55 protein-coding genes and 9 tRNA genes (1 of these 64 running past the window's edge) are annotated in these 57,245 nt (G+C 43.7%); 15 read left to right on the plus strand and 49 right to left on the minus strand.

Going from position 1 to position 57,245, the window contains the following annotated elements; translation table 11 throughout:
* Positions 1-71: 71 nt before the first annotated feature.
* The 5 genes from FLM53_RS20280 to FLM53_RS20300 form a co-directional block, all read right to left on the minus strand.
* A complete protein-coding gene (locus FLM53_RS20280; RefSeq protein ID WP_176679653.1) occupies positions 72-503 on the minus strand; it encodes a YeeE/YedE family protein in 432 nt (143 codons plus the stop codon).
* Positions 503-964: a YeeE/YedE family protein gene (locus tag FLM53_RS20285; RefSeq protein ID WP_176679652.1), complete on the minus strand. Its 462-nt coding sequence runs from the start codon at positions 962-964 to the stop codon at positions 503-505. The genes FLM53_RS20280 and FLM53_RS20285 overlap by 1 nt, the downstream gene beginning before the upstream one ends.
* A gap of 205 nt (positions 965-1,169) precedes the next feature.
* Positions 1,170-2,402 carry a glycosyltransferase gene (locus FLM53_RS20290; protein WP_176679651.1) on the minus strand — a complete coding sequence of 411 codons (1,233 nt, stop codon included), beginning with the start codon at positions 2,400-2,402 and terminating at the stop codon, positions 1,170-1,172.
* A 99-nt stretch (positions 2,403-2,501) separates the two neighbouring features.
* Positions 2,502-2,966 (minus strand): GNAT family N-acetyltransferase, encoded by a 465-nt coding sequence (locus FLM53_RS20295; RefSeq protein WP_176680071.1) that lies wholly within the window; start codon positions 2,964-2,966, stop codon positions 2,502-2,504.
* Positions 2,967-2,988: 22 nt separating this feature from the next.
* On the minus strand, positions 2,989-4,086 hold the full coding sequence (locus FLM53_RS20300) for a ketoacyl-ACP synthase III (RefSeq protein WP_176679650.1): 1,098 nt from the start codon (positions 4,084-4,086) through the stop codon (positions 2,989-2,991).
* A gap of 122 nt (positions 4,087-4,208) precedes the next feature.
* Between FLM53_RS20300 and trxC the strand changes: the two genes are divergently transcribed.
* Complete coding sequence (trxC, locus tag FLM53_RS20305) at positions 4,209-4,643, plus strand: thioredoxin TrxC (protein ID WP_176679649.1); 435 nt, start codon at positions 4,209-4,211, stop codon at positions 4,641-4,643.
* Positions 4,644-4,752: 109 nt separating this feature from the next.
* Here trxC and FLM53_RS20310 read toward each other — a convergent pair whose 3' ends face one another.
* Both FLM53_RS20310 and FLM53_RS20315 read right to left on the minus strand, forming a co-directional pair.
* Positions 4,753-6,420, minus strand: a complete 1,668-nt coding sequence (locus FLM53_RS20310) for a GMC family oxidoreductase (protein ID WP_176679648.1) — start codon at positions 6,418-6,420, stop codon at positions 4,753-4,755.
* Complete coding sequence (locus tag FLM53_RS20315; protein WP_176679647.1) at positions 6,413-8,020, minus strand: long-chain fatty acid--CoA ligase; 1,608 nt, start codon at positions 8,018-8,020, stop codon at positions 6,413-6,415. The genes FLM53_RS20310 and FLM53_RS20315 overlap by 8 nt, the downstream gene beginning before the upstream one ends.
* 369 nt (positions 8,021-8,389) lie before the next feature.
* Between FLM53_RS20315 and FLM53_RS20320 the strand changes: the two genes are divergently transcribed.
* On the plus strand, positions 8,390-9,415 hold the full coding sequence (locus tag FLM53_RS20320; protein ID WP_176679646.1) for an AraC family transcriptional regulator: 1,026 nt from the start codon (positions 8,390-8,392) through the stop codon (positions 9,413-9,415).
* Between the two features lie 268 nt (positions 9,416-9,683).
* Positions 9,684-10,835 carry an MFS transporter gene (locus tag FLM53_RS20330; protein WP_176679644.1) on the plus strand — a complete coding sequence of 384 codons (1,152 nt, stop codon included), beginning with the start codon at positions 9,684-9,686 and terminating at the stop codon, positions 10,833-10,835.
* A gap of 107 nt (positions 10,836-10,942) precedes the next feature.
* Here the strand turns inward: FLM53_RS20330 and FLM53_RS20335 are convergent, their stop codons facing one another.
* The 3 genes from FLM53_RS20335 to FLM53_RS20345 all read right to left on the minus strand — a co-directional run bounded on the left by FLM53_RS20335 (position 10,943) and on the right by FLM53_RS20345 (position 12,907).
* A complete protein-coding gene (locus FLM53_RS20335; protein ID WP_017632411.1) occupies positions 10,943-11,284 on the minus strand; it encodes a helix-turn-helix domain-containing protein in 342 nt (113 codons plus the stop codon).
* Between the two features lie 154 nt (positions 11,285-11,438).
* Entirely contained in the window at positions 11,439-11,762 is a 324-nt protein-coding gene (locus tag FLM53_RS20340; protein ID WP_370779744.1) for a transcriptional regulator, read from the minus strand.
* Positions 11,763-12,013: 251 nt separating this feature from the next.
* Positions 12,014-12,907, minus strand: a complete 894-nt coding sequence (locus FLM53_RS20345; RefSeq protein ID WP_132763437.1) for an AraC family transcriptional regulator — start codon at positions 12,905-12,907, stop codon at positions 12,014-12,016.
* Between the two features lie 50 nt (positions 12,908-12,957).
* On the opposite strand from FLM53_RS20345, the gene FLM53_RS20350 reads away from it, so the two are divergent.
* Positions 12,958-14,355: an MATE family efflux transporter gene (locus tag FLM53_RS20350; protein WP_176679643.1), complete on the plus strand. Its 1,398-nt coding sequence runs from the start codon at positions 12,958-12,960 to the stop codon at positions 14,353-14,355.
* A 113-nt stretch (positions 14,356-14,468) separates the two neighbouring features.
* Here FLM53_RS20350 and FLM53_RS20355 read toward each other — a convergent pair whose 3' ends face one another.
* Positions 14,469-14,864 (minus strand): nitrous oxide-stimulated promoter family protein, encoded by a 396-nt coding sequence (locus FLM53_RS20355; RefSeq protein ID WP_176679642.1) that lies wholly within the window; start codon positions 14,862-14,864, stop codon positions 14,469-14,471.
* Positions 14,865-14,867: 3 nt separating this feature from the next.
* Positions 14,868-15,383: a GNAT family N-acetyltransferase gene (locus FLM53_RS20360; RefSeq protein WP_176679641.1), complete on the minus strand. Its 516-nt coding sequence runs from the start codon at positions 15,381-15,383 to the stop codon at positions 14,868-14,870.
* Between the two features lie 97 nt (positions 15,384-15,480).
* Between FLM53_RS20360 and FLM53_RS20365 the strand changes: the two genes are divergently transcribed.
* Complete coding sequence (locus FLM53_RS20365; protein ID WP_052879544.1) at positions 15,481-15,690, plus strand: DUF2986 domain-containing protein; 210 nt, start codon at positions 15,481-15,483, stop codon at positions 15,688-15,690.
* Between the two features lie 115 nt (positions 15,691-15,805).
* Here FLM53_RS20365 and FLM53_RS20370 read toward each other — a convergent pair whose 3' ends face one another.
* The 9 genes from FLM53_RS20370 to FLM53_RS20410 form a co-directional block, all read right to left on the minus strand.
* Entirely contained in the window at positions 15,806-16,729 is a 924-nt protein-coding gene (locus FLM53_RS20370; RefSeq protein WP_176679640.1) for an ABC transporter substrate-binding protein, read from the minus strand.
* A gap of 2 nt (positions 16,730-16,731) precedes the next feature.
* Positions 16,732-17,607: a metal ABC transporter permease gene (locus FLM53_RS20375; protein ID WP_065206162.1), complete on the minus strand. Its 876-nt coding sequence runs from the start codon at positions 17,605-17,607 to the stop codon at positions 16,732-16,734.
* Positions 17,607-18,341 (minus strand): metal ABC transporter ATP-binding protein, encoded by a 735-nt coding sequence (locus FLM53_RS20380; protein WP_176679639.1) that lies wholly within the window; start codon positions 18,339-18,341, stop codon positions 17,607-17,609. Before FLM53_RS20380 ends, FLM53_RS20375 begins: the two co-directional genes overlap by 1 nt.
* Positions 18,341-19,276 (minus strand): metal ABC transporter solute-binding protein, Zn/Mn family, encoded by a 936-nt coding sequence (locus FLM53_RS20385; protein ID WP_176679638.1) that lies wholly within the window; start codon positions 19,274-19,276, stop codon positions 18,341-18,343. The genes FLM53_RS20380 and FLM53_RS20385 overlap by 1 nt, the downstream gene beginning before the upstream one ends.
* Before the next feature lie 16 nt (positions 19,277-19,292).
* Complete coding sequence (locus tag FLM53_RS20390; RefSeq protein ID WP_176679637.1) at positions 19,293-19,889, minus strand: DUF6162 family protein; 597 nt, start codon at positions 19,887-19,889, stop codon at positions 19,293-19,295.
* Positions 19,886-20,221: a hypothetical protein gene (locus FLM53_RS20395; protein ID WP_176679636.1), complete on the minus strand. Its 336-nt coding sequence runs from the start codon at positions 20,219-20,221 to the stop codon at positions 19,886-19,888. Before FLM53_RS20395 ends, FLM53_RS20390 begins: the two co-directional genes overlap by 4 nt.
* 115 nt (positions 20,222-20,336) lie before the next feature.
* Positions 20,337-21,173: a DUF4198 domain-containing protein gene (locus FLM53_RS20400; RefSeq protein WP_017062544.1), complete on the minus strand. Its 837-nt coding sequence runs from the start codon at positions 21,171-21,173 to the stop codon at positions 20,337-20,339.
* A gap of 118 nt (positions 21,174-21,291) precedes the next feature.
* Positions 21,292-21,810: a DUF2271 domain-containing protein gene (locus tag FLM53_RS20405; protein ID WP_048662830.1), complete on the minus strand. Its 519-nt coding sequence runs from the start codon at positions 21,808-21,810 to the stop codon at positions 21,292-21,294.
* Between the two features lie 71 nt (positions 21,811-21,881).
* Complete coding sequence (locus tag FLM53_RS20410) at positions 21,882-22,511, minus strand: PepSY-associated TM helix domain-containing protein (RefSeq protein WP_176679635.1); 630 nt, start codon at positions 22,509-22,511, stop codon at positions 21,882-21,884.
* Positions 22,512-22,854: 343 nt separating this feature from the next.
* Between FLM53_RS20410 and FLM53_RS20415 the strand changes: the two genes are divergently transcribed.
* Positions 22,855-23,175, plus strand: coding sequence for a hypothetical protein (locus FLM53_RS20415; protein WP_176679634.1), 321 nt, complete (start codon positions 22,855-22,857; stop codon positions 23,173-23,175).
* 93 nt (positions 23,176-23,268) lie between these two features.
* Here FLM53_RS20415 and FLM53_RS20420 read toward each other — a convergent pair whose 3' ends face one another.
* The 7 genes from FLM53_RS20420 to FLM53_RS20450 form a co-directional block, all read right to left on the minus strand.
* On the minus strand, positions 23,269-24,447 hold the full coding sequence (locus tag FLM53_RS20420; protein WP_176679633.1) for a lipopolysaccharide assembly protein LapB: 1,179 nt from the start codon (positions 24,445-24,447) through the stop codon (positions 23,269-23,271).
* Positions 24,444-25,064 carry an energy transducer TonB gene (locus FLM53_RS20425; RefSeq protein WP_008219721.1) on the minus strand — a complete coding sequence of 207 codons (621 nt, stop codon included), beginning with the start codon at positions 25,062-25,064 and terminating at the stop codon, positions 24,444-24,446. Before FLM53_RS20425 ends, FLM53_RS20420 begins: the two co-directional genes overlap by 4 nt.
* Before the next feature lie 19 nt (positions 25,065-25,083).
* On the minus strand, positions 25,084-25,488 hold the full coding sequence (locus tag FLM53_RS20430) for a biopolymer transporter ExbD (RefSeq protein WP_004739212.1): 405 nt from the start codon (positions 25,486-25,488) through the stop codon (positions 25,084-25,086).
* Positions 25,485-26,045, minus strand: coding sequence for a MotA/TolQ/ExbB proton channel family protein (locus FLM53_RS20435; RefSeq protein WP_010429842.1), 561 nt, complete (start codon positions 26,043-26,045; stop codon positions 25,485-25,487). The genes FLM53_RS20430 and FLM53_RS20435 overlap by 4 nt, the downstream gene beginning before the upstream one ends.
* Entirely contained in the window at positions 26,045-27,421 is a 1,377-nt protein-coding gene (locus FLM53_RS20440; RefSeq protein ID WP_176679632.1) for a MotA/TolQ/ExbB proton channel family protein, read from the minus strand. The genes FLM53_RS20435 and FLM53_RS20440 overlap by 1 nt, the downstream gene beginning before the upstream one ends.
* Positions 27,421-28,188, minus strand: a complete 768-nt coding sequence (locus tag FLM53_RS20445) for a DUF3450 domain-containing protein (RefSeq protein WP_008219730.1) — start codon at positions 28,186-28,188, stop codon at positions 27,421-27,423. Before FLM53_RS20445 ends, FLM53_RS20440 begins: the two co-directional genes overlap by 1 nt.
* Before the next feature lie 179 nt (positions 28,189-28,367).
* Positions 28,368-30,485, minus strand: a complete 2,118-nt coding sequence (locus FLM53_RS20450) for a TonB-dependent siderophore receptor (protein ID WP_008219733.1) — start codon at positions 30,483-30,485, stop codon at positions 28,368-28,370.
* Between the two features lie 570 nt (positions 30,486-31,055).
* Here FLM53_RS20450 and FLM53_RS20455 point away from each other — a divergent pair.
* Entirely contained in the window at positions 31,056-32,360 is a 1,305-nt protein-coding gene (locus FLM53_RS20455) for a dicarboxylate/amino acid:cation symporter (protein WP_176679631.1), read from the plus strand.
* Positions 32,361-32,535: 175 nt separating this feature from the next.
* On the opposite strand, the gene FLM53_RS20460 is transcribed toward FLM53_RS20455, so the two are convergent.
* From FLM53_RS20460 to FLM53_RS20470, 3 genes are all read right to left on the minus strand, one after another.
* On the minus strand, positions 32,536-33,921 hold the full coding sequence (locus FLM53_RS20460; protein ID WP_176679630.1) for a sensor histidine kinase: 1,386 nt from the start codon (positions 33,919-33,921) through the stop codon (positions 32,536-32,538).
* Complete coding sequence (locus FLM53_RS20465) at positions 33,918-34,583, minus strand: response regulator transcription factor (protein ID WP_017630134.1); 666 nt, start codon at positions 34,581-34,583, stop codon at positions 33,918-33,920. The genes FLM53_RS20460 and FLM53_RS20465 overlap by 4 nt, the downstream gene beginning before the upstream one ends.
* An 80-nt stretch (positions 34,584-34,663) precedes the next feature.
* A complete protein-coding gene (locus FLM53_RS20470; RefSeq protein ID WP_004731130.1) occupies positions 34,664-35,137 on the minus strand; it encodes an NYN domain-containing protein in 474 nt (157 codons plus the stop codon).
* A gap of 303 nt (positions 35,138-35,440) precedes the next feature.
* On the opposite strand from FLM53_RS20470, the gene FLM53_RS20475 reads away from it, so the two are divergent.
* On the plus strand, positions 35,441-35,947 hold the full coding sequence (locus FLM53_RS20475; RefSeq protein WP_256099335.1) for a DUF4174 domain-containing protein: 507 nt from the start codon (positions 35,441-35,443) through the stop codon (positions 35,945-35,947).
* Positions 35,948-35,977: 30 nt separating this feature from the next.
* Here FLM53_RS20475 and cobA read toward each other — a convergent pair whose 3' ends face one another.
* From cobA to FLM53_RS20525, 10 genes are all read right to left on the minus strand, one after another.
* Positions 35,978-36,748 (minus strand): uroporphyrinogen-III C-methyltransferase, encoded by a 771-nt coding sequence (gene cobA, locus FLM53_RS20480; protein ID WP_176679628.1) that lies wholly within the window; start codon positions 36,746-36,748, stop codon positions 35,978-35,980.
* Between the two features lie 296 nt (positions 36,749-37,044).
* Entirely contained in the window at positions 37,045-37,860 is an 816-nt protein-coding gene (locus tag FLM53_RS20485) for a formate/nitrite transporter family protein (protein ID WP_017062558.1), read from the minus strand.
* 123 nt (positions 37,861-37,983) lie between these two features.
* A complete protein-coding gene (gene nirD / locus FLM53_RS20490; RefSeq protein ID WP_017066844.1) occupies positions 37,984-38,307 on the minus strand; it encodes a nitrite reductase small subunit NirD in 324 nt (107 codons plus the stop codon).
* Between the two features lie 15 nt (positions 38,308-38,322).
* On the minus strand, positions 38,323-40,881 hold the full coding sequence (gene nirB, locus FLM53_RS20495) for a nitrite reductase large subunit NirB (protein WP_086714084.1): 2,559 nt from the start codon (positions 40,879-40,881) through the stop codon (positions 38,323-38,325).
* Positions 40,882-41,560: 679 nt separating this feature from the next.
* A tRNA-Cys gene (locus FLM53_RS20500) sits at positions 41,561-41,634 on the minus strand.
* A 63-nt stretch (positions 41,635-41,697) separates the two neighbouring features.
* Positions 41,698-41,784, minus strand: a tRNA-Leu gene (locus FLM53_RS20505).
* Positions 41,785-41,864: 80 nt separating this feature from the next.
* Positions 41,865-41,940: transfer RNA gene (locus FLM53_RS20510), tRNA-Gly, on the minus strand.
* A gap of 37 nt (positions 41,941-41,977) precedes the next feature.
* Positions 41,978-42,051, minus strand: a tRNA-Cys gene (locus FLM53_RS20515).
* A 67-nt stretch (positions 42,052-42,118) separates the two neighbouring features.
* Positions 42,119-42,205, minus strand: a tRNA-Leu gene (locus FLM53_RS20520).
* 323 nt (positions 42,206-42,528) lie between these two features.
* Entirely contained in the window at positions 42,529-44,133 is a 1,605-nt protein-coding gene (locus FLM53_RS20525; RefSeq protein WP_256867721.1) for a citrate lyase ligase, read from the minus strand.
* Between the two features lie 524 nt (positions 44,134-44,657).
* Between FLM53_RS20525 and FLM53_RS20530 the strand changes: the two genes are divergently transcribed.
* Positions 44,658-45,446 carry a lipase gene (locus FLM53_RS20530; RefSeq protein WP_176679626.1) on the plus strand — a complete coding sequence of 263 codons (789 nt, stop codon included), beginning with the start codon at positions 44,658-44,660 and terminating at the stop codon, positions 45,444-45,446.
* Positions 45,447-45,533: 87 nt separating this feature from the next.
* Here FLM53_RS20530 and FLM53_RS20535 read toward each other — a convergent pair whose 3' ends face one another.
* From FLM53_RS20535 to FLM53_RS20565, 7 genes are all read right to left on the minus strand, one after another.
* On the minus strand, positions 45,534-47,399 hold the full coding sequence (locus FLM53_RS20535) for a methyl-accepting chemotaxis protein (RefSeq protein WP_176680070.1): 1,866 nt from the start codon (positions 47,397-47,399) through the stop codon (positions 45,534-45,536).
* 326 nt (positions 47,400-47,725) lie between these two features.
* Positions 47,726-47,799, minus strand: a tRNA-Cys gene (locus FLM53_RS20540).
* A gap of 65 nt (positions 47,800-47,864) precedes the next feature.
* Positions 47,865-47,951, minus strand: a tRNA-Leu gene (locus tag FLM53_RS20545).
* 80 nt (positions 47,952-48,031) lie between these two features.
* Positions 48,032-48,107, minus strand: a tRNA-Gly gene (locus FLM53_RS20550).
* A 37-nt stretch (positions 48,108-48,144) separates the two neighbouring features.
* Positions 48,145-48,218: transfer RNA gene (locus tag FLM53_RS20555), tRNA-Cys, on the minus strand.
* Between the two features lie 198 nt (positions 48,219-48,416).
* On the minus strand, positions 48,417-49,862 hold the full coding sequence (viaA, locus tag FLM53_RS20560; protein ID WP_176679625.1) for an ATPase RavA stimulator ViaA: 1,446 nt from the start codon (positions 49,860-49,862) through the stop codon (positions 48,417-48,419).
* A 12-nt stretch (positions 49,863-49,874) separates the two neighbouring features.
* On the minus strand, positions 49,875-51,530 hold the full coding sequence (locus tag FLM53_RS20565; RefSeq protein ID WP_017632334.1) for an ATPase RavA domain-containing protein: 1,656 nt from the start codon (positions 51,528-51,530) through the stop codon (positions 49,875-49,877).
* 287 nt (positions 51,531-51,817) lie between these two features.
* Between FLM53_RS20565 and FLM53_RS20570 the strand changes: the two genes are divergently transcribed.
* The 6 genes from FLM53_RS20570 (at position 51,818) to FLM53_RS20595 (ending at position 56,773) form a co-directional block, all read left to right on the plus strand.
* Entirely contained in the window at positions 51,818-52,333 is a 516-nt protein-coding gene (locus FLM53_RS20570; protein ID WP_017632335.1) for an NUDIX hydrolase, read from the plus strand.
* Between the two features lie 17 nt (positions 52,334-52,350).
* On the plus strand, positions 52,351-53,355 hold the full coding sequence (gene ltaE / locus FLM53_RS20575) for a low-specificity L-threonine aldolase (protein ID WP_176679624.1): 1,005 nt from the start codon (positions 52,351-52,353) through the stop codon (positions 53,353-53,355).
* Positions 53,356-53,444: 89 nt separating this feature from the next.
* A complete protein-coding gene (locus tag FLM53_RS20580; protein WP_176679623.1) occupies positions 53,445-53,762 on the plus strand; it encodes a cytochrome c in 318 nt (105 codons plus the stop codon).
* Between the two features lie 173 nt (positions 53,763-53,935).
* Positions 53,936-54,286, plus strand: coding sequence for an Hpt domain-containing protein (locus FLM53_RS20585; RefSeq protein ID WP_176679622.1), 351 nt, complete (start codon positions 53,936-53,938; stop codon positions 54,284-54,286).
* A 97-nt stretch (positions 54,287-54,383) separates the two neighbouring features.
* Positions 54,384-56,006: a response regulator gene (locus FLM53_RS20590; protein ID WP_176679621.1), complete on the plus strand. Its 1,623-nt coding sequence runs from the start codon at positions 54,384-54,386 to the stop codon at positions 56,004-56,006.
* Between the two features lie 173 nt (positions 56,007-56,179).
* Entirely contained in the window at positions 56,180-56,773 is a 594-nt protein-coding gene (locus tag FLM53_RS20595; RefSeq protein ID WP_176679620.1) for a response regulator transcription factor, read from the plus strand.
* Between the two features lie 25 nt (positions 56,774-56,798).
* Here FLM53_RS20595 and FLM53_RS20600 read toward each other — a convergent pair whose 3' ends face one another.
* On the minus strand, positions 56,799-57,245 hold the 3' portion of the coding sequence (locus tag FLM53_RS20600) for a LysR family transcriptional regulator (RefSeq protein ID WP_176679619.1). Its footprint extends 438 nt past the window's final position; 447 of the gene's 885 nt are visible here — the last part of the coding sequence; its start codon lies off the right edge, out of view; the stop codon is at positions 56,799-56,801.

Genomic DNA, 57,245 nt, shown 5'->3' on the forward strand with positions numbered 1-57,245 from the left:
CTTTGTAACTAAAGCGCGTCAGCCTCTCAAATGCTCATATCAAACCTACTCGATAGGCGGTAGGTTTAACGTTAGCAAGCTTTATTCATTCGACCTGCCAACCACATTCCCGCCAGCATGCTTATCATAAACACCCACACGGTTGGGTTACCGCCACTGAGACTCGTCACCGCAGGCCCTGGACAAAAGCCTGCCAGCCCCCAACCGAGTCCAAACGCTGTTGAACCTAGAATCAGTTTTCTGTCGATTCGAGGGTTGTTGCGGCTATCTAACGGCTCGCCATTAATCGCTTTAGCGCGCTTTTTAATGACTAGGTGATAAAACGGAGCGAATACCAGTAGCGCACCGCCCATGACGAATGCCAAACTGATGTCCCAATCGCCAGTCACATCTAAGAAGCCAAGTACTTTATTTGGATCAACCATACCTGAGATGATCATACCAGAGCCAAACAAGATTCCAGACAATAAACCAACAATGATAGTAAATGAAGAGTTTTTCATTACGCCCCCAATCCCATCAGGTTCTTGATAAGCACGGTTGCTATTGCCACACCCATGAATACACACGTTGCGATAATCGAGCGTTTAGACAAACGCGCCATTCCCACAATGCCATGACCACTAGTGCATCCATTCGCCGTTTTAGTGCCGAAACCCACTAACAGGCCAGCGATAACGACTACCAAGAGGTTCATCTCTTCCAATTGAGGGAGTTGGTAACCGGTAGGAATTAACAACCAACCACTTACGATCATTCCAACAACAAATGCGATACGCCAATGCTTGTCAGTTTTATCTATATCCACGCCTTCGCTTTCTTTGTTGCTGGTGCCAACTGGTAATAAACGGCTAACAATGCCACTAATACCTGCAACTCGACCAATGCCCAACATTAATACAATGGCCGACACACCTAACAACATGCCACCGAAAAAAGCATCCCAAGGAATCAAACTAAGCACAGACCTCTCCAATCAACAAACATCATAAACTCATAATAACCTTTAAATTAGAGTTTACTAATAAATATAAATTAGTCAATGCTAATATAGATCACCTTACTTGTCCTTACGCGTATTTGATCTGTTACTCAGCCTACACAAAGCCATAAAAAAGCCCTTAGGCGTAAACCTAAGGGCTTATGATTTCATTTGAGCTGTATAACAGTTACTTAGTCTTGTTCTTTTCAGCTATCCACTGGGACATGTACTTGGTGCTCGCCATGCTGTGGTGCTTTAGCATCGAACCAAAGAAATTATCCAGTCGATGAGATTCAAGTTCAGATTCTAACGCAATCAATCGCTCGATTAATTGGTCGCCCAGTTGATTCTGTTCGTAGTGTGCTTCAAGAATCGAGTGACATTGGCTTTGAGCCTTAAGCCACCTCTCTTCATCTTTATAGAGAGCTACAGCTTGTTCAACAAACTCGTCGATATCATCTGCCACTGCACCCGGCCATTGCAGTTCGCCTTGCGGTAGCATGCCTTCACTGCCGATCTCGCTAGTTACATTCGGAGTTTGCAGCTTCATCGCATCTAGCAGCTTGCCTTTAATGCCAGCACCAAAACGTAATGGAGCAACACAAACACGCGCCTGTTCCATCACTTCTTGAGCGTCTTTCGCCCAACCTTTGATGTGGAAACCGGTTTTTGGATTGTGCAAAGCCGTTGCTTTCGGCGGCGGATAAGATCCGTAAATATGAAGTTCAGTGTCAGGTAACTGCTTACGGATCTTTGGCCAAATCTTCTGTAATTGGAGTACAGCATCCCAGTTAGGCGCATGTCTAAAGTTACCTATAGTCATGAAATGCTTACGCTCTTCAAAGCTTTTCGTACTTTTAGGCAGCGTATTGAGGTCAACCATGAACGGGAGATGATGTAGTAACTTTGGACCGATATTGAACTCAGATTGCAGCAATTCCATCTCGTAGCTTGAGATGATCAACGAAAGATCACAGCGCAGAATCGCAGCAATTTCACGTTTCGCTAAATCACTGTACAGGTGTTCTTTCGTTAACTCTGTTTCTTTCTTAACAGCTTCATGTCGAGCATTACGTAGGAACTGTAAATCTTCAGTATCCAATAACTTAAAGGCATTCGGACATACCTTCTCAACACGCCAGCCGAATTGCTCTTCCATCATAAAGCGGTCAAACATTACAACATCAGGTTGCAGCTCTTCGATGTACTGGTCAAAGCTATCGCAATTTAGCTGAATAGATTGGCTTGTGATGCCCTCTTCAGAGAGATCAATCATGTGCTCGGTTTCTTGAGCTGGCGTTGCGAACTCAACGGACCAACCTTGTCTCTTAAACAGACGTAATAGAGACATCATATGGCTGCCAGCCGCCGATGAATTCGGTTCTGGCCATACGTAGCCAATTGCTAAAACTTTCTTCAAAACACTTCCTAAGAAATAACAAAAGGGACTGTAGAAGTCCCTAATTAAACGTAAATCAATTTAGATCGCTGATTATAATTGGTTCTAAGAACTCAGCGATCAGATTCGTTCACCGACATTGCGAGCTATCATAAGCACTTCATCCGCAGAGTACAGGTTTGAAATCGTGGTTTCGACCTCTGCGCCCAACGTCGATTGATAAAGCTTTTGTGCAAAGTTGTCTGCTCTCGTGGTCACCAATACATGTTTTAGCGTCGAGCCTTGCTCTGCTAGCTTCTGCTTCACTTGCGGCAAAGAGTCTAGAATCAGCTTTTTGCCTAATCCTTGCCCCTGCGCGCTCGGTAACACAGCAAGTTGCTCTAGTTCCAAAACAGCTTCAGGTCTAAACCCACTCTTTTGCACCCAAATAATGTAGCCGACAATCTCGCCTTCGTTCTCGGCAACGAAGTTAAGAAAGCGTGGCGCAGCATTTAAGTTACATTGTAACCAACCTTTTGAGTTTTGCTGTCGAACAAAAGTAGCTTGGTGAACTAAAGCCGCCCCATCAAGGTCGGCTTCTGTCATAAAACGAACTTGCACCATGCTGCTACTCGTTCTCAGAATTAGGACGCGTTTTACAGTGTAAAATGGCTCTTTCTAAAAGCTCTAAAGCCGACTTATCCGCTTCTGGTAGCTTAGCATCCGATTGACCTAGTGGTTCAACACGGCTACCCCATTTAATATGACCAGCACCCCAAGTTAAACCGGCACCGAATGCCGCTACAAGGATGTTTGAGTTAGGTTTAACAAAGCCTTGCTCTAACGATTCACATAAAGCAATTGGCACAGTCGCAGCCGACGTGTTGCCGTAGTGTTGAATGTTCACAAACGCTTTCTCACGTTCAATGCCCGCCATATCGCACAGAGTTTGAATGATTCGGATATTTGCTTGGTGAGGAATCACAACATCGATGTTGTCTGTTGAGATACCTGTACGGCTCAATACAGTGTGTGCTGCTGCACCCATGCCTTTAACTGCACGTTTGAAGATCTCTTTACCTACGAAATCAAAGTCCCAGTAACCGTTGTCAGCAGCAAAGCGATCCATAGAAGTACCGAACTTTGGTACTGCTAAAATATCGCGGCCTTCGGCGTCACAACCGATTTGAGCTTCTTGCAGGCCAACTTGCTCTTCAGTGCGAGATAGAACCACTGCGCCTGCTCCATCACCAAATAAAACCGCAGTATCACGCTTGGTCCAGTCGATGAAGAATGAAAGACGTTCTGCGCCCACAACGATCGCATTGCGGTAGTTGCCCGCTTGAATCAATCGAGTCGCGGTTTCAACACCGTAAATGAAGCCAGTACATGCTGCATTAAGGTCAAAAGCCGCTGCGCTCTTGATGCCTAGGTTCTGTTGAACTTTAGACGCAGTATTTGGAATAAGAGAGTCAGGGCTGCACGTTGCGATGATCACGAGGTCGATATCTTCGGCAGTAAGGCCAGCACACGCCATTGCGTGTTGAGCAGCAACAGTCGCTAGCTCAGAGGTATTTACATGACTGATACGACGGTTTTCGATACCAGTTCGAGTACGAATCCACTCGTCAGACGTATCAATGAAAGTGCTTAAATCATCATTGGACAGCACGGCTGGTGGCAGACACTTTCCCCAGCCAGTAATCTCGGCGTAAAATTTTGTCATCATTTACCTGTTTATTGTTTGTTTTTATTTAAGTATCGTATTCTTGTTTTAAACAGTATAAGCGTTCCGTGCGTGATTCGTAAATCGCGTTAGACACGGAGTTGCAATAAAAAGAGAAAGTTATGTCTACATTCAACACACGTTGCCCTTCTTGCGGTGGCGTAAACCGAGTTCCTTCAGAACGAATTTCAGAAAGCCCAACATGTGGTAAATGCAAAAACGCATTGCTAGACGGTGCGCCAATCGAAGGCACGTCATTGAATTTCCAATCTATTTTGAACAGCTCACAGCCTGTGGTTGTCGATTTCTGGGCAACATGGTGTAACCCATGTGTGGGCTTTGCGCCTGTGTTCAGCGACGTCGCAAAAGAGCGCTCTGGAGATGTTCGATTCGTTAAGGTTGATACGGAAGATCAGCAGCAGCTTGCGGCAATGTACCAAATCAGAAGTATTCCTACTGTGATGGTATTTAAGGACGGTAAACGTGTCGACACGATCAACGGTGCGTTACCAAAAGGTCAATTTGATCAATGGCTTAATCAAGCTTTAACTAAGTAAGTTTGTTTCGATTCTTTCAGCAATCAACAAACAAAATAGGTTGAGGAACCTTAATGGATAAGGCTCCTTAACCTATTGTAAATCCACCTGTTATTTCTAATCTGTGCTTCTAACCCGTCATTTCATGTTCTGCGCTCTCATTCGCGCCTTGCTCGTTTACAGTGCCTTTCTTATCCAAGCTATATTGCTCTTTAATCTGCTCAGCGACTTTCTCAGCAATCATTATGGTTGGCGCATTAGTATTGGCCCCGACTAATGTCGGCATAACCGACGCATCAATGACTCTTAAATTATCCAATCCATAAACTTTCAAATCTTTGTCCACCACGGCTAATGAATCACCACTAGGTCCCATTTTACAGGTTCCAACAGGGTGATATTGGGTATCAGCGCGGTTACGGATGTCTTGTTCGATAGCCTTGTCATCACTAGCATCGACAGGATAAAAAGCATTACCACGGATATCATCGAACGCTTCACTCTCTAGCATTTGATACTGCTTCTTCCATCCTTTAATCATGATCTCCATATCTTCAGGGTGACTAAAAAACGCAGGATCGATCTTAGGTGGATCGTATGGATCGGCGCTATTCAGTGTTACGGTGCCATGGCTCTTAGGTCTAAGTAAGGTGACATGTGAGGTAAAGCCATGACTGGTATGAATTTTTCTCGCATGGTCATCGACTACAGCGACCACAAATACAAACTCTAAATCCGGCACGGCAATATGATCATCGGAGCAAAGAAAGCCGATTCCTTCGGCAAAATTACTGCTCATCTTGCCACGGCGTTCTTTGTGCCATAGCGGTAAAGCTTTGGTCATTTCAGATGCCATTTTCAATGAAATACCGAACGTTTCGCGCTTTTCGCTGCACTTATATGAGTGAACCAAGTCGATATGATCTTGCAGATTCTTACCCACTCCCGGTAACTCATGAACTTGCTCGACGCCATGAACCGCCAACTCATCTTTAGCGCCAACGCCCGATAGCAACAGCAACTGGGGCGACCCAAAAGCACCTGCAGACAAAATGACTTCCTTGCTGCATCGGATCTGATAACGTTTGCCATTCGAGCCGTATTCAACACCTACCGCTTTCTTCCCTTCAAACAAAACCTTATATGTCGTTGCTTTGGTCACCACAGTAAGGTTGGGACGCGATAGATTTGGTGTTAAATACGCCTTGGCAGCACTGCATCGTTCACCATTCAGCTGAGTCACCTGCGTTGGCATGGCGCCTAACTGAGCGGCACCGTTGATATCGTCATTGCGAGGCACACCTATCGACTCACACGCGGTTAAATAACGTTCCAACATTGGGCTTGGCGACCTAAGGTTCGCCACATTCAATGGACCACCTTGACCATGATACTCATCTTGGTGGACTTCATTATTCTCTGCTTTCTTAAAGTAAGGCAGACACGATTCATAGTTCCAGCCAACATTACCTAAGCTTTCCCAAGTGTCGTAGTCATAGCGATGCCCACGGGCGTACATCATGGCATTGATAGAGCTAGAGCCACCGAGTGTCTTACCTCTCGGTTGGTAGCCTTTACGACCATTTAAACCCGGCTGTTCAACGGTCTCGAAAGCCCAGTTGTTGAGCTTGGTTGGCATCATCGCCACCACACCAACTGGAGTATGGATAAATGGGCTCGTGTCTTTGCCACCAGCCTCCAATAAACAAACGGTCGTGTTTGGATCTTCAGACAGCCGAGAAGCCATCACACAACCAGCGGAGCCACCGCCCACGATAATAAAGTCATAGTTATCCATTGATTGCCTCCGCGACTTCTAGAGGGTGCAACTCTCGCTTCAATATTTTACCTGTTGCCGTCATGGGTAATGCACTACGAATGAATACTTTACGAGGGTATTTGTAATCGGCTAGTTGCTCACGACACCAAGCCATCAAGGCTTTGCTATCACATTGTGTATGCTCGTGCAGCACCACATGGGCATGAATCTCTTCACCTAGCTGATCATGGTGCTCACCGACCACCGCTACCATTTCCACATCAGGGTGACACATCAATACTTCTTCGATTTCTCTCGGATAAACGTTGTAACCGCCTCGGATGATCATGTCTTTCACACGATCAACAATGAACAAGTTACCGTGCTCATCAACGCGCCCGATATCACCCGTTAAAAACCAACCATCTCGGATCGCTTCTGCCGTCGCTTCCGGTCGTTGATAGTAGCCTTTCATAACACTTGGGCTCTTAATACACACTTCGCCCAATTCTCCCATTGCCACCGAGTTGCCTTGTACATCAGTAATCTTGATAAGGTGACCACACAACGGCTGACCAACACTGCCCGAGAGACGATCACCATCAATGTGATTGAAAGTCGCGACTGGCGCCGTTTCAGATAGCCCGTATCCTTCCAATACTGGTAATTCAAAGCGCGATTCAAACTGACGAATAACCTCAAGTGGCATGGAAGCACCACCAGACACGCCAAGCCTCAAGCTATGTTTAACCTGTTCAGACCGTTTATTTGTTTTTTCTGAAGTGTCAGGAGACTCTTCTCCTGCCTTTAGCAACGCGATATACATAGTGGGAACGCCAGCAAAGACACTCACTTTATGGTTAATGATCTGATCGATCACCAGTGACGGCTCAAAGCGTGGAATCAAGACCATGGTTGATCCCGTCAACACGCTCGCGTTCATCATTACGGTTTGGCCAAAGCTATGGAACAGAGGAAGCGTAGCCATAGTCGTGTCGCTGTATTCCAATCTCATTAGATACTGTGACGACATCGCATTGGTTTGCATATTGGTGTGGGAAAGCTCAGCGCCCTTCGGCTGGCCTGTGGTACCTGACGTATAAAGAATTACCGCGGTATCATCGCCATGACACGCTACAGACTCATACGCATCCAAAGGTTGTGCTAGCCAATCTGCAATCGTTTCTTGCTGCTCGTGGTTTTCTGAGAGCGTGGATGTTGCGCCGTTTGGTATTGGCATAGACACGAAATGTTCGCAGTTATCGGCCTGCGCAAAACCTTGTAATCCATAGCGCCCAATAGGTAACTCTTCACTGCCCTCAAAGCATAAATAAGCTTTCGCGTCAGAGTCATTCAGGTGATAAGCGATCTCTCTGGCCTTGAACAATACGTTTAAAGGCACAACCACACAGCCCGCTTTTAGAATACCGTAATAAGCGATGGGGAAATAAGTCACATTGGGACACGACAGCGCGACCTTATCGCCCTTCTTTAACCCAAGTCGTTCTAAATTGGCAGCTACCTTCCCAGCAAGTTGTTCTAGCTGAGCGAAGCTGACTTCATCCGTGCCCATACGCAGAGCGGCTTTAGTTGGAAACAGCGAAGCGCTACGTTCCAAGTTAACAGCAAGATTGTGCATCCATGATCTCCTTATTTGGCTAGACCTAGCGGTCACATTCGCCTTAGACGTTTTAATCGTTGTAATAAGTGTTGTGTCTGTTGCTATTAGAGCCTGCACACTGGTGTGTCTGTCGATGAGAGTGTTGAATAAGCAAAGTGTTCGAGACTAACCGATGTGCAACCCATCAAATTACAACATCCTGATAACATTTCGAACAGGTTTCAAAAAGACAAAAACCGGTGATATTCGGACACAGCTCAATCAGACCTTGTAAAACCTTGCACACATAAAGCAAAAGTTTGAACAAGCTTAGGAAAGTGAGAACAAGCAACAGGCGTAAATGTTAAAAGTTCGGTTAAGATGACGATATTCAACAAGAGGCATCCTATGGAATACACCGCAGTTTACGAACCCGATATGCAAGCATTCGGCATTCTTGATCTTCAACTACTGCATCGCTATATGTCACCCGCGCTTAATATCGAAGCGTTGTTGGAAGGCAGTAACATTGATGATCGCCAGCTCAACACGCCAGACACGCACATTACCTTGGCACAAAAGTTGGCGGTGTTTAGCAATGCACTGGCGAATACTGATGAAGACGGTTTAGGGTTAAGAGTTGGCCAACAAGCTCGGTTTAGCGACTTTGGTGTCTTGGGTTATGCGGTGTTCAGTAGCGAAACGCTGTTAGATGCTTTGCTAATTGGATTTAAATATCTCCAACTTGCCGGCCCGGTGCTGAGAAAAACTATGTCGGTAGAAGGCAACGTTGGATACTTTAGAGCAGAACAGCTAATCGACTTAGACTCTGTGCTTCCATTTTGTTGTGAGTATTGGTTCGCGGCGATTCAAAGCCTTTGCGAAGAAGTCCTACAACAGCCCTTTCCATCACAAGTGATCCGCTTCCCTTATCCGAAGCCAGAATACGGTGACCTCTATACCGAGATTTTCCGTTGTCCTGTTGAATTTAATAGTGACCGCCTTGAATGGCAGTTTGATGCAACTAGCTTGTACTCGCCTCTTCCTACGGCCAATACCATCACGTTACAGATGTGTCTTAAATCATGTGATGACATGTTGGCAAAAGTCAGTGCGTCCACCAGCCTTAAAGAAAAGGTCTCGCAAATGCTGCTTGAGAGGCCAGGAAGTTACCCATCAATAGAGTCGATCTCGTCAGAACTGGGGATGTCTTCTCGCACACTGCGTAGACACCTTAAAGCTGCCGATACCAGCTATCAGAAGATACTCGACCATGTCCGCTTTCATCTGTCTCGACACTACCTGTCTTCGACCAAAATGAGCATTGAGGAAATCTCTGAGCGTGTGGGTTTTTCTGATAGCGCGAACTTTCGTCATGCCTTTCGTAAGTGGAGTGGAAGCTCGCCACGCCAATACCGTAAAGAAGCGGTCTAATAGAAAATCACGCATTTAATTAAATTCTAGTTATCGTAATTAAATTGCTATCGCCTTCTCTATTAAATAACCGATGAACAAAGGTTTAGCGGCTTTTTGACCACATAAAATCTCGTCCATTAACCAAATATCGCAACGGTATTTTAGTTTCGTTAGTCGATAAATTTCTTTTATCTTAACGACCATTTTTATTCGTTTTACCCAATTCAGTTTCTCCCCCATAGTCGCGGAAAATTCATCGTTTCTTTCACTATCGGAGGCTCCTGCATTGGACAACATCCAACCAACAACTCGCATAACCGTTCCAGTTATTGCACTGTCTTTCTACGCGATCGCTTCAGGCTACTTAATGAGCTCTTTGCCATTAATGCTGTCTGAATATGGCCTAGACAGTAATCTATCGAGTTGGTTGGCGAGTGCCTTTTACGCAGGTCTTCTAGCGGGTACGTTATTGATTGAGCGCGCCATTGCTCGTATTGGTCATAAAGACGCATTCGTAGTGGCACTGAGCGTGTTCATTGCAACGATCCTTGTATTACCATTGATCCCGCATCAAGCGGTATGGCTATTGGCTCGTTTTGTTGCTGGTGTTGCGGTAGCAGGTATCTTCGTAATTGTTGAATCATGGCTAATGAGCGGTGACGAATCACAACGTGCAAAACGCCTAGCGATTTACATGTGTTCTCTGTACGGCGGTTCTGCGGTTGGTCAACTAGGTATTGGTTATCTAGGTATCACTGGCGGCGTACCTTTTATCGCGATGTTCACTCTGCTATTTGGTGCGATCATTGTGCTGATGTACGGACAAGCGACCCCACCACAGATTCACGACGCTCAGTCTTTGTCTCTAAAACAGGTCAGCAAATTGAGCCACAGCGCTTTAATTGGCTGCATCGTGTCTGGGCTTACACTGGGTGCGATTTACGGTTTAATGCCAGTAGAGCTTGCTCAACGTAATATTGCTCATGAAGACATTGGTGGTTTGATGGCTTTAGTGATCATAGGGGGTATGGCTGTACAGCCGATGGTGACTTGGTTATCTCACCATGTAGGTCAAGTGTTGTTAATGGCTTTGTTCTGCCTACTAGGTGTTGCAAGCATTGGCGTACTAACAATCAATCATGACTTCTACGTACTAGGCATGAGCCTGTTCGTGCTAGGCATGGCGACGTTCGCACTTTACCCAATTGCAATTAACTTGGGCTGCCGTAACTTAGATCCAAGCTACTTGGTATCAGTGACTCAAATCATGCTGCTTTGCTACAGCATCGGTTCAGTTGCGGGTCCAATTGTGGCAGACAGCTTCATGGATTCACAAGCAGGGTTATTCACTTACCTGTTCGCGTCTCTGCTAGCGACAACGATCTACATGCTGATCGCAAGCCTAAAACGCTCTCCACTACAAATCGCTGGCGAGTAATCAGTTCTAATCACGTAAGATTGAACGATACACTGAGGGGCTCTTCACCAAAGACGATAAGTCTGAAGGAAGCGCCCTTTTTTATACGCGATACTTATTGGTTCACACTATGGTTGAAACACATAGCCTTCGCCAGTGATCGTTAAGATCAATCCATCACCAAGAATTGAGCGTATCTCTGAAATAGCGACAATCACCGAAGAGTTGGTGACCTTCTCACCTTCCCAACCGATGTTTTTTAGCTGGCGGACACTGAATAGTTGTCCACGATGACGATTCATAGAGAGAATCATTTTTCTGTAAGCTAATGGCATCGTTCCAACGATATAACCATTTTCTAGATTGCGTATGAGCTTTGTGTTCAGCTCAATAACCTTTCCGTTTACCTCCAATACCTCGTTTTGTTCTACACGTTTACCTTCAATTACAGGGGAAGAGTCCGTATTCATATAATATTCCCTAATAGAGCAACCAACGACACAACTTTATTAAGAGATGTGTTTAATAACGTCACTTATAAATGGACGCTTAAAATCGAAGATAATGAAAGCAGCGTATACGGTAAAGAGATTAAATTTTTATTATAAGAATATGAACAGAATATCAACAGCAGGGTCTGGGCTCTAATAAATAGCCTTCATTCGGTATAGTATAGATGCATTTACAGTCTATCATTCTGCGAATTTCATAGATCGCAACCAGCACTGAAGCGGATGTCACAGACTTACCAGGCCACCCTACGCGCTTGAGAATATTCTTGCTGATGACCACGCCTTTGTTCTGGTAAAGATAGAAAAGTACCTTACGGTGGGGTTCAGATAATGTCCCGACGATTGACCCGTTCTCTTCCTTTCGGACCAATTTCGTTTTAGTATTCACTTCTCGCCTGTTAAGAACGATTACCCGTTCAGAACTAAAGTCCGGCATGTCCGTTATGTCTTGTGGCATCACTTACCTCTTATTTTGTGAATCAGCCATACCGATTTGCATAGGCATGACCATAAAAGTAAGAGAAAAGTACATAACCCCGATCGTTAACAATACAGTAAATCTACTGCATTCTTCAGTTATCAGACATCGTAAATGAACACTGTTTTATATTAGATTTTCAGTTAAATTTCGCCCGAATATCAGACACATTTCTACCGACCTTTTACTTTGATTTTCAGATCAATAAGTTAGCGTGTCAAGCGGTGGCTTTTACGATATTGGCTCGGAGATAAACCAAAATGCTTCTTAAACCGGTGTGAGAAATTATATGGGTCTTTATAACCCAGACGATTGGCTATCATCGACACCGACCAATCTTGCTGCTTCAACAAACTTGTCGCTTTATCCATTCTCAGCTGAATCAATTTGCTGCGCGGAGAAACATTGAACAGCGACTTAGTGACTCGATTCAACTGCTCTTCACTGATAAACACACGCTCAGCCATGCCTGCTACTGTCCACGCTAAATGCAGACTGCTTTCGATTTCGTTGTATAACGCCTGAACACGTGCCGTGGTGCTGGTCGATTTAGGTTCAAACCCAGTTAACGTGCGGATGATTTCACTCATCAGTAGTTTTCTGTAACTGGCCCTGCCACCAATTTCAAAGTGAACCAAGTTCATCAGCGACCAGATTTGTTCGCACTCGCCGAAAGGCACAATACTCTGGCCCAAGCTCGCAATATGTTGCCACTGTGGCGTATCGGGCGTCAGCATCCACGCCATTTTCCAATAGTTGTATTGAGGATCAAGTTCAAAGCGAAATGGGGTTCCAGCAGGAAGAACGACAAGCGTATATGGCGTAATCGCTTGAACCGAAGTTGCGGTGGTTAGGATTCCGCCCCCTTCTTGTGTAAAAATTAACGTATGAACATTCACAGATTCACGTTCAACCCAGTACGCATCATGCAGCTTTGCCATACCACCCATGTAGACACCACAACTTTTCATCTCTGGGATATCTTCAACGGTCAAAAAACGTTCTTTACATTGTTCCGCGAGAAAAACATCATCTTGCCACGTTGATTTAGGCTTCATGGTATCAATGACGGATTCGCACAGGTTTTGTTGTTTTTTAAACATGTTGTTACTTCGCTCAAATCACTATAGTTCTGCCATAAATCGGAGAGCTTATGACAACTAACATCAACCCTAACTCATCTATGAATAACAAGCCAGAGAGCATCTTACCTCGTATCGTTAAACTTGGTTTGCCTGTTGCTTTGCAAAGCGCGCTGGTTGCTATTCTTGCCCTTGCTGACGTTTTAATGGTCAGTGACTTTGGCATGGAAGCAGCTGCCGCTGTGGGAATTGCATCAAAATGGCACTTCGTTGCTATTATGATTATGGCAGGGTTGGCCTCAGCAAACGGAACATTAGTCGCTCAATATTGGGGAAAGAACGACCGCAAAAGCGCGCGCACAGTATCGTCTATCGCGATGGTATTTGGCTTAAAAGTTCTGCTGCCTGTGACTGCAATCATCACTCTTGGTTCTCAGTTTTTGATGATGTTGCAAACCAGCGATCAAATCGTGATTGAACTTGGCGCGACTTACCTTTGGTATGGATTCCCTGTTCTTCTGCTGACTCACATTGTGGTCGTGGTAGAAGCAAGTATGCGCTCATCAGGTGACACCGTAACACCACTATTACTTGGTGCGGTGACGATTGCCCTCAACATCGCACTTAACTTCGTACTCATCAAAGGTGCCTTCGGTATTCCAGCGATGGGCGTTGCAGGTGCTGCATTGGCGACAACTTTAGCGCGCTTGATTCAAGTGGGCTTGATGTATGGCTACATGCGTATGCGTAACCACTGGCTATTAACCACACCGAGTTCACCGCATCGTCCGTCGCTTTGGTTGTCTTACCGTCGTATTGCGCTGCCACTGACCATGAATGCGGTGTTATGGGCAATGGGTACCATGGCTTACCAAATGATCTTTGGTCACATGGGCACAACGGAGCTCGCAGTATTCTCAATGCTCGCGCCTTTTGAGTCGCTGTGTTACTCGATATTCTTTGGTATTTCTGTAGCGTGTTCGGTGTTGCTTGGTCACTCACTCGGTCGTGATGAGTTTGATGACGCTATGAGTATGGGTCTGACCTTCATCAAAGCCGTGGTTGGTTTTGGTGCGGTTGTTGGCTTGCTACTGTTTATGGGTAAAGAGCATGTTCTATCATGGCTAAACCTGACCACAGACGCTTTATACCCGCTTGCTTCACCAGCAATGATGATCATGTGCTTTGCGGTTGTGATTCGTATGCTCAACATGGTGATCATTAACGGTATTATTCGTGCTGGTGGTGATAATGCGTTCTGCCTTCGCATGGATTTCATCGCAATGTGGATGGTAGGCATTCCAGTATGTGTTTACGGCGCATTTGTTGCTGGATGGGACTTCAAATACATCTATGGTCTGATGTTAGTAGAAGAAGTGGTGAAACTGGCTATCTGTTCACACCGTTACTTGAGCCGACGCTGGATCAACAACTTAACCGTGACCTACGAAGAACCACAAGCGGCGTAAGTTAGAGTTAACTGGCTACATTCAAGCTAAGGTTAAAAAACGTATCTACATCAAAAAAAGGTCTGAGAAATCAGACCTTTTTCGTTGCTTTAGAAATTACTTTAAAGCGCCAGTTACTTCTTGTTCATTCGAATATGGCGGTTCGACACATTCGGCAATGGCTTTGCAGGCACTTTTCGTTTTTCATGAATCAGATGCCTGATCGCTAATATCGGATGCTTAAGTAGCATTCTTGGCCCGGCATAGCGCATCACCAATCGCATTTGCTCTTTCGGATCCGGTTTATAGCAATGAATTGGACACTTGTTACAGGTCGGTTTTGCTTCGCCATAAGGACATCTATCCAATCGTGTTTCGGCATAACGCAACAGTTGCTCACACTCCTCACATAACGCGTTGTTCTGACGAACTTCACCGTGGTGATCTTTGCAATAGATGTGCACCATCGCAATAACGGTTTTGTACTCCGTTGCCAGCTCGCCTTGTAGAATATTGTTATGTTGGAACATGTTTTAATTACCTAATGAGAAACCGTACAAGTTGAGATTAACGCTTTCGCTTATCACATCTTCAACTCGCTCGAACACAAAGCCTAACTTAGTCAGTAGTACGATACTTCGAATGTTATCAGAGGTTGTGATGGCAACTAAATGATCGATATCAGCATTCTGCTTAGCTTGTTCAATTATCGCCTCCGCTGCTTCTTGGGCAAAGCCTTGACCGTAAAACTCAGGAACAAACCCATAGCCAATATCATGCGACTCTAATGTGTCTCTTTTTATTAGTCCGCAGATACCAATTGGTGTTGAAGAATCCTTGATTTCAACCATCAACAAGCAGACACCCTTCTCTTCGTGCATCTTAAGAATGTTGTTTTCGATGTACTCGATAGCCTTTTCAGTGTCGCTGATTTCCTTATCACCAATGTAACGCAGGAAATCTTTTGAGCTGTATAATCGTTGAATAAACGCCGCATCTTGAGGTGTGATCATTCTTAATCTTAAACGTTCGGTCTCGACTGCCTGCATAGTGATATTTTCCTTGCTGAATACCATGTAAATATTGAGTTCTAGAGCTAAAATGATTATCCTCCACCGCCTAAACTAAATACAAGGCTATGCAGCAATGAACCGTAAGAAAAAAATCAATCAAATTCTAAAAAAGAAGCAGAAACAGGCGAATTCTAAACTGCATAGTAGCAACAAGCCTCGCTACATTTCTAAAGCTGACCGTGCAAAAATGGAAGCTGAAGAACAAGCGAAAGCAGCTCAAGAGCAAGCTGAAGGTGCCGTAGAAGCGACTGTTGAAGCTGAAGAGACAAAAGCTGCAGAGTAAGTTTAAACTCGCAGTCCTCTTGTCTAACACTCTTTTCAGAGCCAACCGGCAAGAACAAAAAAAGCAGCCTTTATTTGGGCTGCTTTTTTGATCCTACCATTTGTAATCGCGCTGATTAACCTTTGAATGGCTGCACTTCCCAACGGGCAAACGGCGCTTTTCCATTAATCCCAGCTCTACCCCAACGATCAACAGAATCCACCACTAAGATACGCTCGTTCGGTACCAATGATTTAATCAAGTTACTTGGCTTTTTCGCTGTGGCTAACCATAGAGCATCGTCTTCTGAGAACATCTCTTTAAGCTTGGCTTTGTCTTCGTCTGTCCACTCAAGCTCGGCTTTGAACATACGCTCTTCAACAAACAATTGGCTGCCAGAGGCGAAATCTTCCAAGCTTTCTGACAGCAGCAATACTGAATCTACGTCATTGTCGAGCAATACCGCTTGCTGCTTGTTGATCAGTTCACGAACATCCAACATCACACGTTGTAAGTTGCTATCAATCGTTTCAGCTTGCGCAGGCCACAGCAACTTAAAGTCGTCAGCCACAATCGCCGCCATACGCGTTAAGTTGGTCGGGTTTAACCACGCGTATTTAGACACATCACCATTCGACAATGTAAGCGCCGCAACGCCTTGTGCACGAGGTGTAATCGCTTGAGCGGCATCAACCTCAACTAAGCGAATATTGCCTTGTCTTGCGTAGACAAAGGTAGGGTCGGCTTGCCAGATCGATGACAGTGTTACCGCAACGGTCGCCTTTTCACCCGATTGAAGCACTTTACTCGCACCCTTGGTACCAAACCAATTCGGCAGACGATCAATACCGTAGCGCTTCGGTGGCAGGTATTCAGTCGTAATGTCCGTGCCTTTGGTTAGCTCTGTCGCCAATGCATAAGTCACAGGTGTACTGGTTAGGATGTCTTCTGCATGCACGTTCAGTGACAGCACTGAACCAGCCATTAACACACTACCCAGCACACTCACTTGAGCCGCTGCTTTTACTGAGCTAGCGATACGATTCATTAAACAAGTCATGATTACGCCTTTCTTACAATTCGGTATAGCGTTGCTGCTAGGAAAAACGTCGCAGAAACGATGATGATTGACGCGCCCGATGGCACTGGCAGTTTTAACTCCATAGGCAACACTGTTCCAACCAAACATGCGATGGTTGCGAGTAATGCCGACAGCAGTACAAAGCTTCCCATACGTTTAGTCAGCAATCGAGCTGTCGCACCTGGAATCAGCAATAATGCACCGACTAAAACCGCGCCCACGATCTTTACGGCTGCAATGGTCACTAAGGTGATCATCATGACAAACAAGTAATCGTAAAAGCTGGTGTTGTAACCACGTACCTTCGCAATATCAGGGCTGATACAAGTCAGGAGAATGCGGTTGAACGTCGGTATCAATAGCAAGATGATGATCGCGCAGCTACCTGCGAGAATCGCTAAGTCTTGGTCTGTTACGGTAAGAATCGAGCCAAACAGTACGTTTTCAAGCATGTGGATATTGATCTTACGAGCAACGTACATCAGCAATGCCGCGCCTACAGCTAGAGCTAATGCTAGAAACACACCTACTAAGGTATCGTAGGGTACGTTAGTTCTATTTCTTACAAAGTGAAGAAGCAGCGCGAAGATCATACAAAAGCTAAATAGACCAATGATTGGGTTTTCTGGTGGCTCACCAAGCAAAACACCAATAGCAATACCGGTTAATGCTGCGTGACCGACGGCTTCTGAGAAGAAAGCCAGACGCTTGGCAATCACCAAAGTACCAAGACCACCTAACAGAGGGCCAAGTAGTAACGCTGCAACCAAAGCATTCACCATAAAGGCATACATGAAGCTGTCTGATAACCAGCCCGCTTCCACACCACTAATGGCAAGTTGTCGTAACCAATCCATTACGCAACCTCCTGAGATTTAGTCATGGCAGAACCACTGCTGTAGTGTTGGAATAGGCTCTCGATTTTACTTGGATGTAAGACTTCTTCGTGTGGGCCACTATCCACCAAGAATCGATTCACAACATGTACGTTCGCTTCAAGTCGACGTACTGCCGTGACATCGTGGTGTACCGCAAGAATCGTACGACCTTCACTGACACATTCACGAATCAACGATTCAAGATAACGAACGCCCTGCTCGTCCATACCGGTCGTAGGTTCATCTAAAACGAGTAGGCTTGGGTTATCCAGCAATGCTTGGGCAAACAACACACGTTGCTGCTCACCACCTGATAACTGCCCCATGCGGCGGTCGCTACGAGTCGCCATACCAACGCGATCTAACTGTGCGAGTGCTAGATCCAATTGCTTAGACTTACGACGCCAAAATAGCGGAATTCGAGTTTGGTTAAGCAATACGAAATCCATGACCGTCAAAGGTAAGCTCGATTCAAAGGTCGCTTTTTGAGGAACGTAACCAATACTTGGCTTTTCTGGCCACTGAATATTGATTTGACCAGAGAAAGGCGTAAGACCAAGTACAGAGCGCAGCAAAGAAGTTTTACCGCCACCGTTTGGCCCCATGATCACGTGACATTCGCCCGCTTTAAGTTCGAGCGAGATATCATCAAGAATTACGTTGTTATCGTATTGCAGACCGAGTTTATTAATTGAAATTGATGGACCTAACATTATGCGTTCCCGCTTTTAGCTTGGTTCGCCGCCGCAAATTTCATGGCTTCGATTAACGTCTCTAGGTTCTTCTTCATCTCAACTTCTACTTTATCATCTTCATATTCGCCGTGCGTCATGTGAGAAAAACGGTAAAGCTGAACGCCTGTTTCCGCTTCAATCGTGTCAACAAAACGGTTTGGCATGTTTAGCTCGTAGAACAGAACATCAATGCCTGATGCGCGGATCTTCTCGATCGTCTCTTGCAGCTGGCTAGCACTTGGCTCAACACCGTGTGCAGGCTCGATTACCGCCGCGACATCAACACCAAACTCTTGAAGAATGTAACCATAAGCGTTGTGTGTAGTCGCAACCTTCATGCCTGATGTATCTAACTCACCTAATGACAACATCGCATCACGCTTCATAAAACGAAATTGCTTAGCGTACTTACGTGCGTTCTTACGATAAAACGCAGCGTTATCTGGGTCGAGTTTAGAAACCTCACTGGCGATGGTGTAAACCTTTTGAATGGTTGTCGAAAGCCCAACAAATGTATGTGGGTTGACAGCGCCTTGACCAACAGACTGACCAAGAGCAGGAAGTAGAGGCACTTCTTTGTTTGCTTCGATCACGACTAAGTCGTCACGTTGCGCTGCTGAAATCACTTTAAGCGCGAAGTCATCGTGACCAATACCGTTTACTACGATTGCATCCATCTGGCTCAATCGCTTTAAATCATTGGGTTGTGGTAAGTAGTTATGTGGATTGAAACCAGCGTCAACCAAAGGAAGAATGTTCACTTTGTCTCCTACTACGGCTTTCACGTAGCTGTAGTAAGGCTGAAGCGTGATACCAATCGTCAGCTTGTCGCTATCGATCTCATATTCTTTTGCCAATGCATTAGGTGCTATGAACACCGCTAATAACGACATGAACAGAGTCATAATTTGCATAGTAATTCTCTTATTATTAGTGAGCATCGCTTTCATGATGCTGTTCAATTTCTGATTCGTTCACAACCATTTTCCAACCCGTAGACTCAAGCGTGTGTTGCTCAAAAGTAGCTGGCTGTTTCGCTACACCACCCAAGAAGATCCAGATTTCAGGTGAAACGCTGTTCGCGTTCAAAATAAAAGAATCCGCAGAACCATGGTCGGGTTGCATAGCTTCTTCACTTGGTGTCGAATATTCACTTGGAGTAGAAAAGTAATAACCACGTTCGTCTAGCACCCAAGCATGAGAACCTTTGCGCTTCCAACTCTGATCTTCTACAAACGGGGCAACCCATTCATCTTTAAGTGATGCAACACTCGGCCATTCACCATCGGAGTCCATGCGCAGGTCACGAATTTCTTCATGAGCCAAACGCAGCTCTGATAGCATCGCCAAGTTTTCTTGTTCAACATCAGTCACAAGAATTTGATGATCAAGCACTGCTTTAACGTGTGATTCTGCCTGATGAAATGGGATCGCGACGGTTGCAAAGCAAAGGATGAATACAATGATCAGTCCTACCCATTTGCCCTCTCTGCCGCCCGTGTCAGCACGTACGCTTTGAATCATCATTTTTCGCTGATCTCAACAACATCAACTTCAACGGGAAATTCATGGCCTGAATCGAACACAAGGTAGAACTCAGTGTCAGGATGTGGGAATTCAACGATAGAACGTTTATCTGTCATCTCTTTTGCAATCAAGTTGTCTTCGTAATCGTACATCTCAACCGCGTAATCAATCGCTTTACTGCCATCCGAATAACCCGCTTCACAAGCAACAGTCTTACCTTCAAACCAACAGCTCATCAGTGGAAAGTGTGCTTGCACAGGTAATGCAGCGAAACCAAGTCCCAGTGCTAAGCAAGGAGTCATTAAAGCGTTAAGTTTTGTTTTTATTGTCATGGTTCGTACCCTAGCCACAGTGCAAATTCTCAGAAGTAAACTGAGCGATAAAGGGCTCAAATGAGCCCTTAATTTTTTTGGTTCTTAATCAGGGATCTAGCCCCGATATCACAGACTATTGAAGCAGTGCTTCGAACGTTAGGTGAACGTTCGCGCTTGCTTTGTCTGCCAGTGGGTTGTCAATCAACTCACCTTTGTAGTTCGCTTTCATTACGTAACGACCTGCTACATCTGGAGTAAACGTAATTTCACCGTTCTCATCACTCACCACATCAATCTGCTCTTGGTGGTTGCGGTAAAGCGTACCTTCACGAGTAATCTCCGCTTTCACGTCTTTCTGGATTTCACCGTTGTAGAAGAACTGGAATGTCACAGGTTCGCCTTCAACGATATCTGAAGGGTGTGTCACTGGCTTCATTTCAAGAAGCTTGCCTTCAATTTTGAACACTGAATCCGTTGGCTTACCTACCGTGATGTAGCTTTCTGCACGAGTGAAGCTGATTTGTGTTACCACGTCACGTGATTTTTCAGGAAGAACAGAGTCACGCTCTGCTTTATTTGCTTTAATCCATTTAACAGTGTCACGGCGACCGGCCTTGTATTGCGTGTAGTAAGACGGCTGGTTGTTGATCGCCACTTTGTGTGTACCTTCTTCTTCAAAATAGAAGTCGAAGATTGAACGACGCTTGCCACGAATAACAAAGTTAGGACGCTCGCTGCGGCCATCAGGCATGATGACATGCGCATTTTCGCTGCCAGCAGGCTTATCAAAAACAAACGTGCCGTGAGACGCAGTAACATCGAACGTTAGCCAATCACCACCTTCTTTAGATACTGTAAAGTGAGAAGGCAAAATCCAACGTGGGTGAGCTTGTGCCGTTGTCGTTGCTGCTAGGCCGAATGCCATCACACCCGCTAGAGCAAGTGCTTTGATTTTTGTCTGTTTCATCATGTTCAATTCCATTATTTATAATTGTTAGCCGTGTCGCTCTATCTGAGCCTACGATGACCACTGTCTATTCTGTTCAGCTTGGTTTTAGTTCGTACTTACTAGTTACTGTTCGCACTTACTACTTAGCGATGTAGTTCAGGGTGATTTCACCCGTCTCTTCCGTCGCTTTTAATTCGTAAGATGTGTTTGAATCTGTGAGTGATACTTTTTGGCGAAGGTAGTTACGGCCACCGTGTTCACGAACCACTTCGATATGAACCGTGTACTCGCCTTGTTCTAACGTTTCACCGCTGTCGCTCTTGCCATCCCAAACGAAACGGTACTGACCAGCAGGACGTGTCGCAGACGTTACAGCATCAACCAGTTCACGATCGTAACGGCCAACCTTTCTCCACCAGCTACGCAGATCCTTAAGCCATTCGTCTTTACCGACCCAAAGCTCGATGGTTTTCACTGACTTTCGTTCGCTATTCTCTACCCACACCGCCACATAAGGACGTGCATACATAGAGGTATCAATCTTTGGAAGCTCGAAGCTGACATCAAGTTTTGCCGTATCAGGAATCGCTTGTGCCATACCTAGGCTTGGCAAAAGGGATAAAGCAAGAAGCGCCTTGCTCCAGTTCATTTTTTTCATGTTTAACAACCTTTTAAATCCGTTTAACCTTGAGTTCGCTCTTCAATCCGATTCATCAATCGAATCAAGCGTTAAGGCACGGCGACAAAATAGATAACAAGTGAGATTGCAGACCCAAACACCGTCCATTTGATGGAGGTATTAAGCGTCTTTTTCTTAGGTAACAGTAAGCACACGCCAGTAAGCACAAAGAAGATCATCAATAGCGCAGTGATATCGATAAACCATTTCCATACTTCACCGCTGTTACGACCTTTATGTAGATCGTTCAACAATGCGATAACGCCGTAATTCGTGGTTTCGACTTCTACAAATTCAGACGTAACGTCAACAAACACGGAAGCGTTGTAGCCTGGTCCCTTGAAGTCCATGGATACCTCACCGATGAGCAACTCACCGTCTTCAATCTCTGCGTAGATGTCCAAACCTGAAGGAACACCAGACAGATTGGCTTCTTCAAACAGAAACGTTTCAAAGGCTGTCTCGTCAGCTTTTAAACGTCCGTCTTGAACCGTAAATAAACTCGTAGGAAGCGTTAGCGTAGAGCGTTGGATATTGGGTTGGCTTGATTCAAATAACTCAGGTCGGTTCAGGGTGATACCTGTCATTGAGAAAAAAAGAACCACAAACAGAAGTGCCATAGAAATATAAACATGAAGTCGACGAGCCCATGACTGAACCGCCCTACTTTTTAACGACATACAAACCAATACCTATAAATTTTATGGCGACAATTTAGTTGATAATCATTCGTATTGGCATTCAATTTACATTGTTTACGTTTGCCGAGTGGCGTAAGGAAATTTACATAACATTACATGGGAAGTAATCGAACTGTATGCATATTCTTGCTAACGTGTACTAAAGGGATTTGATTCGTTCTATTAGAGGTTATCGATAACAGGGTCAAAGCTCAAAAAAACTCAATCTCAACACGCTTGATTGAGATGGGTTTAAGGTAACAGTTGTGGCTTTAAGGATAGAAAGTTAGGACTATTTGACCACTGGTTTGATGATAGCTAATGAAGCTTAAAAGGATTTGAAATGCGTATTTTTGTTTTGGTTTTTGCTGTGCTAGCGACTGCGTGTACCAGCCAAATAATCAGCACGGAAGAACATATTCAACAATACATCGGTTCAGACATAACCGATGTACAAGAACGTTATCTCACCGAACGATCACGCCCTATCAGTTTTTGGGCGTCTCGAAACTATGCTTGGATTGAAACCAAGAGGCCGTTAGACAATGGTTATACAGTACACGCATTCAAAAACCCTTATCGTGACTGCACTATTAATTGGGTTGCTGATACCAGCGGCGTGATTCAAAGTGCGACGTCCCGCGGTACGATGTGCGAGCCTTAACCGCCAAAAATTAAAAAGGGTGTCATTTGAACCATCAAATGACACCCTTTTCTATTGACTACTTTCTCTTGTCTTCTTTTGTGTTAACAGCTGTTAGACGTTGCCGTTATCACTAACCGTTCTTAGCTGAGTCAGATATTTAATCCAACCTTTTGCTTCAGAAGAAGGCTCAATGTTGTTCGCACGTTTCGCTTGAGCAAGAGCATTATCAAGATTCTTTAGCTTGTACCATGAACGTACTTTCGCTAAAGCAACATCGGCTTGCTTGTTCTTATCTTTCACTTTATCCAAAACAACCAGAGCACGATCGTAGTAACCTTGCTGAACCAGTAACTGAGCCACATTCCAATGATATTGCGTATCTTTTTTAGACGCTAACGTCCACACTTCAATGGCACTGTCCCACTCTTTCGCTAACTGCCAGTAGGTTGCTTGCTCAGCCAGAAGTTGAACATCGCTGTTCGCGTCATCTAACTTTGCGATCTCTTGTGCTGCACGCTCTGGAATACCACGTTTAGCATATAGCTGAGCCAGTAGTCGGCGGTCTGAGTTTTTCAGCTCTACGCCTTGAAGATCAGCCAGCGCTAGTGTGTTCAATGCATCGCGGTTGCGCTCTAGTCTTAACTGAATGCCCACAAGTTGACGCCACCAGTTGTCTTTTTCTGGCTGAAGTTCAATCAGGCTTTCCAGTGTTGGAATAGATTGCTTCCATTGCTTTAACTGTAGTTGCGCACCCAGTTTTAGCGAAAGAGGCGACAGTTCTGATTTCGCATTGAACTTGTCGCGATTACCAATAGCAATCAGTACTTTTGACCAGTTTTCGATTTGGTATTCCGCTTGTGCAATTCGCATCCAAAGCACGTCTTTCTTTTCTGCCTCTGGTGCTGTTTTTACTAGCTCATAGTAATGTGGAAGCGCGTTTTTGAACTGCTGATCATTTAATAACAGATCAGCAAGCATACGCTTCGTTATCCAAGCTTGTTCATCCACCAACAAATTGGTATCAACGGCGTATGTAAGCTGCTTAATCGCCTTATCGGTTTTGCCATCTTGCCAGTAAAACACACCCAGCATACGAGCTACGTACGCTTTGTCGTAGCCCTTAGAAAGCTCTAAACCTGCAAGTACGTCAATGGCCTGTTTAACCTGTTCATCTTGTGCAAGCTTATGCGCCTTTTGAACACGAATAGCAGTATATTGGGTTAGCTCTTGTGCCTGTGTTGTAAGGGGCATTAACAACAAGCCCACTAATATCCATATCTGTTTCATCATTTTGCCAACTTAAACTCTAGTTTCACGGTTTGACCAACCTGAGCTATCGCTTTTCCATCGACGACTTTCGGTTGATATTTCCATTTTTTAAGTGCTCTCATCGCTTCACGTTCAAACATACGACGTGGGTTTGCGTCAGTGACTTGAATGTCAATTGGGCGTCCCGTTTCATCGATAGTAAAAGACATAATCACATGGCCTTCAGCTCCACGCTTAAGTGCTTTCGCTGGGTAACGAGGCTCTACTCGATACAAAGGCATTGCCTGTTGGTTTGACCCAAAATCAGAGAATGTCGGTGCGTTAATCGCAAGACCATCAATGGATGTATTCAAATCCAATGAAGGCAAAGAAGACATCGAATTCAAAGGCGTAACCTCAGCTTGTGACTGAGACGTTTGCGCCTCCGGTGGCGGCTCTGGCATTTCTGGTTTTTCAGGGACTGCACGTTGTCTTCTTTGAACTTCTTGTTCTTGTTCCACCATTACCATGTTGAAACTTAACGTCTCGCTATCGTCTGGTGAACGTTGGTGGCCATTATCGACCATCCAAGCCATGAAAGAAAACAGCGCTAAGCCCAATGCACCCGCTAGCGGTAAAGCAAGAAATAGGCGAATCATTTATGAAGATCCTCCAAGATCATCGCTTATCAGCAGCAAGCGCAATGTTTTTAACACCTGCACCTTTCGCGGCATCCATCACTTTAACAACAGTACCGTTGTAAGCGTGTTCATCCGCTTGAATAACCAAAGAAGCATCAGGTTGTTCTAGCAACAAGTGCTCTAACGTTGCTTGGACACGTTCAACATCTACGACACGTTTGTCGATGAAAATGTCGTTTGCAGAAGTAATCGCAACAAAGATGCCTGCATCCTTTTGGCTTACTACGTTAGAAGCTTGTGGGCGATTGACTTCCACCCCTGATTCACGAACAAATGAACTGGTCACAATAAAGAAAATAAGCATAATAAAGACAATATCAAGCATCGAAGTAAGGTCTATTTGAGCCTCTTCGTTTTTAGAATGACGTCGACCGAGTCTCATCGTTGACTCCTTAAAGATTTTTCTAATTTCAATTCTAAGCGGTTACATACTTTCGCTAAGCGAGCGTGAACGAACATGCCCGCTAACGCTGCAACCATGCCTGCCATGGTAGGCAGTGTTGCTAACGAGATACCTGAAGCCATCAATTTAGGGTCACTGCTACCTTGTGTCGCCATGACATCAAAAACAGAGATCATACCGGTTACGGTACCTAACAAGCCCAACATCGGACAAATAGCGACTAACAGCTTAATAAAATTCAAGTTTTGGTTAAGCAAGATACTCGCTTGCCCTAACCAACCTTCACGTATGGCTTTAGCATGCCAAGAAGAGTGATCTTCTCTTTCATGCCATTTCGCTATCCAAGCTTGGCGTTGCTTAGGAAAGTAGAACGCAAGATAAAGCACACGTTCTACCACAAGCACCCAATACACTAGGACGACAGCCGCTAGCCACCACAGGACGAATCCGCCCTGCTCCATAAAGCTTGATAAAGACAGCAGCCAGTCACTCGTTAACCAACTCGCTGGTAATAGAGAACCCGACAAAATATCCATTACGCAGCAGTCCCAACTGGTGAAACAACAGCGTTTGACTCAACGGTCTTTTCAGCCTGCTCAGCTACAAGACCAATACCTTGCTTCTCAAGAATATTGCGAATGTTTTCTGCTTGAGTGCTAAGAATGTTGTGTGCCAGTAGAAGAGGCATTGCCGCAACCAAACCAAGTACCGTAGTTACAAGTGCCATCGAAATACCACCCGCCATGACTTTAGGGTCGCCATTACCAAACTGTGTAATGACTTGGAATGTTTCGATCATGCCAGTTACTGTACCTAAAAGACCCAACATTGGTGCTAGTGCCGCCAATAGCTTAAGCATCGATAAACCTTTCTCTAGGTGAGTCTGCTCATCAACTACCGCTTCTAAAAGTCGCAGCTCTAATGCTTCAACCGTTTGGTTTTGTTCTTTGTTGTACACCGCAAGAACGCGGCCTAGTGGGTTATCACCCGCTTGCTCAGGGTTCTTAAGTTGCGCACGGATTTTCTGGCGTGCGATAGCTAGTGAAACACCACGAACTAATGCGATAATTAGACCAATCGCCAGTAGGCCAAGAATCACTTTACCAACCACACCACCCGCTTGTAGACGGTCAGTTAAACTTGGCGTTAGTGCTAATTGCTCTAGCATGAATCCGCGAGAAGGATCGACAACTACATTAGATACTTCACCATTCGCTAACGAAGAAAGTGACGTTAATGTTGGAGCATTTTGTGGTTGTTTAAGATAAGCGATCGCATCTTCACGCTGAGTGTTCCAGCTAACATAGCCTTGCTCTGTCACAAGACCAATCGAACCTAGGCGGTAAGCGTCAACCTTGTTTGTATTGCCTTCACCATTAATGAACGCAATTTGAGATTTACTAAGCTCAGAACTCGCTTGAATCTGCTCAACCATGCTCATCCACAAACCAGACAGCTGTGGCATTGATGGCAGCGATTTAGCATCGATAATTTGGTCAACGGTCGCTGTGTACTCAGCGCGATCAACGCTGTTTACTGTTGAACTAAGCTCTGCGCCTAGTTCTTTCGCGTTTTGACGAACGACACCGAATAGCTCACCAAGGCTACCCGTTTCTAAACGCAGTTTTTCTTCTAAACGAGCAAGCTTGTTTTCGTTGTCGCTGAAGGTTTGGGTAAGAACATCTGTCGCGTTTTGGACCGATGTACGTTTTGCTTCAAGCTCCGCTTTGATCGCTTTAAGCTCTTGTTCAGTCTTTTTAAAGTCAGCTTCACGAACTACGTTGTGAGAAGCTTGAGTACGGTTTTCTGATTTTGCTTTGTTAACGAGCTGAGCCGTTGAGTCTGAAGCTGAGAAAGCAGAAAATGAAAGTGATGTAATGCAAAGCAATGCTGCTAATGGTTTTAAGTTCATTACTTAACCTCCGCAACAGTTAAAGAAACAGGTAAAGTAATCAAGCTTGGAGCAGCTTGTTGGCCAGCAATATCGTACGCTTTATCTAGCTCTGACTTCATAGAAGAATCAAGTTCTTGCCATTGAGCTTCTGTTTGATTCCAAGCCCAGTATTGGCTGCCATTTAGGTTACGAGCAACCAAAGAGATACGACCTAAGTGCAGAACATCTGCCTCGATCGTTTTATCACTCGCCAATGCGACACGACCTTGGTAAACACCCAGTTTAATGCCGTAGTCCATCTCGATTTGGTATGCCTCTAGGATTCGGCGGTATTTCTCAGCATCACTTACGTCAGCACGAGTCATCATTGCTTGTAGCTTTTCTACTCTTTCTAGACGCTGTTCTTTCTTAATCGGCACGTCTTTCTCTACCAACTGTTGAAGACCATCGATCATTTGATACATCAAAGGAACAACACCTTGACGTGTGTATTTGATTTCTTCGATCTGCTCTTCAATGCTTTGAGCTTCTTGGTTTTGGCTCTCAACTAATGCAGCAAGGTGATCGTGATAGATTTCTAGGTTTTTAACTTCTTCTTGCAGACGCTCAATCTCAGCTTGCAGCATTAAAGTCGCTTGTGAGCTTTTATCAATAACCTTTTGGCTCGAAGCCGACGCGTTATTGGTCTTGTTTTGAATTGATTGAGCTTGATCCAAGCTGTTTGCCATAGAAGACGTTGCAACCAAACTGATGGCAAGCGCTAGGCTAGATTTTAAAAGATTCATAATTGTAGTCATTTACTATAAGAAGAAGGTCAAATGAATTTTATTGATAAGCACTCTCATTATCATTAAAAGTCACTCACATTACTAGGGATATTTTTACTGAATAGCAGAATCACGAAAGGGGAAAGTCGAAACTTTCCCCTTAGCATTTAGGCTACCAATCGTACCCTACTAACAAATTAGTATTTTACCTGTAAAGTCGCCATGTAGTTGCGGCCTTCGCCAACAACAACGTTACTCGTGCTGCCACCTTCAAGGTAGTCAGTATCAAACAGGTTCTCTACATTGAAGCGTGCAACGAAATCTAGGTTCTCGTCATACTTCATTGTGTGTGCGATACCCATATCTACACGAGTGTATGCGTCTTTTTTGAAGGTGTTTGAATCTTCAGTGTAACGCTCACCTACGTGGTAAACACCTAGGTTTACGTCAGTACCGTTATTGAACGAGTAAGTAGACCAAATGCTCGCAGTAAACTCTGGTACATCAGCAGGTGTTTTGCCTTCAAGAGCTGGGTCATTCTGGTACTCAGCATCTAGGAACATTGTAGATGCACTTACAGAGAATGCTTCCGTCACGTAACCAGTTGCAGCCAATTCAACACCAGTGTGAACTTGTTCACCAACTTGAGTTGTACGTGTTTCTTTGCCGTTATTACTTGCTGGGTCTAGGTCTTCAGTCACTTGCATGTTCGATTGAGTGATCTGGAACAATGCTCCTGATACAAACAAACGCTCATCAAACAGTTCCCACTTAGAACCTAGCTCGTAAAGTGTACCTTTCTTAGCATCTTGAGACTGACCAAAGTTCACGTCATCTTGATCTGTGATTTCACCAACAGGTTCGAAACTTTCAGAGTAAACTGCGTAAATTGAACCATTTGAAGCCGGCGAGTAAATTACACCAAACTTTGGAAGAATGTTGTTGTAACTCTCTTCTTGATTAGAACTGCTCGTCGTTTTGTCGTATGCGAAACGAACGCCACCAAGAACTTGCCACTGGTCGTTAAGTGTTACTAAGTCTTGAACATATAGACCGTAGTGTTGGCTTTCAGAGTGAGACACTTCATTGTCGTTCTTGTAGCTAACGTTAGAAGGCATATCAAAACCATTACCACATGCAGCTTCTGCTTCTGCTTCAGTTGCATTAACACAAGTGTAACCAGAGTCGTATAAACGCTCGTAGTCGTAATGAAGGCCATTAACACCAACAAGTAGGCGGTGGTTTACACCTAGTGCATCGAAATCACCAGTAAAATCTACGTAAGCCGTGTCAAACGTCCACTCGTCGTGACGATCTGATACTTTGTAACCGTAACCGCCGTTTTTATCGCTGTATACAGTATTGTTCGATTCAGTACGCTGACGCTCGTAGAACTGACGGCTAATACCTGTTTTAACAGACCAAGTTTCGTTTAAGTTAGCAGTTACCGAAGCGCCGTAGTTAGCAACGTCGTTATCTGTTTGAGCGAAACGTTGATCATTAACCGTGTTAGGGTCGATAGCCTTGCCTGTAGAAGTGTCGATTTTAGAACCATTGTCTAAATCGCCCTCTTCGATTGTGCGGTCGTAATGAACTGACAACATGATGTCTTCGTTAATATCGTAATCAACAAATAGACCACCAACAAAACGGTCGGTTTCTACATCTGTGCCATCAAAACGTGTGCGGTAAGAGTCTTGGTTTTCTTGTGAAACAATAAGACGAGCACGTAAAGTTTGGTCATCGTTTAGTGAACCACTTACATCAGCGGTAGTACGCGTGTAGCTATCAGAACCGATATCTTGGCTTACGTTTACTTGAGTCTCGTATGTAGGCTTCTTAGAAACCATGTTAACAAGGCCACCTGGTGCTGATTTACCGTAAAGTAGACCTGCTGGGCCTTTAAGTACCTCAACACGCTCTAATAGCTCTACTGGTTGACGGTAATGAGACCAATGTTGAACACCGTCACGTAAGTAACCAGAGCTACTGTCTAAATCAAAACCACGAAGAGTGAAACGCTCACGGTTCGTTGATTTTGAACCCGCACCTACAGAAGCGTCGTTCTTAAGAACTTCACCTAGTGTGCTAGCACGCTGTTCATCGATGATTTGTTCATCAATTACTGAAACTTGTCCCGGAGTCTCTAATTGAGTCGCCTCCATGCGCATTGCTGTTGTGTTCGTGTCGGCTTTGTAACCATAGTCACGACCTTCAACAACCATGTGCTCGTCTGTTTTTACTGTTTCTGCCAATACTGCTGGTGAAGCTAATACTGCGCCGATCACTAAAGCCAATGGGCTCTTTGAAAACATGTCCTTTACTCCGCTTTTATTCTTTTAGACGAACACTTTGTTATTTATTCGATGTGTTCGCTGAACCGTTTCCGGTACCACTGAATCATTTCGGAAGTGAATATAAGTGATAACTATTACCATTTGCATTAAATTTACATTCTTTGCATTCGTAAAGTTTTGTAAAGTTTTGTAAAGGCCTATCGGCGAGCCATATTTGAGGAGTTCAACAAAACCAATTCAATACAAATAGTTAAGGCTCATGGACGTAAATCGAGTGGTTATCTTCACCGAAGTTTTTGAAACAACGGTATTTGTTCAGTCAATTGAAGACGTGAAGATTGATAAGAAAATCATCTCTTCTTATTTACTACCTTTGAAACGACAAATTTATGTATAAAACCCTCGATAGATGTAAATTAATGGTGAATTATTTTGTTTTTATTTGTTTAATTTACACAATTATCAGTGATTTTGATCACATCTATAATTCCAAACTCATTTTTTGTTTTTCGAATTGATTATCCGACTGCTAATCTCCTGCTCACTTTGAAAAGGTATCAAAGTTATAAATAATAAGGAGTGTTCTAAATGAATACCAAGAAACCTATGTCTCTGACTGGTCGAGTAATCCTCGGTATGGTCGTAGGTATATTCACGGGATTTGCCATTCAATCCCTTTTTGCAGAAAGTGGATTTGTTAACAACTACATCGTTAACGGACTCTTTGAAGTAGGCGGACAAATTTTTGTCGCCAGTTTAAAAATGCTTGTTGTCCCACTAGTTTTCGTTTCACTAGTGTGTGGTACAAGTTCTCTTAAAGACTTATCAACTCTTGGCCGTATGGGTGGCAAAACGCTTGCACTTTATATCGGTACTACAGCCGTTGCTATCACTCTAGCACTTACTATCGGTAACCTGTTCCAACCTGGAGCTGGTGCGGATCTTACTGCTGCGAGCTCTTTCAAATCAGCTGATGCCCCTTCTCTGGGCCAAGTAATCATCGACATGTTCCCGACCAACCCTATTCAGGCGATGGCTGAGGGCAAAACGTTACAAGTTATCGTATTTGCAGTGTTGTTTGGTATCGCAATCAGTGCAGCGGGCAAACCCGGTGAACGTATCGCTGCTGTTTTCTCTGATCTAAACGAAGTGATCATGAAGCTAGTTGCGCTACTAATGAACCTTGCTCCTTACGGCGTATTCTTCTTAATGGCGAAGCTGTTCTCTGGCCTTGGCTTGGGTGCGATTTGGAACCTAGCAGAATACTTCTTAGTACTTGCAGGTACCCTACTGTTACACGGTCTGGTTACTTACAGCGCAATGCTTAAAGGATTCACAGGCCTTAGCCCGATTACGTTCCTACGTAAGATGGAAGATGCGATCATGTTTGCATTCTCAACAGCATCTTCAAACGCAACGATTCCAGTAACCATGGAAACGGCTAAGAACCGTATGGGCGTAGACAACAAAGTAGCGTCTTTCACAGTACCACTAGGTGCGACTGTGAACATGGACGGTACTGCTATCATGCAAGGTGTTGCGACGGCGTTTATCGCACAAGCATACAACATCGACCTTTCAATGGGTGATTACCTAATGGTTATCCTAACGGCGACACTGGCGTCTGTAGGTACCGCAGGTGTTCCTGGTGTTGGTCTTGTTATGCTAGCGATGGTATTGAACCAAGTTGGTCTACCGCTTGAAGGTATCGCTCTAATCATGGGTGTTGACCGCCTTCTTGATATGATTCGTACCGCTGTAAACATCACAGGTGATAGTGCCGTATCTATCATCGTGGCGAAGTCTGAAGGTGCTCTTGATGAGTCTCGCTTCAACGACCCAGCTGCTGGCGAGAAAGAAGAAGAAGTTAAGCTAGCACGCCAAAAGGCATAATCTAGTTTCTCTGACGCTCTTGCCTTCGAGCTAAGGTGTAATTAATGGCTACACCTTAACTCACAAAAAAGCGTATAAACAGAAACGCCACAGCAGATGCAGTGGCGTTTTTTATTGAGTATCGTTTTTTGAATTCGTATTCGGTATTAACTATCTCTAGAATAAGTACTTTAAGTTACTCGTCGATTGGGAACATAAGATTAACCCTGAGTCCCCCACCTTCTCTATTCTCAGCAGTAACGTGCCCATTCATCACACCCATCGCTTCTTTAACAATCGCAAGTCCTAGGCCGTAACCACCAGACTGTTTGTCTCGAGCTGACTCAATGCGTGTAAACGGGTCGAATATACCTGCAATCTTGTTATCAGGAATGCCGTCACCGTCATCTTCTACAGATATGACACTGTAACGTTTGTCCGTCGTTTGTTCATACGTAGTAACGACAACATGAGCATGTTCACCTGCGTATTTAATGGCGTTACCGACCAGATTACCAATCACTCTTAGAAGTAGCCTCTCGTCAACATTCACCATCGATGTTGGCGTTAGTAAATCACCGACTAGGGTTTGGTTAGGCTTTAAATCGTTTTGCATCTGAGCAATCAGCATCGAACAATAGTGCTCAAGGTGCATTAAAGTTAATTTGGAATCATAACGAGACGTTTCTAGTCGGCTGAATTCGAGGATCTCCCCCACCAGCTTATTCATCTCTTCTGTTTCACTTTCCATCCGTTCAAGCAACCCAATACTCTTATCATCGACCTTACTGCGCAATAAGTGTAAAGCGAGGTTTTGTCTTGCTAAGGGAGTTCTGAGCTCATGAGAGACATCACGAATCAAACGACGCTGCTTTTCGGCCAATGATTTGATTTCAAACGTCATATGGTCAAAGTCATGAGCGAGTTCATTAAATTCTCGCGTGGTTGAATCGAGTTCAGATACCACACTCACCGAAAAGTCCCCTTGTGCGAGCCTTCGACTGGCTTCTCTTAGACGGTCGAGTGGTTGTTGTAAGCTTTTCGCCATAATAATTGAGAACAATGACAGGACGATCAGAGCAATCACGGCTTTCAACATGTAGGAATACGGCGCAAAGGATTTAGCTGGGTGAAATTGATGAGGTAGTTGAATCACCAGTGTTTTACCGTTATCCAGTGGCAAACCAAAAATAGGCTTACTCACTCGGTCACTGAGTTGATGATCTAAGGTACGCAGGTACTTGAGTTTAAATTCGAAGTGCGGATGCATGTGTCGATGCGTGATTGGGCGGTTATCTTTATCAATAACAAAAAGATAATAGCGTTGAGCATTACCCCAATCGGCAAGCTCATCCATATCCCCTTCTTCGATCAGCACGTTAGCTTGATAAGCAAGATCGAGCATTTCAGCTTTGACGGATTCAGGCACTTTCAATAAGGCCTTCATCAAGGCTCTTTCCGCCACACCTTGCAGTATCAAAATGCTCACTAGAATCACTGTCAGATAACTAAACAGTTGAAAGGTTAAACCATCTTTTCGCTTAGCGATAAAATCCGGGCAGCGTATCAGCTTGGCACTCATGCGCCGACAGACTCTAGGTAGCTGTAACCTTTGCCACGAACGGTTTTGATGTGTTGTTTGGACAAGCCGGCTTGCACTAATTTTCGACGGATATTACTAATGTGCATGTCTAAATTACGGTCGAAGGGGCAAAGCTCTTTCTTCAAAACATGTATTTGTAGATCTGACTTGGATACAACAATACCGTCATTTTTGATTAGATAATCAAGCAGATCTTTTTCAGTACCCGTAAGAGGTAAACGAGAAAGCTGTTCGCACAATCCGTGATTGGAAGATGCTAAAGATTGTCTCTGACGCTCAAAGCCCACTCGGCGTAATATCACCTTAATACGAGTCAGGAGCTCAGGAACATTGAAAGGTTTGGCGATGTACTGGTCGGCGCCCGCTTGGTAGCCATCGAGCATTGAAGCGTCATCATTAAGCGCGGTCAACATAAGAATGGGAGTAGCAAAACGCTGACAAATGCGTCTTGCCACTTGAATACCGCTTAGGTTTGGAAGCATTACATCGAGTAAAACCAAATCGACAGGGTTCGATTGAATAAACTCAAGTGCGGACTCACCGCAATGAACAGTATCAACGTGATACCCCTCATTTTCTAACACTTCACCCAATAATTCACACAACTGAATATCATCATCAACAACTAAAACGCGCGACATCATACAAACCGATAAATAATAATAGTTTGCATTTTAATTATCGTTATTATTGATTTCAATTATAAAATGAGAGATTAACCCTAAAGAAGGAAATCTTTTTCAATCGGTACAAATTTTGAGGCAGAATCGATAAGATTTTGAGCAGTTAATCCAGGAACACCGTACACCTCGACAGGCTTACCAAAACGTTCCTTAATTCGTTCTACGAGGATTTCAAAATCACCGTCTCCAGACACCAGAACGATCGTATCAACCGTTTCCGCAAGTTCTATAGCATCTAAAGCGATGCCCACATCCCAATCACCTTTTGCACTGCCGTCTCGGCGTTGGATAAATGGTTTCAGTTTTACGTTAAAGCCCACACCGCGAAGGATATGGTGAAATTGACGTTGTTTAGGATCTTGGCTAGAGATTGCGTAAGCATTTGCGGCAACCACGTTACGCCCTTCCGTGGCAACATACCAAAACTGGTTATAGTCGAAGTTAGAACGGTATTTATCGCGTGTCGTGTAGTAAACGTTCTGAACGTCGACCAAAATTGCTATGTTTTCCATAATTTCATACCTTTAGATTTTCCGTATACCCTATTCTATTCAATTGTAAAATGCGAGTCGCTTTACTCAATAAAAATGAACCTGTCGGCTATCGTTAACGTAAATCTGATTATATTTAGTGGTGACCTAAGCACCTTTGGCGTAAACCTAACTATGCTTAAAGTAAGTCGATTTGTTCTGATGCTAGATGGCGCCTTGTTTCATTGGCTTCATTCACGGTCTCAACTGAATCGTACTCAGGCCTAGCGTATTAAAAGGAGGTTGGCTATGCTACACCGACAAACACACAAATCGTGCGTAAGCATGGATGTAATCAAAGCGGCACAAGCAGTCAATCGTTCGAACGTTTGGTCTAATATTTTAAAGGTTCTAACTATCAGTACGGTGTTAATCATGAGCTTAACCATCAACTCAGTGCTTGCCTACCCAGCTTATTCTCATTCCAGTCCACTCCCACACCGAAGCGTCATCTATTTCGCGCCAAAAGAGGACTCAGTGGTCAAAGAGTTTCTAAACGAAGTGTTGATCAACAACTGTCAATTGGACGAACGTGATGTGGTTATCATGGTGATTGCAGAGAGTGGTTACACCGTACCCACTTGGTTAGAAGAAGAGTTTAATTTAGAGGCAGTAACCAGCGTTTATGAGATCCCTAAAGGGTCACACACTGCGGTATTGATTGGTAAAGACGGAAAAGAGAAGCACAGATGGAATGGTAAGACAGACTGGCAGAAAATCACCAATATCATCGACGAAATGCCCATGCGCCAACAAGAAATGCAGCGACAAAGTAGCCGCTGCAGCATTTAACTTTATACAAATCGATTAAACGTGACTTGGTTACTTGTTAAACCAATCGAGTTTTTCATGAAGCTGAGCCACGCTGCCAACAACGATCAAAGCCGGGCTTTTAGCGACGCTTGCAAGGTTAGCTAAATCACTCAGCCCACCGCGGTAAACCTTTTGCTCTTGGCGAGTTCCGTTTTCAATTATTGCTACAGGCATATCTGCTCGCATACCGTTATCAAGCAAATTCTTTTGAATATTCGGGCTCTCTTTTAAACCCATGTAGAACACGATCGTGTGATTGTGCTGAGCAAGAGATTGCCAATCGATATCTTCGCCATCTTTCTTTAAGTGACCGGTAATAAACTGGACGCTTTGCGCGTGGTCACGGTGAGTCAACGGAATACCCGCGTAAGCCGTAGCACCAGCGGCTGCAGTGATACCAGGAATGACTTCAAATCTCACGTCATTCTCAGCCAGAGTTTCACACTCTTCCCCACCACGGCCGAAGATAAACGAGTCTCCACCTTTCAGACGTACGACATGTTTATTTTCTTGTGCTTTAGTGACCAATAACTGGTTGATTCGATCTTGCGGTACGCAGTGAAGATCAAGCTTTTTGCCCACATACAGCATTTCTGCTTCTGGGTTAGCCATCGCTAAGATATTTTTTGATACCAAGCGATCATAAACCAACACGTCTGCTTGTTGAATCACTCGTGCTGCTTTTAGCGTTAGTAAGTCTGGGTCGCCCGGACCTGCACCTACCAATGAAACAAATCCTTTGTTTACTTCTTTAACATTCGATGACGATACTTCTGACATGCTGTGCTCCGAAGGTTTGCTTGTTTTATCTCAAGCTTCAATCTATGTGCTAAGTCACTGTATTCATGATGACTTATCCAAATCCTTAACCCTTAGACTATCAGGTGTTGATATAAATATTCAGTTTAAATACTAACGAAGATAGAAGTAATTATAACAAAACGATCTATTGCAGGTATTTTACTCAATACCAATCAACACCTTGATGATGCTTAAGGCATTTGAACTAAAAAAGCCCCAAACATTTCGTTGGGGCTTTCAATCTCATACTAAATTACGTTTGACCGTATTCAGAATTACTTAGCGCCTAGAGAAGGAGCTGTTTTAGCGTGAGTTAGGTATAGAGGAACACATGTCATTAGTAGACCACCAACGATGTTACCTAGGATTGTTGGGATAAGGTTGAAGTTCAGCCATGTCGCGATACCGAAGTCAGCGCCAAGAATCATACCCAGTGGGAATAGGAACATGTTTACTACTGTGTGCTCAAATACTAGTGCGAAGAAGATGAAGATTGGGAACCACATCATTGCTACACGGCCAGACACAGTACGCGCTGTCATGTTACCAATCACACCTAGACATACCATTAGGTTACAGAAGATACCGCGCACGAAACACGTAATCCATCCGTCCATACCCATGTTTTCAAAACCTAAGCTACGGCCTGTAGAAACAGCAATGAATTTTTGAGCAACAGCGTTTGGCTCTAGAGAGAAGTTACCTGTTAATGACACGGCAACTAGGAAAGCAACAATCAAAGAACCGATAAGGTTACCAAGACCAACAATACCCCAACAACGTAGGATACGGCCCCAAGTGATGCCTGGGCGGTTGTCGAATTTAGCTAAAGGAGCAAGGCCGAAAACGCCAGTTACTAGGTCGTAACCCATAACACTTAGAATAACGAAACCAACTGGGAACACTAGTGCGCCAACAAGGCCAATGCCTGTTTGTACCATTGCTGTAATAGCAACAACAACCGCTAGAGAAAGGATGATACCAGCCATTGTGCTTCGAATCAGAAGATCGCGAGTACTTGTTTTAGTTTTCGCTTCACCCACATCGATCATCGTTTGAACGAATTCAGCTGGTTTGTAATCAGGAGACATAATGTTGTCCTTAAAAAAGTAAAATTAAAAGTTAAAATTGGATAGGAAAAGGCTCTAGTTGCCGAGTTAAGGCAATATCGAGAACTAGAACCCTTGAACTATCAAATCTTACTCATCCAAAGATTAAGCAGAGATTTCTACAGCACCTTTGGTAACACGAGCTTTGTACGCTTTCACGTTGAAGTTCTCGTCTTCCATGCACGCACCTGTTGTGAGGTTAAAGCGTTGCTTCTTAAGTGGGCTTGCCACCCAAAGCTCTTCTTTGTGCTCTACAATCAGACCACGTGATAACACGTTAGACTGGAAGTAAGGGTCTGTGTTGCTAATCGCGAATACTTCTTCAGCCTTAGTTGGGCGGAAGACTGCTACTTGCTCACCACCAACCAATGCACAAACACCTGTACCTGGGATAATGTCTTCGATCTTACAAACTTTGGTAAATGCCATGATGTCGTCTCCCAATTAAACCAGTTCAACGTGAAGGATATCGCCCTTCGCTTCAGGGTGTTTCTCAGTGAATGTCGCTGGACGGTGTTGTTCACGGCCATCATCAACAAACACAACGTTCTCATCACGGTCATCAGCATTGATGAAGTGTGCAAAGCGCTTAAGTTGAGCTTCATCGTTGATTGTATCTGTCCATTCACAAGCAAAGTTATCTACTAGGCCAGCAATGTCAGTTTCAAGTTGGTCATTGATACCAAGCTTGTTGTCTACAATCACTTCACGTAGGTAATCAACACCACCTTCTAGGTTATCCATCCATACCGAAGTACGTTGCAGTGGAGCAGCAGTGCGGATGTAGAACATCATGAAACGGTCGATGTATTTGATCAGCGTTTCTTGGTCTAGGTCGCTTGCCAGTAAGTCTGCGTGACGAGGTTTCATACCACCGTTACCACACACATACATGTTCCAACCCGCGTCAGTTGCGATGATACCTAAGTCTTTACCTTGAGCTTCAGCACACTCACGAGTACAACCAGACACACCAAACTTCATCTTATGAGGAGTACGGATGCCTTTGTAACGGTTCTCGATCATCACGCCTAGGCCAACTGAATCTTGAACGCCGTAACGACACCAAGTAGAACCAACACATGTCTTCGCCATGCGAAGTGCTTTTGCGTAAGCTTGACCTGTTTCGTAACCTGCAGCGATTAACTTCTTCCAGATAGCTGGTAAGTCATCTTTCTGAGCGCCGAATAGACCGATACGTTGTGCACCCGTGATTTTGGTGTACAGGTTGTATTCTGCAGCAACATCAGCAAGAACGCTTAGTGCTTGAGGTGTTACTTCACCACCCGCCATACGAGGGATAACAGAGTAAGTACCGTCTTTTTGCATGTTACCTAGGAAGTTATCGTTGGTATCGTGCAGTTTCACTAGTTCAGGCTTAAGGATGTGCTCACCCCAGCAAGAAGCAAGGATAGAACCCGCTAGAGGCTTACATACTTCACAGCCGTAACCTTTACCGTATTTCTCTAATAGCTCGTCGAACGTTTTGATTTCTTCGATGCGAATTAGGTGGAAAAGCTCTTGGCGAGAGTAAGCAAAGTGCTCACATACGTCGTTCTTCACTTCAACACCAGCTTTAGCAAGTTCAGCGTTTAGTACTGAAGTCACTAGTGGAATACAACCACCACAACCAGTGCCTGCACCTGTTACTGCTTTGATATCACCGATTGTGTGATGACCTTCAGCAACCGCTTGAGCGATCTTGCCTTTAGTCACATCGAAACAAGAACAGATAACTGCAGATTCAGGAAGCGAGTCTGCGCCAAGTGTTGGCTTTTCAGCACCCGCATGAGCAGGAAGAATTAGAGCATCTGGATGTTCTGGTAAGTCGATTTCGTTCAGCATAAGCTGTAGAAGATCGCCGTAGTCAGAAGTATCACCAACCATTACCGCACCAAGAAGCTTCTTGTTGTCTTCAGAAACGATTAGGCGCTTGTAAACTTCTTGCTCTTCGTTTTGGTAAACGTAGCTCTTACAGCCAGGAGTACGACCGTTCGCATCACCGATAGAGCCTACTTTCACGCCTAGAAGCTTAAGCTTCGCAGACATGTCAGCACCTTCAAATGTGCTTTCGTTGCCAACAACGTGGTCAACCGCTACCGTCGCCATTTTGTAACCAGGAGCCACTAGGCCGTAGAACGTTTGGTTCCAAGACGCACACTCACCGATTGCGTAGATATCTTTGTCTGTCGTTTGACAGTGATCGTTAATCTCGATACCGCCACGAGGCGCAATACCTAGACCCATTTGACGAGCAAGTTTGTCTTGAGGGCGAATACCAGCAGAGAATACGATGAAATCAGTTTCTAGCTCTGTACCGTCTGCAAAGCGCATTACGTTACGAGCTTCAGTGCCTTCAGGAGCAATCTCAAGCGTGTTCTTGCTTGTATGTACGTTAACGCCCATACGTTCGATTTTTTGACGAAGTTGGTTACCACCCGCTTGGTCAAGCTGCTCAGCCATTAACTTAGGAGCAAACTCAACAACGTGTGTGGTTACGCCAAGTGCTTTAAGTGCGCCTGCCGCTTCAAGGCCAAGTAGGCCACCACCAACAACAACACCAGACTTAGAGTTCTTAGCCGTCGCTTCGATAGCTTTTAGATCTTCAATTGTGCGGTAAACAAAACAGTCTTTACCTTCGTTGCCTTTGATTGGCGGAACGAATGGGAATGAACCTGTAGCAAGGATGAGTTTGTCGTATTGAATTTCACGACCAGTGCTTGAGTAAACTGTTTTCTTTTCACGGTTAACGTTAATAGCACGTTCGCCGATCAGCATGTTGATGCCGTGTTTCTCGTAGAAGCCTTCTTTAACTAAAGAAAGTTCGTCCGCAGTATGGTGTGAAAAATAAGAAGAAAGGTGTACACGATCATAGGCTACGCGAGGCTCTTCACAGAACACCGTGATGTCCATGTTAGCAACATCTGTCTTCTCGACTAAATCTTCGATATAGCGATGACCGACCATCCCGTTACCGATTACGACTAGCTTCATCTTGCTCATAAGAATTCCTGAAGGTTATATATTTCTTAACTGAGCGAATAATGAATTATGAAAGAAAATGAAAATATGATGTAAATCAATTACGAAATCGAACTACCCAAAAGGGGTAGAACAAAAGAGGTAGAAGTGGCTAATTTTACGCCATAGCAAACGAATAACCATAGGTTTGATAAAGTTTAGAGGCGTTTTATAGGCAATTTCACACACAAGTATGCTTGTTGTAATATTTCACAATAGACTAGCAACAACGCAAGTAAATGACAATCATTTTCATTTGTAGTCATAAGAAGTGTAATAACTCATGAAAGCGTTACAGGTTCATGAGCAACTGTGTAGAAATGTGAAGAACTGGATAACCAAAAACACAGTCGTCCCGCTCCCCTACCCATCGATTCCATTTATAAATCGCACACTCGATTAACTTGGGTTCTCTTGCTGAGCTACTAGCAGTTTTCTTCAAACAACTTTCTCAGAAATACGTTTGGTGTAACTTATACAACCTGTGCAATAAAGCGCCTTAATAACGTAGAACTCCGTGAAGCAGAGCAATCAGATTGAGTCATCTAGCCAGAAGTGGGATTCAACGAATGGACGGCGTTAGAAATTAGGAAGCGGGAAGAAATGGCATTTCAGATAGCAAAAAGGCCAGCATTTCTGCTGGCCTTTCAACTTTGAATAGTGGAGGCGCCTCCCGGAGTCGAACCGAGGTCCACGGATTTGCAATCCGCTGCATAGCCACTCTGCCAAGGCGCCTTCATAGTGTTTTAAGAGAACAACTCTTTTGAACATTACCAAACAAGATAACAATCAAATAGATGGTGCCCCGGGCCGGACTTGAACCGGCACAACGCGAACGTCGAGGGATTTTAAATCCCTTGTGTCTACCAATTCCACCACCAGGGCACGCAATTCTTTATTGCGATGCCGATTACTGAAAAGTAAAACACCATCTTAATGTCGAAATTAATCAACATTACAAAATTTGGAGCGATACATCGGGTTCGAACCGATGACCTCAACCTTGGCAAGGTTGCGCTCTACCAACTGAGCTAGTATCGCATTTTCATTCATCAGCTTTCTAAAATGAAAGAGAGAATGGAGGCGCCTCCCGGAGTCGAACCGAGGTCCACGGATTTGCAATCCGCTGCATAGCCACTCTGCCAAGGCGCCTTTAATAGTGATTTAAGAGAACAACTCTTTGTTCATCACTCTACTTAAAAAGTAGAAGCTAGATAGATGGTGCCCCGGGCCGGACTTGAACCGGCACAGCGCGAACGCCGAGGGATTTTAAATCCCTTGTGTCTACCAATTCCACCACCAGGGCAACGCAATCTTGCGATGCTGATTACTGAAAAATAAAAACACCATCTCTCAGCGACCTAAGCCGTGAGAACGAGGTGTACTTTAACGGAAGGAAAAAATTCGTCAACAATAAATTTTATCTTTTAATTCAAGTGATTAATTATCGAACTTTAACGATTGAAATTACTACAGATCGCACAAACTGCACACACAAGACCCTATATACACTACCTAATTCGACCTCGGATTATCTATTGGACTTAACTATGGCTAGCGAATTCGAATACTAAAGCCAGTCAACAGACTGGCTTTAGTCAGAAAAATAGTTTGAAAGCTAATCCAAACTTAATAATTTTCTTTCAAGAATTGGTATGTAGGCTTGGGAACAATTGCTTCTATACTGCTGAAATCTCTACTAGCTAAAAACTCCCTTACTTTAGATGCACTAATCACATCACCATTCATTGCAATTCGGTCAATAATATCAACCTCAATACCGTACTCAGGAAGTAACTCTTGCATTTTTTCATTGTACTGTTTGGTGATCATACACTTAGGCTCATCACCCAAGAAAATCTTAGTAATGTTAAGCGTTTTGGCTATGTACTCACAGAAGAACCATGCTTCCATTGAAGCGTCTGCTTTGGCTTCTGTGGTGTCTTTATCGAAGTAATCTGGGTAAGTTAACTCAGTACAGATAAATTTACCTCCTCTAAGCACAATGACATTATCTAAATGCTTAGTACTCTCTGCGACTAAGTGGAGGCGGTCTTCGAACTTAAAGAACGATTTGTCTTCTTCAATAACAAAAATGAACAACTTATCGACACTTCTTGCAGCATGCTCAATTAAGTGCAAATGACCTTTAGTGATTGGGTTACAGTTGACAGCTACACTGCCGATTGCACCTTCATTATCTATAGCATGTTGATCTAATAATTCTAAGTAGGACTGCATTTCACAAGATTCAAGCGCCTGTGCAGTATGCCTAAATAAAAAGTACTTGAACTTTTCTAGGACACACAACATTCTATTATCTAAGTCGAATTGAGGCAGTACAGGCTCACTTTTACTTTTCAAAACAGGTATTAACTTATTTGTTATGATCTCTCCCATTGCCTTATTTCCCTTAGGAGAGTAATGACAATGACGCGCATTTAGATCAATGAAAAAATCGCCACCTCGGTCAACATCATTAAGATCAATCGAAAATACATCCGGGTCTTCAACATTTTTGAATTCATCAAAGTTGAAAAAAACAATTATATCACCCTGCTTGATCTCAGTTTGTACCAAATTATTCATTGCTAGAAGCAAATTCATCCCTAGTACACCATGATTTTCAACTCTAACATTATCGGTTACTTTATTAATGTTTTTCTGAACCTGACTGACAATCGTATTTTTGTCGCTCATACCATACGAAAAAGTTGTTGATGCTCCGAAAAAAAGCACTCGGCGATCTGATGTTTCTGGTTGACCTGTGGTTGCTCTAAACCCATTTTTTACTGATATAACTGAGCTGTCATGATCAGATAAAGATACTTTGGTCGCTCTTACAATAGGCAGCACATCACTAAACAACTCATCAATTTTGTTCTGCTCATTTTTGCTATAGAGTGATTTGATGTAAGTCGGTGGACTATTCCTGCGACTCCAATCTCTTCGCTGCTTTAGATAGAGCTTTGTGTTGTTAATAAGGTCCCCTTCCTCTTTAGACAACTTAGTTAAATGTTCTCCTCCACTTTTAACATCGATTAGAACTGAAGATGCTCCTTTGGTCGCAATGTACGATTTGATAAAGGCCACTTTATCAGAGTCGTTCACACTTGAATTTAGGATATCCAAACTTTTTACAAGATTAGTTCTTTCACTCGTGGAATCTAATGAAACTTCAAGCTCTTTTGATTTCTCTGAGTCACCATTCATTAAATATAAATTCAATAACATGAAACAAAATTCATGTTTTTTGAATTTGTAGACTAACTCTTCTATAAGACTAGTTGCTTTTTATAGTCTTTTTTTGTACATATAGCTCAGCAAGCCTAAGGTTTTTAGACATCTTGATTTTTGAAGGTAGTATAGGAAGTAATCTAAATAAGCTTTTTAGTACCCAGTAAAACGTTAACTTATACGATTGACTTTTTGATAGCATGAATAGAGCCTTTTACATTATCTTTATAACTTCGAAATTTCAAAGATGCTATCATATTAATTTTTTAATAATGTAAGGTTAAGTAAGACATTGTATTCATCTTAGTTACAAACTGTATTGTATAAAAATCTTACTTATTAGACAACACTCACCTTGTTATTAAAATATATTAACCAATATTACAAGTTAATATTATATAGTTTATTTAGAACGTTTTTAATACAAACTGAATGTCATTCCATCGTTTATTCCACCCTTCATCTCTGTTTCACAATCCAAGACTATAGTACTTCAAATACTGTCAAAACGATGGGTACCCGTGAAGCCATTAAAACGATACCAATATGAACGCTACGCTGTTCTCTGTAACCTCGCCTACCCTAGAGTTTTCAAACAAACTCGCTATGGTTTCGACCCTAATGGACAACGCACCATAAAGAACCAGTTTGGTAAAACCATGATTCGCGTGTTGTGGAGCAGCGACAAAGACGAAGTGGTTGTCGTTATTAAAGGGTCACACAGCGTATCAGACTGGCTGCTTAACTTTGCCCTATGGACAAGAAGCTGTAAGAGGATTGGACTTAATTACCGAGTGCATGCTGGCTTCTATCATCTGATGTTTCAGGAAAGCCAGCCAAGCAGGAATGAAGATAAGCTTGGCTTAACGGTAATTGAACGGTTGGAAGCGACGCTCATCCCGCTTTTAGAACAAGGAAAAAGAATCTCTATTACTGGTCACTCATCCGGTGGTGCTATTGGTTGTGTGTTTGCTGACTACTTTGATCAAAAGTATCCAAGCTGCATTAAGCGAATCGTGACCTTTGGGCAACCTGCGATTGGAGATTGGAGTTTTCGAAAGCACTATCGCTTGAGTAAGAAGACCTACCGAATCTGCTGTGATATCGACATCGTGACCTTCATGCCGCCCGTACCTTTACTGTATTGGCATGTAGGAAAGGTACTTTGGCTCTACAACGGCAGAATCTATGAGAACACCCCAACGTTCATCCGCCTTGGACGTTCTATTTTTAGTTGGTTGATACGACCTTTCTCTTATCACTTGATGAGCAAATATATCCGCAATAAGGATTTCTTTGATAAACATTGAACGTATAATTTAATAAAGAAAGAGCACAGACTTATTACGGCCTGTGCTCTTTTTAGTCTCTAACTTATGTTGGTGTCTGTTTATCTATTAAAGCTTGAATCGTGACAACTCTTGCTTCAAATCGCTGGCTAAGTGACTGAGCTGATCCGCTTGTGAAACAGCGTCTGTTGCGTCGAGTGCCATAACATCACTCACTTCACGTACAGACTCAGTATTAGCATTAATTTCCGCAGTAACCAGTGATTGCTCTTCAGCAGCAGAAGCGATCTGAGTCGCCATGTCGCTGATCATCTGAATCGCTTCACGGATTTGCGCCAAGCTCTCTCCCGCCATGTCCACATCGTGCACGCTTGTCTTCGCCATATCATGGCTTTGTGTCATTACTTTCACCGCACCATTGGTCGCTTGTTGCAATCGCTTGATTTTGTCTTCGATCTCTTCTGTTGAAGCATGAGTTCGTTGAGACAGCACTCGAACCTCATCAGCGACTACAGCAAAGCCACGACCTTGTTCGCCAGCCCTAGCGGCTTCGATCGCTGCATTAAGCGCTAACAAGTTAGTTTGCTCAGCTATTTCACGTATTGTCGCTAAGATAGAGGCAATTTGCTGACCGTGTTCTTCCAACTCACTAATGATAGACACAGCACTTGTAAGCTCGGTTGCTAGTTCATTAATTGATGATTGGCTTTTTGCCATCTGCTGGAAGCCTTGCTCGCTCAATTCAACCGAGTGAGTCGCGCTTTTGGCTGTGTTATCAGCGTTAGCGGCAATTTCAGAGGTCGCTGTCGCCATTTCTGTCACAGCGGTTGCTACCATGGTTATTTCGTCTTGCTGCCTGCTAACGCTATCACTTCGCTTCAACGCGCTGCTATTAGCGTGCTCTGCACCATTGTTCATTGCAGTTGAAACTTGTGTCACGTTCGTCATCATTCCATGAAGTCGATCTACGAACACATTAAACTTATCAGCGAGTTGCCCAACTTCGTCTTTGCTTGAGACTTGAAGGCGCTGCGTTAAATCACCTTCGCCTTCAGCAATATCCGCCAGCGCTTCGCTCACTCGTCCTAACTCCACCAGCTGTCGAGCAACAAACCAAGACGTTGCAGCTGCCATCACGATCAAGACAATCAAACCAGTAGTAATTTGGCTGATCAACATGTCGAACAACGGCTGTTCTAAAACCTCTTTGTCCATTTCAATCACAAGTAGCCAGTCCGTGCCTTTAATAGGTTCGGCCATTAGCACTCGTTCACTACCATCAACTTGAGTAAAGATCGTCGTTAGATTTTGTGCGGCACTGTTCAAACCAGAAACACTGAGTTCAGGGGCAATCTCAGTCACTTGTTTGAGAATGAACTCTTTATTTTGGTGCGCAACGACCGTGCCTTCTCTATCAATTAGAATCGCGCGTCCATTACCCGGAACCTGAATCGCCAATACGTCTTCGATCAGTTTATCCAACGCTAAATTAGACGCAACAACACCGATGATCGAGCCATTCTCCGTGACAGGATCAGTAAGTGTTACCACTAACGCTTGCATTGTGACGCTAACATACGGCTTTGTAGTGACGGCTTTATTCTGAGCTAAAGTCTCTTTGTACCAACCTCGGACTCTTGGATCATAGCCCGCTTTATTAAGCGAAGGGTCATGACGGAACATCTCCCCCTCTTTATTACCGTAATAACTTAACCCAAAGCCACCAGATACAAGAGTTTGACGCAAATGAGGTACGATATCTAAGGAAGGGTTTAGCTGCACCTGTTGCTGTAAGCCATGCACGGCTTGTTTCTTATCGTGAAACCAATCACTGATCCCTTTCGCGTGTGCATGCAGTGTGTTACGACTCTCACTTTCTATTGCTTGCCAGCTGTTGTTTTGAAAGGTTTTATAACCCATGAAAAGAAGAATGGCAGATGTCACTGCAATCGCCAAAACTACAGAGAAAACCATCTTTCTCTTTAGACTAAATTGCATATTAAGAACCTCTTATAGAACAATTAAGGAAATCTAAAGAGGCACACTATCACTCATAGTCATGTTTTAATTAGGGTTATCCCAAAAAACAATGAAACAAATTGAGCATTATGTTTAATTGTGACTTCTATTTATTTACGGGTTTATCAACGACACATGAATTGTAGGTTTAAGCGAAGATAACTCAGGATAGAAAAGATAATGAAGTGGTGAAGCAAGTTGTTTAAAAAAGAAAGAGTGACTCAAAGACAGGGAAGCCAGAAACGAAAAAACCAGCCACTAGGACTGGTTTTTCTGAATGATGGAGGCGCCTCCCGGAGTCGAACCGAGGTCCACGGATTTGCAATCCGCTGCATAGCCACTCTGCCAAGGCGCCTTCAATAGTGTTTTAAGAGAACAACTCTTTTGAAAATCACCAACAAAAGGTAACAATCAAATAGATGGTGCCCCGGGCCGGACTTGAACCGGCACAACGCGAACGTCGAGGGATTTTAAATCCCTTGTGTCTACCAATTCCACCACCAGGGCACGCAATTCTTTATTGCGATGCCGATTACTGAAAAGTAAAACACCATCTTAATGTCGAAATGAATCAACATTACAAAATTTGGAGCGATACATCGGGTTCGAACCGATGACCTCAACCTTGGCAAGGTTGCGCTCTACCAACTGAGCTAGTATCGCATTTTCATTCATATTCTTTCTAAAATGAAAGAGAGAATGGAGGCGCCTCCCGGAGTCGAACCGAGGTCCACGGATTTGCAATCCGCTGCATAGCCACTCTGCCAAGGCGCCTTTTTAATTCAACACTTTAGGGACTTAAGTAAGCCGCTCCGCTGTGTTCGGGTGCCTACTTTACGGATTGAGAGGAGATAGTCAAACAAAAAAGTGAATTTAAATTCCGTTTGCTGACATTTAAATCAAATTGCTGCATGTTCGATCTCTTCTATCAAAAAACACACAGCAAAATGAATTCAATTTAGGTTTTGGACGTTACCACTTTTTCATAAAACGACCAACCAAGCTTGGGTGATATGCCCAACAATGGTCAAACATGGTCATGAGTTGAGGGTTACCGTACTTAGATAAGCTCACCGCATGGAAACGGTTTTTGTGTTCTTTCAGCTTTTCGACTTGAGCGATCATCTCGTCTGACTGCTTAGGCGCAATAAAATCAGAAAGCACAATCAAATCTGCATTTTTGTACTTATCACCTGTCATCAAATCAATCGACTTCATCAGCACAGGTTCTAGATCCGTACCGCCGTGGAATGAGTAACTTAAGAAATCACTCGCCTCACGCAGGCCATCTTGTCGTGTTAGCTCATAGGTGATCTGCTCAGAAGAAAAAAGAATCACGTAGCAGTCTCGTTCTTCCGCGAGAGCGATTTGCATCAAAGCATAAGCCATTGCTTTGGCAGATTGCTCTGGGAACCCGCTCATCGAGCCAGAAGCGTCCACACAAACGATGAACGGGCCTTTTTCGATATCAACGTTCTTGCTATCCGGCTTTTGCGCCTTCACTTTGCGTAACATACGAGATTTACCTTGCGAACGGTAGCTGAGCAAGCGCTTGTCGGCCAAATGCTTATAGAAGATAACCTCAAGTTCTGGATAAGCTAGGAACATGGTTTCGTTTGGAAGCATCTTATTGAGGTCATCACTCTCGTGAATCCCGACGATGTCATCAACGGCTTCATCGCTTTTCTCTTCCACCATCTGCAGTTCTTCTACAGGGGCTTTATGTAGCGAAGGATCATCTTCCTCACCAGCCATACGGCCAAGTTTTTCGGCGATCTCTTGTAGGCCTTTATGCTTATTTAAGAATTCAGCATGGCGTTTCATTACGGTTAAGTCAGTTTTACTTAACTTAGCCGATGCCATATCCCACAAGCGCCCTACGCTACCTTCATCACCAGATTCGGTCACTTTATCCATGTTTTTCATGGTTTCCATGCGCTGGTATAGATCGGCTAAGACTTTTTCTTTACTGGTTTCAAGTTCGGTAACTTGCGCTTGCTTGATCGCGTCAGACAGTGATTGATACCACTGGTCGCAGAAATAGTGCGGGAACATCGCATTGTAAACGCCCTTGTTGTGTTCCATCAGGCGTCTGGCTTGAAGGTAAAACGCTGAGTGCCACTCCAATTTTTTGATGACACTGTCAATCTCATCAAAAAACTGGGGTTCATCCCAATGAATGACTTCTTGGTAAAGTGCGATCTCTTCTTGGAATCGATCGGTCTCACACACCTTGGTGACGCGCTTTTTCACTTTACCGCGCCATTTAACCAAGTGGTTTTTTACTGACGTTTTCACGCCCTTGTTCTCAGCCGCCATCATGACCTGAGAACGAGCGATGAGATCATTCATCGCTGTATCTATAATGCCTGAGTCAGCAACCATTAAAGCAAGGTTTAAGCCGTCTGCTCCTAACATACTTGTCTCCCCTTACTCGAAGTACTGACTCATAAACTTAATGCGTTGTGCGATCTTGCTGCTCTTCACCTTTGTGGTTTCCAAGTCTTGTGTAACTGCTTGTAAGCTTGATTCCATCGCTTTAGGGAGCTCTGGGTCAATGTAGTTATGTGGCAACGCATCATGGAATTCAGTACGAACTCGTTTCAACTTGAACTCGGCCTCTGTGAGTTGCTCTAACGCTCTCTCTGCGCCAGTTAGCCACTTGTTGTAAAGCTCTTGATCCAAACCGTCGGTTGTCACGACACTGACTAATACCGAGCGATTTGCGATATCTTTGATAACCAACTGGTTCGAAGCATCAAGATCCAGCTTTAAGCGACAGAGGTTTTTGTTTTCGTTAACGTAACCGTAAATGTCGCCATGGCCTTCTTTAAGCACACGGTCAAAATCGTCTTTGGCTACGTACACCCAGCGACTATCGCCTTTCTCAGATTCAGACACTGACATGTTGCTTTGCAGAAGAACCAGTTTCACTAAATTGTACGCGCTACCCACGCTGTACATCTTCGCGTTTTTGATATCGTTCTGGTAAACGTCTTTACGTAGCAAGCCACTGGTAGACTCCATTGACAAAGACACAGACAGCGTCGATTCAACGTCGTCCTGAATTTCTTCAAGCTCTTCACGAGACATTTCGATTTGCGCTTTTGACTCTTGCTGATCGAACGCACGGTTCAATGCAAAGTCTTTAACCACGCTACGAACCACATCACGTGATTCTGGACTGTGCCATAAACAATCTTGCAGAAGCATGATATCTAGCGGGTTCACGCTGTCTCGACCACTAAAGAAAGCACTCGCCTTTAATAGCTTAACGGCTTTCTTCCAACGTCTATCTGATACGTACAAATCAGACTCCGATGCTGAACCTTGCTTCTTAACTGTTTCCTCAAGCATGGTTTTCAGTTCATACAACTTGTTAAACGAGTTATCGGTCAGTTCTAGCTTGTCGAGCTCTTTCTGCCATTGGTGATATTCAATGTCCGTAATTGCCAAACCTTTAGGAATCACTGCCTCTTGAGAAGTACCCGTCGTCAGCATCGATTTGAAGTTTTGTTTGTTTTGAATACGGTTTACAAACACGCGAACCAACATACGGTCATAAAGGGCTTCTAAGCCGCTGTCTTCGTCTGGAAGTTCATTAGATGCAGATACCAACAAACGCATTGGTACACGTTCGATATCGCTACCGTTCTTGAATGTTTTTTCGTTCACTACAGTAAGCAGCGTGTTTAGGATTGCAGGGCCTGCTTTCCAGATCTCATCAAGGAACACAACTTGTGCTGTTGGTAGGTAGCCTTCGGTCAGCCTTACATAACGACCGTTGTCTTTTAATTCTTGGATACTTAGCGGGCCGAACACTTCCTCTGGCGTAGAGAAACGTGTCATCAGATATTCGAAATAGCTGCTGTTGTCAAAAGCTTGGATTAGGCGCTTAGCGATAAGACTTTTTGCTATGCCCGGAGGGCCTAATAGGAATACACTTTCGCCGGCGAGAGCCGCCAGTAGACAAAGCTTAATCGTGTCTTCTCTTTCATAGACACCATCGGATAGAGCATGCGCTAATTTATTGATTCTTTCAGAGAGTAGCGCTTTGTCAGCATGTGAGGAAATAGAAGGGTTCATGCGTTACTCCGGAAATCTTTTAACTGTTGAGAGTGTAGATATGTTTTTATACATTTGTTAGCACTTTGTTACAAGTGTATTTTATTATTGAGTTGCATTTATATCAGATGGTTAGGGTCGTAATTTTCATGTAATCATAGATTCCAAATATGAGAGTATCATCACGAACGGCGTGAAACGAAATCGATAACTAAACCCAATTTTTCTTTTATTTTCGACACCATAGACGTTATGGTGGTGCACGTCTTCAGTTATCGACAAATTGGCAAGGAATGTGGCCAGACTGCATGAGTAAAGTTATCCATCAATGGAAAAGTATTTCTCTTATAGAAGAGAACGTGACGCTCCCTACGAACGTCGTGGTAAAACATACAACAATCAACCACCCTGGCGCGGCCGTTATTCTTCCTATCACTTCGTCTGGAAAGATTATCCTCATTAACCAATTTCGCCCTTCTCTCAAAAAGTGGCTTCTAGAGTTACCTGCGGGCACGATGGAAATTGATGAGACACCTCTTGAATGCGCACAGCGCGAACTGGAAGAAGAAACAGGTTACAGTGCAACTTCTTTTCAAAGCTTAGGGCAAGTTACGCCTTTAGCTGGCTTCTGCGATGAGATACAGCATCTATTCGTTGCAAAAGACCTCAGCCTCACTACCCGCTTTGAATGTGACGAAGATGAAGTCATAGAAGTGATCGAACTGAGCTTAGAAGAACTGCACGACAAAATACGACACGATCAAATCACCGATACAAAAACTATCGCTTGTTTAAGTAAAGCCCAACTCTGTGGCTACCTATAATACTCTAGGAGAGAAACATGGACTTTCGTTCTGATACCGTAACTAAACCCTCACAAGCTATGCGCGACGTAATGGCAAACGCAGAAGTCGGTGATGATGTATATGGTGACGACCCAACAGTAAACGAACTTGAACAGTGGGCAGCCAACGAAACGGGCTTTGAAGCCGCTATGTTCACCTCTTCAGGCACGCAAGCCAACCTTCTCGGCTTAATGGCGCATTGTGAGCGTGGAGACGAATACCTTTGCGGCCAACAAGCGCACAACTACAAATACGAAGCTGGCGGCGCTGCGGTACTGGGTTCGATTCAACCTCAACCAATCGAGAACAACCCAGACGGTACTCTTGATTTCAAAAAGCTTGCCGCTGCAATTAAGCCAGACGACAGCCACTTCGCCCGCACTAAGCTTTTAAGCCTAGAAAACACGATTAACGGCAAAGTACTGCCAATGTCTTACCTAGCGGAAGCTCGTGAGTTCGTAAACCAACACGGTTTGCAAATGCACTTAGACGGCGCACGCGTATACAATGCAGCAGTTGCGTTAGACGTTCACATTAAAGAGATCGCACAATACTTCGATTCGATGACGATTTGTTTATCGAAAGGTTTGGGTGCTCCGATTGGCTCTCTGCTACTTGGTAGTAAAGAGTACATCGCTAAAGCACGTCGACTACGCAAAATGGTCGGTGGCGGTATGCGTCAAGCAGGCATCCTTGCTGCTGCAGGTAAAATGGCACTAACTGAGAACGTTACTCAACTTAAAACTGACCACGAAAACGCGAAAAACCTAGCGATTGGCCTAAGCAAGCTAGAGGGCTTCTCGGTTAACCCTGATTTCATTCAAACGAACATCGTGTTCGCTAAGTTAGACGAGTCTGTTGATATCAACCGCATCGCACGAGAGTTAGGTGAAAAAGGTATTACTATGTCGCCAGGCAACCCTGTGCGCTTTGTTACTCACCGTGACATTAGTTCTGAAGACATTTCTCGATTCCTAACGGAATTGGAAAAAGCGCTGTAACTCTCAACAAAATTCTCATCTATCGCTATTAATACTTGAGCTTCCCCTAAGGGGAAGCTTTATACTTTTGTTTTCACAGGAGTATATACGTGTACAACAAGTCCCTAGCTTTTCTCATTGCTACTCTCTCTTTCACACTTCACGCAGATGACTTTGGTGACCCAGAACTTGGTAAACTGAAATCCCCGAGCTGCGTTTTTTGCCATTCAGTCACTGGCGACAACACGAATCAAAACTACCCAGATCTTAAAGGGCAAGATCCGCTCTATTTGTTCAATGCTATGAAAATGTATAAGAACGACCAACGTGAAGGTGCCTACGCTGACATGATGAAAGCTCAATTAAGCCGACTGTCTGAACAAGATACAAAAGATATTGCGGCCTATTACGCCTCATTGTCGAAATAGCGAACTATTCCATACCGAGAGCGAATAAATAAAACTCATCATCTTTATGTTAATTAATTAGCTCTCTACGTTTGCTAGGTATATGAATTAACCAACTCCAATAGGTGAGTGATATTTTTATTCATACCACCCTGTCGTTACTATGAATAAATCACCCACCAACAACCCTTTTCATGGAAAACAAACTTAACATCGGTCATGAGGTTAACTGGCTAAGTAACTACCCTGACGATCAAAGATCTTACCTTGCGGAAGTTTACATCAGCGTAATGAACGAAGACCTAGAACAACTCATGAGCGCAAGGCCTGAGCGCACCATCACCTTGCAAGTCATACACCGTATGAAAGGTGGCCTTTCATCAATCGGACACTTTTCTCTAGAGCGACAAATTAAAGCGGAAGAGACAGCATTGAAATTAGGAAATAATAGTGTTGAAGAAACCAACCTCAACACTATTAAATTAATTTCACATAGCATTAATTTAGTTGAAGAATGGCTAGAGATTAATGACGTAGGAAATTAATCGAATCGATGTAGGACTTTTCTTATTTTAACTCAGTATCGATTTTAGCTATTTCCGTTTTGTTACAATTAGCTAAATTTGGTCAACAGTTAAAATAATGAATAAAGATATTAAAAAATATACGGTATTGGTTGCAGACGACTCTCGTCTGGTTACAAGCAGTGTAACCACAATCTTGCGCCAAATCGGCTTTGAGTCCATATCTTATGCATACAAACCTTTCGACGTGATTCATCAATGCCGTCAGAACGCGTTTGATATTATTATCTGTGACTATAATTTCCAAACCCAATTGACTGGCTATCAGCTTTTGGAAGAGCTCAAGCACGCTCGAATCTTAAAGTCGACCACGGTTTTTATGTTCCTCACAGGCGAAAATGATTACAACGTCGTGCGCTCAATCGTGGACTCTGACCCTGACGATTACCTACTTAAACCGTTTAATAAGCAATTCTTTATCAAACGGATATTTTCAGCCCTCAATCGAAAATTGATCCTTGCTCCAATCTTTGAAAAGTTAACTGAATTCGATTTTTCTGGCGTTGTACGCGAGTGCGATGAGCTTCAACCGTTTCACCCTGAATACTCAAAGCTTATCCGAAAATACAAAGCCTCTGCCTTATTGAAAAGTAAGCAATTTAATAAAGCTCAAGAAGAGTATGAGAGCCTTCTCGAAGAAGATGACTTAGATTGGATCAAAACAGGCCTTGCAAGCACACTGATTGAAACAGACCAAGTGGATGAAGCAAAAGAGATACTCAGCCTAGTTAAATCAAAGAAAAACAACCCCTACTTTCACGACGAAATGTCGAACATCTATTCGATTGAAGACGACCTACCCAACGCGATCGACCACTTGAAACAGTCAGCGATGTTACTCGATGCGGGGGCGCACCGTGAATTGGTGATCGCGAATTTATCTATCGCTGCAGAAGCGTATCAAGACGCTTTTACCTATATGAAAAGGTATTACGAAAAGAACATTAATACCTTTCGTGGCGGGTTTTATACCAAGATTAACTACATGCGTACGTTTCTTTATAAGCAATCGCTTGGTGGTTCAATAAACCTCTTTGAAAGGCAGCTTGCTTCGTACAACTCAATTCTTAACGATATCAGCAAAACGCCAGAGCTTATTCTTCAGGACAAACTGATTTCTGCCCACATTGCATTGATCAAAGGCGACCTAAAGACGGCAACACTCAGTATAAAACAAGCGTTGAATTATACTTCCGATTTTCATTTTTATGACTTCTACCACCTGTGCTTCTTATTGGAACAGTGCTCTTTCTTGAGCGAAACGCCGACGTTCGTGAAAAGGTTGGAAGACAGCATTAATCAAGACCAACACCCAAGTATTATTCGTAGCCAAATTCATATGCTTAATGGTTTTAAGGAACGTCTACAGACCTCACAGCAGCACTTGAGTAATATCCGCAAAGAGATGGTGTTAATGAAATCGTCAGATCGTTTAACGAAAGACAAGCACCTTGATTATTATTTAGACATTCACGACCTTTTGCCACACTCCAAAAAGACCTGTTTAGCAATAATCAAGCTTTCAGCGCTGCTCAGCACGCCCTATGAAGGCAAGCACGATATTCGTATCAAAATAAACAAGTGCAATGACGTATTGGTTAACTTACATACAAAAGAAGAGCTAAACAGCATCAATTACAATCAAATCTTGTATAAAGCCCGTGGTAGAGCCACCTATTAGTGACGCTAGTTTTGGGAGAGCAATAAGCTAGAACTCTCTTAAACCACCTGATTTTCAAAATATTAAAATGTCATTTTCACCCTAACTACTTTGTTTTTACATAGAATTATTGCTTATCACAATCTTAGAACTCAAAGAGACAGGATGTCACACAGCAATATTTTAGGTGACTTATGAAAAATCAGAACGTTCTAATCATAGATGAACAGCCGCTTTATCGAGAAGCCCTTGCTGAGTTGGTGATGGACTCTTTAGAGGTTGACGATCTGCATAAAACCACAGATACCGATAGAGTTCTAAAGCTAGTGAAAAGCCAGAGCATTGACTTGATTGTTCTTGATGTGACCTTGGCAAACAACGATGGTATGAACCTCGCTAAAATAATCAAAGCGCACGGTTATGAAGGAAAGTTACTGTTTGTTTCTTCGTCAGATAGCTCAAGCTTGTCAGAAGCGGCTCAGTCATTAGGTGCCAACGGGTTCCTGAGTAAAAGCGAAAGCCATGAATCCATTCGCTTCGCCCTATCCAGCATTATGAAGGGTTATTCGTTGTTCAAATCAGACCAAAAGAACAATGGCAAGAACACAAAGCTCTCTAATAAAGAAGCGATCGTGTATCAGTATCTGATTCAAGGGCACTCAAACAAGCTTATTTCAGAAAAACTGTCTTTAAGTGCCAAGACTATCAGCACCTATAAAACACGTATCCTAAGCAAGTACAGAGCCAATTCAATCGTCGAGCTAGTTCAACTGAACGATGCACTTTAATTACTTAACTAGCTAGTCGGTGAGCCTAGTTTAAGTACTTCTCCATCACATCAATAAGTAATCGATGTAGCGCATTGTTGCGGTGGGTTTGCTTGATATAAGCTGCAATCTTGGGGCGACCTGTCGCATAGTAAGACTCCGGTATTTCAATCGATTTAAAGCCTTCAATCGAACGACCAAAATTCATCATGATGGTGGCACACCTTCGACGCTTTAGTAGTCCGAGTAATAGACCAACATCCCCAACGGTGACCTTAGATTCAATTTCAAATCCTTTCTTCTCCAAAATCATTCGCACCACTTGCTTGGAGCCTTTCCAGCCTTTTAGCTCCAAGAAAATAAAGGGCAATGACAATGCCGTTTCTAACGAGTCTGCTTCCATATCATCGGGAAGTACTATTCCGACTGGCAATGAACCAACAGGCAGTTGATAGATACTCTTAGGGCACTCTTCATTAAAATTGTGCATGTA

It is taken from the genome of Vibrio sp. Scap24 (genome assembly GCF_013394185.1).
In the GTDB taxonomy this organism is placed as follows: Bacteria; Pseudomonadota; Gammaproteobacteria; order Enterobacterales; family Vibrionaceae; genus Vibrio; species Vibrio pomeroyi.

What these genes read in the sequence shown, in the direction of transcription:
- FLM53_RS20280 (WP_176679653.1), bottom strand. Translation starts at nt 503, where the DNA reads ATGAAAAACTCTTCATTTACTATCATTGTTGGTTTATTGTCTGGAATC.
- FLM53_RS20295 (WP_176680071.1), bottom strand. Translation starts at nt 2,966, where the DNA reads ATGACAGAAGCCGACCTTGATGGGGCGGCTTTAGTTCACCAAGCTACT.
- FLM53_RS20300 (WP_176679650.1), bottom strand. Translation starts at nt 4,086, where the DNA reads ATGACAAAATTTTACGCCGAGATTACTGGCTGGGGAAAGTGTCTGCCA.
- trxC (WP_176679649.1), top strand. Translation starts at nt 4,209, where the DNA reads ATGTCTACATTCAACACACGTTGCCCTTCTTGCGGTGGCGTAAACCGA.
- FLM53_RS20310 (WP_176679648.1), bottom strand. Translation starts at nt 6,420, where the DNA reads ATGGATAACTATGACTTTATTATCGTGGGCGGTGGCTCCGCTGGTTGT.
- FLM53_RS20315 (WP_176679647.1), bottom strand. Translation starts at nt 8,020, where the DNA reads ATGCACAATCTTGCTGTTAACTTGGAACGTAGCGCTTCGCTGTTTCCA.
- FLM53_RS20320 (WP_176679646.1), top strand. Translation starts at nt 8,390, where the DNA reads ATGGAATACACCGCAGTTTACGAACCCGATATGCAAGCATTCGGCATT.
- FLM53_RS20335 (WP_017632411.1), bottom strand. Translation starts at nt 11,284, where the DNA reads ATGAATACGGACTCTTCCCCTGTAATTGAAGGTAAACGTGTAGAACAA.
- FLM53_RS20340 (WP_370779744.1), bottom strand. Translation starts at nt 11,762, where the DNA reads ATGCCGGACTTTAGTTCTGAACGGGTAATCGTTCTTAACAGGCGAGAA.
- FLM53_RS20345 (WP_132763437.1), bottom strand. Translation starts at nt 12,907, where the DNA reads ATGTTTAAAAAACAACAAAACCTGTGCGAATCCGTCATTGATACCATG.
- FLM53_RS20350 (WP_176679643.1), top strand. Translation starts at nt 12,958, where the DNA reads ATGACAACTAACATCAACCCTAACTCATCTATGAATAACAAGCCAGAG.
- FLM53_RS20355 (WP_176679642.1), bottom strand. Translation starts at nt 14,864, where the DNA reads ATGTTCCAACATAACAATATTCTACAAGGCGAGCTGGCAACGGAGTAC.
- FLM53_RS20360 (WP_176679641.1), bottom strand. Translation starts at nt 15,383, where the DNA reads ATGCAGGCAGTCGAGACCGAACGTTTAAGATTAAGAATGATCACACCT.
- FLM53_RS20365 (WP_052879544.1), top strand. Translation starts at nt 15,481, where the DNA reads ATGAACCGTAAGAAAAAAATCAATCAAATTCTAAAAAAGAAGCAGAAA.
- FLM53_RS20370 (WP_176679640.1), bottom strand. Translation starts at nt 16,729, where the DNA reads ATGACTTGTTTAATGAATCGTATCGCTAGCTCAGTAAAAGCAGCGGCT.
- FLM53_RS20375 (WP_065206162.1), bottom strand. Translation starts at nt 17,607, where the DNA reads ATGGATTGGTTACGACAACTTGCCATTAGTGGTGTGGAAGCGGGCTGG.
- FLM53_RS20380 (WP_176679639.1), bottom strand. Translation starts at nt 18,341, where the DNA reads ATGTTAGGTCCATCAATTTCAATTAATAAACTCGGTCTGCAATACGAT.
- FLM53_RS20385 (WP_176679638.1), bottom strand. Translation starts at nt 19,276, where the DNA reads ATGCAAATTATGACTCTGTTCATGTCGTTATTAGCGGTGTTCATAGCA.
- FLM53_RS20390 (WP_176679637.1), bottom strand. Translation starts at nt 19,889, where the DNA reads ATGATGATTCAAAGCGTACGTGCTGACACGGGCGGCAGAGAGGGCAAA.
- FLM53_RS20395 (WP_176679636.1), bottom strand. Translation starts at nt 20,221, where the DNA reads ATGACAATAAAAACAAAACTTAACGCTTTAATGACTCCTTGCTTAGCA.
- FLM53_RS20400 (WP_017062544.1), bottom strand. Translation starts at nt 21,173, where the DNA reads ATGATGAAACAGACAAAAATCAAAGCACTTGCTCTAGCGGGTGTGATG.
- FLM53_RS20405 (WP_048662830.1), bottom strand. Translation starts at nt 21,810, where the DNA reads ATGAAAAAAATGAACTGGAGCAAGGCGCTTCTTGCTTTATCCCTTTTG.
- FLM53_RS20410 (WP_176679635.1), bottom strand. Translation starts at nt 22,511, where the DNA reads ATGTCGTTAAAAAGTAGGGCGGTTCAGTCATGGGCTCGTCGACTTCAT.
- FLM53_RS20415 (WP_176679634.1), top strand. Translation starts at nt 22,855, where the DNA reads ATGCGTATTTTTGTTTTGGTTTTTGCTGTGCTAGCGACTGCGTGTACC.
- FLM53_RS20420 (WP_176679633.1), bottom strand. Translation starts at nt 24,447, where the DNA reads ATGATGAAACAGATATGGATATTAGTGGGCTTGTTGTTAATGCCCCTT.
- FLM53_RS20425 (WP_008219721.1), bottom strand. Translation starts at nt 25,064, where the DNA reads ATGATTCGCCTATTTCTTGCTTTACCGCTAGCGGGTGCATTGGGCTTA.
- FLM53_RS20430 (WP_004739212.1), bottom strand. Translation starts at nt 25,488, where the DNA reads ATGAGACTCGGTCGACGTCATTCTAAAAACGAAGAGGCTCAAATAGAC.
- FLM53_RS20435 (WP_010429842.1), bottom strand. Translation starts at nt 26,045, where the DNA reads ATGGATATTTTGTCGGGTTCTCTATTACCAGCGAGTTGGTTAACGAGT.
- FLM53_RS20440 (WP_176679632.1), bottom strand. Translation starts at nt 27,421, where the DNA reads ATGAACTTAAAACCATTAGCAGCATTGCTTTGCATTACATCACTTTCA.
- FLM53_RS20445 (WP_008219730.1), bottom strand. Translation starts at nt 28,188, where the DNA reads ATGAATCTTTTAAAATCTAGCCTAGCGCTTGCCATCAGTTTGGTTGCA.
- FLM53_RS20450 (WP_008219733.1), bottom strand. Translation starts at nt 30,485, where the DNA reads ATGTTTTCAAAGAGCCCATTGGCTTTAGTGATCGGCGCAGTATTAGCT.
- FLM53_RS20455 (WP_176679631.1), top strand. Translation starts at nt 31,056, where the DNA reads ATGAATACCAAGAAACCTATGTCTCTGACTGGTCGAGTAATCCTCGGT.
- FLM53_RS20460 (WP_176679630.1), bottom strand. Translation starts at nt 33,921, where the DNA reads ATGAGTGCCAAGCTGATACGCTGCCCGGATTTTATCGCTAAGCGAAAA.
- FLM53_RS20465 (WP_017630134.1), bottom strand. Translation starts at nt 34,583, where the DNA reads ATGTCGCGCGTTTTAGTTGTTGATGATGATATTCAGTTGTGTGAATTA.
- FLM53_RS20470 (WP_004731130.1), bottom strand. Translation starts at nt 35,137, where the DNA reads ATGGAAAACATAGCAATTTTGGTCGACGTTCAGAACGTTTACTACACG.
- FLM53_RS20475 (WP_256099335.1), top strand. Translation starts at nt 35,441, where the DNA reads ATGGATGTAATCAAAGCGGCACAAGCAGTCAATCGTTCGAACGTTTGG.
- cobA (WP_176679628.1), bottom strand. Translation starts at nt 36,748, where the DNA reads ATGTCAGAAGTATCGTCATCGAATGTTAAAGAAGTAAACAAAGGATTT.
- FLM53_RS20485 (WP_017062558.1), bottom strand. Translation starts at nt 37,860, where the DNA reads ATGTCTCCTGATTACAAACCAGCTGAATTCGTTCAAACGATGATCGAT.
- nirD (WP_017066844.1), bottom strand. Translation starts at nt 38,307, where the DNA reads ATGGCATTTACCAAAGTTTGTAAGATCGAAGACATTATCCCAGGTACA.
- nirB (WP_086714084.1), bottom strand. Translation starts at nt 40,881, where the DNA reads ATGAGCAAGATGAAGCTAGTCGTAATCGGTAACGGGATGGTCGGTCAT.
- FLM53_RS20525 (WP_256867721.1), bottom strand. Translation starts at nt 44,133, where the DNA reads ATGTTATTGAATTTATATTTAATGAATGGTGACTCAGAGAAATCAAAA.
- FLM53_RS20535 (WP_176680070.1), bottom strand. Translation starts at nt 47,399, where the DNA reads ATGGTTTTCTCTGTAGTTTTGGCGATTGCAGTGACATCTGCCATTCTT.
- viaA (WP_176679625.1), bottom strand. Translation starts at nt 49,862, where the DNA reads ATGTTAGGAGCAGACGGCTTAAACCTTGCTTTAATGGTTGCTGACTCA.
- FLM53_RS20565 (WP_017632334.1), bottom strand. Translation starts at nt 51,530, where the DNA reads ATGAACCCTTCTATTTCCTCACATGCTGACAAAGCGCTACTCTCTGAA.
- FLM53_RS20570 (WP_017632335.1), top strand. Translation starts at nt 51,818, where the DNA reads ATGAGTAAAGTTATCCATCAATGGAAAAGTATTTCTCTTATAGAAGAG.
- ltaE (WP_176679624.1), top strand. Translation starts at nt 52,351, where the DNA reads ATGGACTTTCGTTCTGATACCGTAACTAAACCCTCACAAGCTATGCGC.
- FLM53_RS20585 (WP_176679622.1), top strand. Translation starts at nt 53,936, where the DNA reads ATGGAAAACAAACTTAACATCGGTCATGAGGTTAACTGGCTAAGTAAC.
- FLM53_RS20590 (WP_176679621.1), top strand. Translation starts at nt 54,384, where the DNA reads ATGAATAAAGATATTAAAAAATATACGGTATTGGTTGCAGACGACTCT.
- FLM53_RS20595 (WP_176679620.1), top strand. Translation starts at nt 56,180, where the DNA reads ATGAAAAATCAGAACGTTCTAATCATAGATGAACAGCCGCTTTATCGA.